The sequence below is a fragment of the Serinicoccus shuyuelongi genome (genome assembly GCF_045032955.1).
In the GTDB taxonomy this organism is placed as follows: domain Bacteria; phylum Actinomycetota; class Actinomycetes; order Actinomycetales; family Dermatophilaceae; genus Ornithinicoccus.
The window spans coordinates 1-56,252 of record NZ_JBJFZU010000015.1; the positions used below are offsets into that span (position 1 = coordinate 1).

52 protein-coding genes and 1 tRNA gene (1 of these 53 running past the window's edge) are annotated in these 56,252 nt (G+C 72.1%); 20 read left to right on the plus strand and 33 right to left on the minus strand.

Going from position 1 to position 56,252, the window contains the following annotated elements:
- Positions 1-260: hypothetical protein (locus ACI3EY_RS15635; protein ID WP_405041040.1), on the minus strand; the 260-nt coding region annotated here is incomplete at its 3' end.
- A 1,013-nt stretch (positions 261-1,273) separates the two neighbouring features.
- Between ACI3EY_RS15635 and ACI3EY_RS15640 the strand changes: the two genes are divergently transcribed.
- A complete protein-coding gene (locus ACI3EY_RS15640) occupies positions 1,274-1,513 on the plus strand; it encodes a hypothetical protein (RefSeq protein WP_405041041.1) in 240 nt (79 codons plus the stop codon).
- 161 nt (positions 1,514-1,674) lie between these two features.
- Here the strand turns inward: ACI3EY_RS15640 and ACI3EY_RS15645 are convergent, their stop codons facing one another.
- From ACI3EY_RS15645 to ACI3EY_RS15670, 6 genes are all read right to left on the minus strand, one after another.
- Positions 1,675-2,706, minus strand: a complete 1,032-nt coding sequence (locus ACI3EY_RS15645; protein ID WP_405041077.1) for a pentapeptide repeat-containing protein — start codon at positions 2,704-2,706, stop codon at positions 1,675-1,677.
- 71 nt (positions 2,707-2,777) lie between these two features.
- Positions 2,778-3,449: a tyrosine-type recombinase/integrase gene (locus ACI3EY_RS15650; protein WP_405041042.1), complete on the minus strand. Its 672-nt coding sequence runs from the start codon at positions 3,447-3,449 to the stop codon at positions 2,778-2,780.
- 75 nt (positions 3,450-3,524) lie between these two features.
- Complete coding sequence (locus tag ACI3EY_RS15655) at positions 3,525-3,902, minus strand: tyrosine-type recombinase/integrase (protein ID WP_405041043.1); 378 nt, start codon at positions 3,900-3,902, stop codon at positions 3,525-3,527.
- A 140-nt stretch (positions 3,903-4,042) separates the two neighbouring features.
- Positions 4,043-4,115 (minus strand) — tRNA-Thr (locus tag ACI3EY_RS15660).
- Between the two features lie 51 nt (positions 4,116-4,166).
- Positions 4,167-5,141: a transglycosylase family protein gene (locus ACI3EY_RS15665; RefSeq protein WP_405041044.1), complete on the minus strand. Its 975-nt coding sequence runs from the start codon at positions 5,139-5,141 to the stop codon at positions 4,167-4,169.
- A 158-nt stretch (positions 5,142-5,299) separates the two neighbouring features.
- Positions 5,300-7,063: a serine/threonine-protein kinase gene (locus ACI3EY_RS15670; protein WP_405041045.1), complete on the minus strand. Its 1,764-nt coding sequence runs from the start codon at positions 7,061-7,063 to the stop codon at positions 5,300-5,302.
- Positions 7,064-7,186: 123 nt separating this feature from the next.
- On the opposite strand from ACI3EY_RS15670, the gene ACI3EY_RS15675 reads away from it, so the two are divergent.
- A complete protein-coding gene (locus tag ACI3EY_RS15675; protein ID WP_405041046.1) occupies positions 7,187-8,653 on the plus strand; it encodes an alpha,alpha-trehalose-phosphate synthase (UDP-forming) in 1,467 nt (488 codons plus the stop codon).
- The gene (otsB, locus tag ACI3EY_RS15680) at positions 8,650-9,489 is read left to right on the plus strand and encodes a trehalose-phosphatase (protein ID WP_405041047.1); all 840 of its coding nucleotides are present in this window, start codon (positions 8,650-8,652) and stop codon (positions 9,487-9,489) included. Before ACI3EY_RS15675 ends, otsB begins: the two co-directional genes overlap by 4 nt.
- Here the strand turns inward: otsB and ACI3EY_RS15685 are convergent.
- The 4 genes from ACI3EY_RS15685 to ACI3EY_RS15700 all read right to left on the minus strand — a co-directional run bounded on the left by ACI3EY_RS15685 (position 9,452) and on the right by ACI3EY_RS15700 (position 14,527).
- Positions 9,452-10,495 (minus strand): LacI family DNA-binding transcriptional regulator, encoded by a 1,044-nt coding sequence (locus ACI3EY_RS15685; protein WP_405041048.1) that lies wholly within the window; start codon positions 10,493-10,495, stop codon positions 9,452-9,454. The two genes, otsB and ACI3EY_RS15685, sit on opposite strands and share 38 nt — an antisense overlap.
- A complete protein-coding gene (locus ACI3EY_RS15690; protein ID WP_405041049.1) occupies positions 10,492-11,388 on the minus strand; it encodes a sugar ABC transporter permease in 897 nt (298 codons plus the stop codon). Before ACI3EY_RS15690 ends, ACI3EY_RS15685 begins: the two co-directional genes overlap by 4 nt.
- Before the next feature lies 1 nt (position 11,389).
- Positions 11,390-13,069, minus strand: a complete 1,680-nt coding sequence (locus ACI3EY_RS15695; RefSeq protein ID WP_405041050.1) for an ABC transporter permease subunit — start codon at positions 13,067-13,069, stop codon at positions 11,390-11,392.
- A gap of 114 nt (positions 13,070-13,183) precedes the next feature.
- Entirely contained in the window at positions 13,184-14,527 is a 1,344-nt protein-coding gene (locus ACI3EY_RS15700; RefSeq protein ID WP_405041051.1) for a sugar ABC transporter substrate-binding protein, read from the minus strand.
- 413 nt (positions 14,528-14,940) lie between these two features.
- On the opposite strand from ACI3EY_RS15700, the gene ACI3EY_RS15705 reads away from it, so the two are divergent.
- The 4 genes from ACI3EY_RS15705 to ACI3EY_RS15720 all read left to right on the plus strand — a co-directional run bounded on the left by ACI3EY_RS15705 (position 14,941) and on the right by ACI3EY_RS15720 (position 18,464).
- Positions 14,941-16,023 carry an ABC transporter ATP-binding protein gene (locus ACI3EY_RS15705; RefSeq protein ID WP_405041052.1) on the plus strand — a complete coding sequence of 361 codons (1,083 nt, stop codon included), beginning with the start codon at positions 14,941-14,943 and terminating at the stop codon, positions 16,021-16,023.
- A 152-nt stretch (positions 16,024-16,175) separates the two neighbouring features.
- Entirely contained in the window at positions 16,176-16,640 is a 465-nt protein-coding gene (locus tag ACI3EY_RS15710; RefSeq protein WP_405041053.1) for a hypothetical protein, read from the plus strand.
- A gap of 30 nt (positions 16,641-16,670) precedes the next feature.
- Complete coding sequence (locus tag ACI3EY_RS15715) at positions 16,671-17,123, plus strand: hypothetical protein (protein ID WP_405036248.1); 453 nt, start codon at positions 16,671-16,673, stop codon at positions 17,121-17,123.
- A 93-nt stretch (positions 17,124-17,216) separates the two neighbouring features.
- Positions 17,217-18,464, plus strand: coding sequence for a DUF4032 domain-containing protein (locus tag ACI3EY_RS15720; RefSeq protein ID WP_405036247.1), 1,248 nt, complete (start codon positions 17,217-17,219; stop codon positions 18,462-18,464).
- 51 nt (positions 18,465-18,515) lie between these two features.
- On the opposite strand, the gene ACI3EY_RS15725 is transcribed toward ACI3EY_RS15720, so the two are convergent.
- The 8 genes from ACI3EY_RS15725 to ACI3EY_RS15760 form a co-directional block, all read right to left on the minus strand.
- Complete coding sequence (locus tag ACI3EY_RS15725; protein ID WP_405041054.1) at positions 18,516-20,546, minus strand: S9 family peptidase; 2,031 nt, start codon at positions 20,544-20,546, stop codon at positions 18,516-18,518.
- 12 nt (positions 20,547-20,558) lie between these two features.
- The gene (locus ACI3EY_RS15730) at positions 20,559-21,287 is read right to left on the minus strand and encodes a Pr6Pr family membrane protein (protein ID WP_405041055.1); all 729 of its coding nucleotides are present in this window, start codon (positions 21,285-21,287) and stop codon (positions 20,559-20,561) included.
- Between the two features lie 24 nt (positions 21,288-21,311).
- Positions 21,312-22,247 (minus strand): 23S rRNA (guanosine(2251)-2'-O)-methyltransferase RlmB, encoded by a 936-nt coding sequence (gene rlmB, locus ACI3EY_RS15735; protein ID WP_405036244.1) that lies wholly within the window; start codon positions 22,245-22,247, stop codon positions 21,312-21,314.
- Between the two features lie 16 nt (positions 22,248-22,263).
- Complete coding sequence (gene cysS / locus ACI3EY_RS15740; protein WP_405041056.1) at positions 22,264-23,763, minus strand: cysteine--tRNA ligase; 1,500 nt, start codon at positions 23,761-23,763, stop codon at positions 22,264-22,266.
- A gap of 11 nt (positions 23,764-23,774) precedes the next feature.
- On the minus strand, positions 23,775-24,542 hold the full coding sequence (locus tag ACI3EY_RS15745; RefSeq protein ID WP_405041057.1) for a YidC/Oxa1 family membrane protein insertase: 768 nt from the start codon (positions 24,540-24,542) through the stop codon (positions 23,775-23,777).
- Between the two features lie 149 nt (positions 24,543-24,691).
- Positions 24,692-24,976 (minus strand): hypothetical protein, encoded by a 285-nt coding sequence (locus ACI3EY_RS15750; protein WP_405036241.1) that lies wholly within the window; start codon positions 24,974-24,976, stop codon positions 24,692-24,694.
- A 30-nt stretch (positions 24,977-25,006) separates the two neighbouring features.
- The gene (locus tag ACI3EY_RS15755) at positions 25,007-25,636 is read right to left on the minus strand and encodes an MBL fold metallo-hydrolase (RefSeq protein ID WP_405041058.1); all 630 of its coding nucleotides are present in this window, start codon (positions 25,634-25,636) and stop codon (positions 25,007-25,009) included.
- Entirely contained in the window at positions 25,633-26,769 is a 1,137-nt protein-coding gene (locus ACI3EY_RS15760; protein WP_405041059.1) for an S-(hydroxymethyl)mycothiol dehydrogenase, read from the minus strand. The genes ACI3EY_RS15755 and ACI3EY_RS15760 overlap by 4 nt, the downstream gene beginning before the upstream one ends.
- A gap of 262 nt (positions 26,770-27,031) precedes the next feature.
- On the opposite strand from ACI3EY_RS15760, the gene ACI3EY_RS15765 reads away from it, so the two are divergent.
- Positions 27,032-28,021: a hypothetical protein gene (locus ACI3EY_RS15765; protein WP_405041060.1), complete on the plus strand. Its 990-nt coding sequence runs from the start codon at positions 27,032-27,034 to the stop codon at positions 28,019-28,021.
- Between the two features lie 97 nt (positions 28,022-28,118).
- On the opposite strand, the gene ispD is transcribed toward ACI3EY_RS15765, so the two are convergent.
- Both ispD and ACI3EY_RS15775 read right to left on the minus strand, forming a co-directional pair.
- Positions 28,119-29,327, minus strand: a complete 1,209-nt coding sequence (ispD, locus tag ACI3EY_RS15770; RefSeq protein WP_405041078.1) for a 2-C-methyl-D-erythritol 4-phosphate cytidylyltransferase — start codon at positions 29,325-29,327, stop codon at positions 28,119-28,121.
- A complete protein-coding gene (locus ACI3EY_RS15775; protein ID WP_405036237.1) occupies positions 29,324-29,806 on the minus strand; it encodes a CarD family transcriptional regulator in 483 nt (160 codons plus the stop codon). The genes ispD and ACI3EY_RS15775 overlap by 4 nt, the downstream gene beginning before the upstream one ends.
- A 229-nt stretch (positions 29,807-30,035) precedes the next feature.
- Here ACI3EY_RS15775 and ACI3EY_RS15780 point away from each other — a divergent pair, with 229 nt between their 5' ends.
- Positions 30,036-30,575, plus strand: coding sequence for a hypothetical protein (locus ACI3EY_RS15780; protein ID WP_405036236.1), 540 nt, complete (start codon positions 30,036-30,038; stop codon positions 30,573-30,575).
- 24 nt (positions 30,576-30,599) lie between these two features.
- Here ACI3EY_RS15780 and phoU read toward each other — a convergent pair whose 3' ends face one another.
- Complete coding sequence (gene phoU, locus ACI3EY_RS15785) at positions 30,600-31,301, minus strand: phosphate signaling complex protein PhoU (RefSeq protein ID WP_405036235.1); 702 nt, start codon at positions 31,299-31,301, stop codon at positions 30,600-30,602.
- Between the two features lie 185 nt (positions 31,302-31,486).
- Here phoU and ACI3EY_RS15790 point away from each other — a divergent pair, with 185 nt between their 5' ends.
- Entirely contained in the window at positions 31,487-32,761 is a 1,275-nt protein-coding gene (locus ACI3EY_RS15790) for a sensor histidine kinase (protein ID WP_405036234.1), read from the plus strand.
- The gene (locus tag ACI3EY_RS15795; protein WP_405036233.1) at positions 32,758-33,441 is read left to right on the plus strand and encodes a winged helix-turn-helix domain-containing protein; all 684 of its coding nucleotides are present in this window, start codon (positions 32,758-32,760) and stop codon (positions 33,439-33,441) included. Before ACI3EY_RS15790 ends, ACI3EY_RS15795 begins: the two co-directional genes overlap by 4 nt.
- Positions 33,442-33,444: 3 nt before the next feature.
- Here ACI3EY_RS15795 and ACI3EY_RS15800 read toward each other — a convergent pair whose 3' ends face one another.
- Genes ACI3EY_RS15800 through mshA form a run of 3 tightly spaced genes read right to left on the minus strand, consistent with a single transcriptional unit; the run spans position 33,445 to position 36,049 of the window.
- Positions 33,445-34,200 carry a phosphoglyceromutase gene (locus tag ACI3EY_RS15800; RefSeq protein ID WP_405036232.1) on the minus strand — a complete coding sequence of 252 codons (756 nt, stop codon included), beginning with the start codon at positions 34,198-34,200 and terminating at the stop codon, positions 33,445-33,447.
- A 9-nt stretch (positions 34,201-34,209) separates the two neighbouring features.
- Positions 34,210-34,755: a YbjN domain-containing protein gene (locus tag ACI3EY_RS15805; protein ID WP_405036231.1), complete on the minus strand. Its 546-nt coding sequence runs from the start codon at positions 34,753-34,755 to the stop codon at positions 34,210-34,212.
- Positions 34,748-36,049 (minus strand): D-inositol-3-phosphate glycosyltransferase, encoded by a 1,302-nt coding sequence (gene mshA, locus ACI3EY_RS15810; RefSeq protein WP_405041061.1) that lies wholly within the window; start codon positions 36,047-36,049, stop codon positions 34,748-34,750. Before mshA ends, ACI3EY_RS15805 begins: the two co-directional genes overlap by 8 nt.
- Before the next feature lie 81 nt (positions 36,050-36,130).
- Here mshA and ACI3EY_RS15815 point away from each other — a divergent pair, with 81 nt between their 5' ends.
- Complete coding sequence (locus ACI3EY_RS15815) at positions 36,131-37,024, plus strand: class I SAM-dependent methyltransferase (protein WP_405041062.1); 894 nt, start codon at positions 36,131-36,133, stop codon at positions 37,022-37,024.
- On the opposite strand, the gene ACI3EY_RS15820 is transcribed toward ACI3EY_RS15815, so the two are convergent.
- From ACI3EY_RS15820 to ygfZ, 4 genes are read right to left on the minus strand one after another with little or no spacing between them, the layout of a single operon-like run.
- The gene (locus tag ACI3EY_RS15820) at positions 37,009-37,338 is read right to left on the minus strand and encodes a DUF2516 family protein (RefSeq protein WP_405036228.1); all 330 of its coding nucleotides are present in this window, start codon (positions 37,336-37,338) and stop codon (positions 37,009-37,011) included. The genes ACI3EY_RS15815 and ACI3EY_RS15820 overlap by 16 nt on opposite strands.
- A gap of 9 nt (positions 37,339-37,347) precedes the next feature.
- Complete coding sequence (gene dtd, locus ACI3EY_RS15825) at positions 37,348-37,782, minus strand: D-aminoacyl-tRNA deacylase (RefSeq protein WP_405036227.1); 435 nt, start codon at positions 37,780-37,782, stop codon at positions 37,348-37,350.
- Complete coding sequence (locus tag ACI3EY_RS15830; RefSeq protein WP_405041063.1) at positions 37,779-38,795, minus strand: asparaginase; 1,017 nt, start codon at positions 38,793-38,795, stop codon at positions 37,779-37,781. The genes dtd and ACI3EY_RS15830 overlap by 4 nt, the downstream gene beginning before the upstream one ends.
- A 35-nt stretch (positions 38,796-38,830) precedes the next feature.
- Positions 38,831-39,847 (minus strand): CAF17-like 4Fe-4S cluster assembly/insertion protein YgfZ, encoded by a 1,017-nt coding sequence (ygfZ, locus tag ACI3EY_RS15835; protein ID WP_405041064.1) that lies wholly within the window; start codon positions 39,845-39,847, stop codon positions 38,831-38,833.
- Between the two features lie 97 nt (positions 39,848-39,944).
- Here ygfZ and ACI3EY_RS15840 point away from each other — a divergent pair, with 97 nt between their 5' ends.
- Positions 39,945-41,156 (plus strand): LCP family protein, encoded by a 1,212-nt coding sequence (locus ACI3EY_RS15840; protein ID WP_405036224.1) that lies wholly within the window; start codon positions 39,945-39,947, stop codon positions 41,154-41,156.
- A gap of 22 nt (positions 41,157-41,178) precedes the next feature.
- Positions 41,179-41,673 carry a heme-binding beta-barrel domain-containing protein gene (locus ACI3EY_RS15845; protein WP_405036223.1) on the plus strand — a complete coding sequence of 165 codons (495 nt, stop codon included), beginning with the start codon at positions 41,179-41,181 and terminating at the stop codon, positions 41,671-41,673.
- An 8-nt stretch (positions 41,674-41,681) separates the two neighbouring features.
- Here the strand turns inward: ACI3EY_RS15845 and ACI3EY_RS15850 are convergent, their stop codons facing one another.
- A complete protein-coding gene (locus ACI3EY_RS15850; RefSeq protein WP_405036222.1) occupies positions 41,682-42,482 on the minus strand; it encodes a hypothetical protein in 801 nt (266 codons plus the stop codon).
- Positions 42,483-42,545: 63 nt separating this feature from the next.
- Between ACI3EY_RS15850 and ACI3EY_RS15855 the strand changes: the two genes are divergently transcribed.
- From ACI3EY_RS15855 to ACI3EY_RS15865, 3 genes are read left to right on the plus strand one after another with little or no spacing between them, the layout of a single operon-like run.
- Entirely contained in the window at positions 42,546-43,271 is a 726-nt protein-coding gene (locus ACI3EY_RS15855; RefSeq protein WP_405036221.1) for a winged helix-turn-helix transcriptional regulator, read from the plus strand.
- Positions 43,272-43,294: 23 nt separating this feature from the next.
- On the plus strand, positions 43,295-44,254 hold the full coding sequence (mshD, locus tag ACI3EY_RS15860) for a mycothiol synthase (RefSeq protein ID WP_405041065.1): 960 nt from the start codon (positions 43,295-43,297) through the stop codon (positions 44,252-44,254).
- Positions 44,251-45,207, plus strand: coding sequence for an NUDIX hydrolase (locus ACI3EY_RS15865; RefSeq protein ID WP_405041066.1), 957 nt, complete (start codon positions 44,251-44,253; stop codon positions 45,205-45,207). The genes mshD and ACI3EY_RS15865 overlap by 4 nt, the downstream gene beginning before the upstream one ends.
- Before the next feature lie 260 nt (positions 45,208-45,467).
- On the opposite strand, the gene ACI3EY_RS15870 is transcribed toward ACI3EY_RS15865, so the two are convergent.
- From ACI3EY_RS15870 to treY, 3 genes are read right to left on the minus strand one after another with little or no spacing between them, the layout of a single operon-like run.
- The gene (locus ACI3EY_RS15870; RefSeq protein ID WP_405036218.1) at positions 45,468-46,094 is read right to left on the minus strand and encodes a hypothetical protein; all 627 of its coding nucleotides are present in this window, start codon (positions 46,092-46,094) and stop codon (positions 45,468-45,470) included.
- Positions 46,091-47,923 (minus strand): malto-oligosyltrehalose trehalohydrolase, encoded by a 1,833-nt coding sequence (gene treZ, locus ACI3EY_RS15875; protein WP_405041067.1) that lies wholly within the window; start codon positions 47,921-47,923, stop codon positions 46,091-46,093. Before treZ ends, ACI3EY_RS15870 begins: the two co-directional genes overlap by 4 nt.
- The gene (gene treY, locus ACI3EY_RS15880) at positions 47,920-50,385 is read right to left on the minus strand and encodes a malto-oligosyltrehalose synthase (protein ID WP_405041068.1); all 2,466 of its coding nucleotides are present in this window, start codon (positions 50,383-50,385) and stop codon (positions 47,920-47,922) included. Before treY ends, treZ begins: the two co-directional genes overlap by 4 nt.
- 189 nt (positions 50,386-50,574) lie before the next feature.
- Between treY and metH the strand changes: the two genes are divergently transcribed.
- From metH to ACI3EY_RS15895, 3 genes are all read left to right on the plus strand, one after another.
- Positions 50,575-54,294, plus strand: a complete 3,720-nt coding sequence (gene metH / locus ACI3EY_RS15885) for a methionine synthase (protein ID WP_405041069.1) — start codon at positions 50,575-50,577, stop codon at positions 54,292-54,294.
- Positions 54,295-54,459: 165 nt separating this feature from the next.
- Complete coding sequence (locus tag ACI3EY_RS15890; protein WP_405036214.1) at positions 54,460-55,692, plus strand: quaternary amine ABC transporter ATP-binding protein; 1,233 nt, start codon at positions 54,460-54,462, stop codon at positions 55,690-55,692.
- Positions 55,689-56,252: the 5' portion of an ABC transporter permease gene (locus ACI3EY_RS15895; RefSeq protein WP_405036213.1), read on the plus strand. It continues 381 nt past the right edge of the window; the window shows 564 of its 945 coding nt (coding positions 1-564); the start codon lies at positions 55,689-55,691; its stop codon lies beyond the right edge, outside the window. Before ACI3EY_RS15890 ends, ACI3EY_RS15895 begins: the two co-directional genes overlap by 4 nt.

Genomic DNA, 56,252 nt, shown 5'->3' on the forward strand with positions numbered 1-56,252 from the left:
CCGACCTTTTCTTTGCGGTCAAGTGGCTTGGCAACATTGGCACTCACGAAGACTCGGATCTCACAAGCATTGAGGTCCTTGACGGAGCCCGGGTCCTCGACGAAGCGTTTCACCGCCTTTTCACCGGACCCGACATCGAGAAGCACGCCAAGAGCATCAATGCTGCCAAAGGTCCAGACCGGTAACGAACCCTTGCCCCTGTTCAAGTCGATCGCGCAAGGTACTTCACAGAGTCGCACAGCCCATTTGCTGTTTGACACTTCAGGTATTTTCGACCGAGAGAGCAGCCGCGCTAATTTGCAGCGGCTGAAACATAGACTACTTCCGAGGCCTTCCACGTCCGATGCGATGGACGCCGGACGCGCCCGATTCGGCGCTTGGCTTCAGGGCACTAGAGCCTCAAGGAAAGCAGACATTCTTGCTTTCCGAACAGCACCCCCGAGTCCGCGAGGTAGGTTAGGTGACGCAGTTCACGGAACATCCCATCTAGAGCCCCTCTTACGCCGCTGCCACCTTCGTCGCTCGACGCCCGAATGAGTCGGCGAGCCTCGCGAAGTGAACCTGTCGCCACCGCACCACGCCAGAACATCCTGCGCGCTCAAACCCTCCCGGTCGACTAACGCCCGAAGCGCGGGTCCCGCTCACTGTTCGCAGTTGGCGAGCACCGCGTCTGGCTCTGCCAGCGCCGCAGCCACCTGCCCACCCCACCTTGCCAGTCTCGTGTGTTCTCATCGAGTCACCTTCCTGCGCACGTTCGCCCGAGACTGACGAGATCGCACCCGTGCCTATTGCCTCACTGCTTGCGTCCGCATTCCCGCCACACCCTTCGACATCCGAGGACTCCCCGCCACCACCTCATGCGGATGACGGGACTCCCGCCCCCCGCCCTCGACCCCTCCGGTCGACCGAGCCAGCACGCCCCTGGCCAGCCTCAACGACACCGCGCCGGATCCAAACCGCGCGGCTGATGTCCCACACACCTCTTGCATTGCCGGACCAGGTATATCGTTGGCACGATTTGGATACGGGCGGTAGCGACACACCGGAGGCGCCCATGGGAACCACTTCGAGTAGCGCCCCCAGCGGTGGGGGCGTTGCCGCACCCCGGCGCAAGCCAGGGCAGAGAGTCGTTTGCGGATGGTGCCAGGCGGAGGTGCCCGTTCCTGCCCGCGGAAGGGTCCCGAAGTGGTGCTCCAGCTCGTGCCGACACCGCGCCTGGGAGCAACGGCGCGCCGCCGACGCTGGCCTTGCGGCAGTCGACGTGGTGGACCGCGTGGTCGAGGTCGTGAAAGTCGAGAAGGTCGTCGAAGAGCATCGAGTACACGTGCCGGTGTCGCGCTCCCCCCAGTCCACCCGGGAGTGGGTCGACGTGCTGAACCGTCTCGACTGGGCGCTGCAGAGCAACCGCATGGACCTCGACGACCTTGTCCAGATCGAGCCGCCGCTCGCCCGTGTCATCGCCGCCTACCGAGCTCGGAACGACAAGCTGCACCGCCGCCCGGGCCGCCACTGATGCCCTGCCAACGTCGGATAATTGGCACCCACGTCAAAGGGAGCCTTATCCGGCTGTAGCTTTTTCTCAACCGTCAGGCGGTGCCACTCCCTCACGAACAGAAGACGCGACCTACTTTAGTGGTGACCTCAGGCTGCGAATTTGCTGCGACTGTTGCACTACTATTTTCCATCGGCACATATTGAATGTTGGGTGCAATCCAAATGCGCGTTAGTCAAAATCACATCAGCCATGTTCGCACCCGTCAGCAGCGCTCCCGTCAACGTAGCATCTGTCAGATCAGCACCTTCCAGGTTCGCACCCGTGAGGTCCGCACCCGTCAGGTCTGCACCGACCAGCGAGGCGCGATTCATCTCGACGTCCGATACATCTGCGTCCCGCAGGATTGCATGATCAAGTACCGCCCTCTCGAGGTCTGCACGCGACAGTGCCGCGCCCGTAAGATCGGCTCCACGAAGGTTAATTCTGTACATCACTGCCCCAGTGAGATTTGATCCATCTAAGTCCGCTCGCGTACCCGCCTGGCACATGCCCTGGGAACTCGGTTGACAACCAAGTCGAAGCCCACCAAGATCTGCGCCAGTGAGGTTCAAGCGACGAAAGGGCTTGGTTCGCGCTTCTTGAACAGCGACACTTCTAACAAAGGAAACGTTCTCGGAAATGGCTTGCTCTTCAACCAGTGCGCGTTGGTATGTCTCCTGTCGCTCTAGAGACCTCTCTTCTAAATTGTTCGTCAGACATATGGTTACGGCTGCCAGGATAGAGCCCACTACCAAGGCATGGATGTACGCGTCGCTGCTATTTTGAAAATGCCTTCCTACTTTCCGCAAGATCCCGGTCTCAGGACTGGCCGGACTCTGTTCAGCCCCCAGTGTGGTCCACTCATATCGGACCGCAGTCCCTGGTCGTCGAGATTCTTCTTTTAGCGTCGCATGTCTTTGGTTCCACGCCCTAAATTGCTTACTCACGACCAGACTAGCCCCGCAACTTGCCAAGGCAAGCAGGACCCAAAACCAACGCCCCTCAGAGGTGCTCACGCTGTCCATCTTCGGCCACAGCCACCAATTACGCTCATTGAACGGGTGACCGATGCCCCCCCCCTCCCCCCAGATGGGGACCACGCGGAGATGGGTGCCTCTATCAGCCGCCGCATGGCGCTCGCCGCGTACCTGCGAATCGCCCGCCCCACCCATCACCCAGGTCCTACTACCACTGTCCACAGTTCTCACGCTCTACGCCTACTCGGAGATCCGCACCACCGGGCTCACTCCTGCTTCGGGCGGGCGAGGTCGGATAGCTTGGCCGCGATCTCGGCATCCCGCCCCTTGGCGGCGTGCTGGTAGCGCAGTGCTGCGGCGACCGTCGAGTGGCCAAGACGTGCCTGCAGCTCGGCGAGGGTGGCACCGGTCATCGCAGCCATGGTGGCACCCGTGTGTCGCAGGTCGTGGATCCTCAGGTCTTCGCGCCCCGCAGCCTTCCTAGCCTTCTGCCACGCGGTGCGTAGCACGGTCGGTTGCAGGTGACGAGCGTGCTCACGCACGGACGGAAAGAGCAGGGCGTCGGCTCCAGGACAGACGTGGTCGCCGAGGTGCTGCCTCAGGCCGGGCACGAGATGCGGGGGGATGCTCACCTCACGGGTGCCGGCAGCGGACTTCGGGGTGCCGATGATCGGCTGCCCTTTGACCCAGGAGACCGCTCGGGTGACCTTGATGACGCCACGGTCCAGGTCGAGATCCCGCCGCCGCAGCTCGAGCACCTCCCCCGACCTCAAGGCGCACCACGCGCAGAGCCAGACCAGGGCACGCAGCCGCGCCGGCATCTCACGCTCGATCACGGCTAGCTCGTCCACCGTCGCCGGTCGGATCTCCTTCTTCGTCGGCGGGTTCGAGGCAGACCGGATGCGGCACGGGTTGGTGGCGAGGAGCTCGTCCGTCACCGCCGTGGACAGGATGGCCCGCAGCAGCGCGTAGGCACGAGCGTTGACCGTCGGGTGCTCCGGCGCCAGGCCGGCCTACCACCGTCGCACGAGGGCGGGCGTGAGGTCGGCCACGAGCAACTCACCGAACTCCGGCTCGAGGTAGCGCCGCAGCAGGTGCTCGTACCCCTCCCGGGTCCGCGGCTTCAGCGACCGGTCCGCCAGCCACTGTCCGGCATACTCACCGAACGTCGGCGGCGCCAGCCGTTCGGCGATCTCGCCCCGCCGCCGGGGTGCCACCCACTCCTCACCGCTCGCCAGCGTGCGCTCCTGCGCGAGCCAGACCTCGGCGTCCATCTTGGAGCCGAAGGTGTGCGGGGCACTGTGCCGCTGCAGGTCGGGACCGACGTAGGTCGCCTGCCACCGCTTGGAGGGCAGCCGTCGCAGCGTCCCGAAGCCTCGTCGCGTCGCCATCACAGCCCCATTTCGTGCATCATACGTGCACTAAGGGTGTGACTTCGTGGGCATCCGTGTCAACGCCTGGCACCAGACGTGAGAGGGATGGGGAGTGCGTTTCCGCAGGTCAGAGGGCTAAAATCCCTGGTCAGAAAGAGAGCTGGCGAAGGGACTCGAACCCTCAACCCCCTGTTTACAAGACAGGTGCGCTACCGATTGCGCCACGCCAGCGAACGCCAGACCCTCGGGCCCGGCGGGCCCGAGAAGTCTAAGCGCTCCGGCTCAGCCGATGACGTTGGCGTTCAGCCACGTCTGCAGGCCGACCACCGTGCGGTGGTTCATGTGGCCCGAGCCGTCGCGGCTGATACCGATGTGGTCCTGCAGCGCGGCCTGGGACATCGGTCCCCAGTAGCCGTCCACCCGGGTGCCGACCTTGGCCTGGACGGCCTTGACCGTCCGGGTGTCCCAGGCGCCGGTCTCGGAGACGCCGACCCAACGCTGGATCGCCTTGGTGGTCAGTGGGCCGCGGCTGCCGTCGAGGGCCAGCGGCGCCATGTCGGACGCACCGCCACCGCCACCTCCCCCACCGCTACCGCCGGCCGGGGCCATGATGCTGCCGCTGATCCAGCCGGAGCGGCCGTCCAGCTTGACCCAGCCGTTCTGTAGGGTGCCGTCGAAGCGGGTGCCGAAGCCGGCCCCACCGATGACGGCGTGGTTCGTGCCCGGACCGGAGCGGATGTTGGCGCCGACCGACGCGCTGACCTTCCACGCGGAAACCTCACCGGGGGGCGGGCTCGGGTCGGACGGGGGCGGCGTGGGGTCGCTCGGCGGCGGGGTGGGCGCCGGGTCGGAGCCCGGGTAGGGCGCCGAGCCGTTCTCCATCGTCAGCCCGGCGCGCACCGAGCACACCGGCCAGGCGCCGGGGCCCTGCACCTTGAGCACCCGCTGGGCCACCTGGATCTGCTGCACCTTGGTGGCCTGGTGGGCGTACCCGGCGAACTCCTGACCGCCGAAGCCGGTCCAGGTCGGGTGCCAGAACTGCAGGCCGCCGTAGAAGCCGTTCCCGGTGTTGATGCTCCAGTTGCCGGTGGACTCGCACTGGGCGACGCGGTCCCAGACGTTGTGGTCGTCGGCGACCGCGGTCTGCGCGGTCAGGCCGACGCTGGCGAGGGAGGCGGCACCGGCGAGGGTGGCCTGTCCGGCTCGACGCAGCGGAGCACCCTTGCGGGGGGCACGGTGGCGGGCAGGGCTGACCATCGAAGGTCCTTCCGGAGTGGGACAGATGTGGCGCCTGGGACAGGCACCCGGCCCACCGTAGGCGACACCGAACAGTCTGGGAAGACAAATGTGACGAGTCTCACGTATGGCTATCCCACGCACCGGGCAGGTATGCCGCTAGGCATCCCCCGTCCACCTCACCCCAGGTCGAAGGGCAGCAGGCTCAGGGGCGTGGTCCCGGCCGGCAGCGGCCACCACGACACCATGTCCCCGCCCTGCAGCGACCACAGGGCCGCCGCCACTCCCCCGAGCAGCACCACCAGGCCCACCACGACCCCCGGAACCCCGGTCGGGACGCTGCCGCGCACCACCGTCCGGGACCCCCGCCGCAGCGAGGTGCTCCCCGGCCCCCACCAGCCCAGCCAGCCACCGACCAGCGCCCCGAGACCCATCGACAACGGGTGCCCCGCCCCCACCCCGGCCATCAGCTCGGTGGAGGTCACCAGCCCGGCGAAGACCACCGCCACGATCACCGCGACCGCCAACGGCAGCAGCAGCGCCAGCACCGTGCCCAGCGCCCCGGACAGCAGGTGCCACGGCGAGGCCATCACGGCCATCGGCACATCGCTGCGCCGCCTGCCCGCCTCGTGCCGCCGCAGCACCAAGCCGGTCAGCGACCGGTCCACGGTGCGCGTCATGACCCCCCACAGGGCATACAGCCCCCAGGCCAGCACCGGCGCCGCGGCGGCCACCCCGACGAAGCCCATCAGCAGCGCGGCCAGCACCCCGCTGCGGGCGCTGCGCCCGATCCGCGGGTCCTGCTGCTGCTCCGGCTGCGGGACGAACGGCGAGCCCCCCGCCGGAGGTCCGCCTGTGCCCGGCCACTGCTCGGGCTCGCGCTGCGGGGCGGGCGACTGCTCTCGCGGTGCCGTGTTCCACCGGGTATGCCCCGGCTCGCGCACCGGGGCGGCGCGGGTGGCGGACACCTGCGGGGTGGCCCGGGTCGCCGACGGCCCGTACCCGTAGCTGTCCGAAGAGGTCGCGCCCGGCGACGAGGCGCCCGACGAGGTCGCGGCCGAGGCCCGGGGCAGCGCGCCGGTGACGTCCTCGCCACGGGCATACAGCTCCACCGCCTCCAGCACCTCCTGCGCGCTGGGCCGCCACGAGGGCCGCGGCGACAGGGCGGTCGCCAGCAGCGGCGCCAGCTCGGGGTCCACCCCGTCCAGCTGCAACCGGCCGCGGGCCACCCGGTCCAGGATCACTGTCATCGGCCCCCGACCGAACGGGGGCTGACCGGACGCGGCGAAGGACAGGCACGCGGCCCATCCCCACCAGTCGGTCGCCTCGGTCACCTCTCCGCCGTCGACCAGCTCGGGCGACAGGTAACCCGGTGTCCCCATCACCAGCCCGGTCGAGGTCAGCCGCACGTCGTCGGCGACCTGGGCGATGCCGAAATCGATGACCACCGGGTCCATCCCCACCATCAGCACGTTGCCCGGCTTGAGGTCCCGGTGCACGATGCCGCGCGCGTGGATCGCCTGCAGCGCTTCCGCCAGCCCCCTGGCCAGCCGCAGCAGCGCCTCCCGCCCCAGCGCCCCCCGACCCTCGATCACCTGGTCCAGCGGCGTCCCGGGCACGTACTCGGTCACCACGTAGGGCGAGGGGCCGTCCACGTCGGCGTCGATGACGGCCGCCACCCGCGGGTGGTCCACCCTCGCCAGGGTCCGCACCTCCCGGCGCAGCCGCTCCCGGGCCTGGTCGTCGTGCGCGATGTGCGCGCGCAGCACCTTGATCGCCACCTCGCGGCCGGTGTCGTCCGACGCCCGCCAGACCACGCCCATCCCGCCCTCGCCGACCCGCTCGTGCAGCGTGTACGGGCCGAGCCGCCGCGGCGGCGCCGCAGGCACCGGCCGGGTGTCGGCCGTGGCGGACCGCGGCGAGCGCGGCATCTCGGAGGTCACGGGTTCCACGGTAGGCGGTCTTTCTGATGTGCGGGTGAGAACGGTCAGGCGGGCGCGTCGGCGGCGGGCCGCCTAGTCTTGTGGTCCGAGGATGAGCAACGAACGAAGAGCTGAAGAGGTTTCATGACGTCGAGCGCACCCCACGGCACCTACGACTTCGTGATCGCCGCGAACCGGCTGCCCGTCGACCAGCAGGTCCAGCCCGACGGCAGCACCGCGTGGAAGACCAGCCCTGGTGGCCTGGTCACTGCCATGGAGTCCGTCATGAAGGGCCGGGAGGCCGCCTGGGTCGGCTGGGCCGGGGTCGCCGGGGAGGCCCCCGAACCGTTCGACGACGACACCCTGCGCCTGCACCCGGTGCCGCTGTCCACCGAGGAGCACAACGAGTACTACGAGGGCTTCTCCAACGACACCCTGTGGCCGCTCTACCACGACGTCATCGTCCCGCCCACCTTCCACCGCACCTGGTGGGCGGCATACCGGCGGGTGAACGAGCGCTTCGCCGAGGCGGTCTGCGAGGTCGCCGCCGAGGGCGCCACGGTGTGGATCCACGACTACCAGCTGCAGCTGGTCCCGGCGATGGTCCGGGACCGTCGCCCCGACCTGCGGATCGGCTGGTTCGACCACATCCCCTTCCCCCCGGTCGAGCTCTTCGCCCAGCTCCCCTGGCGCGCCCAGATCCTGCGCGGGCTGCTCGGCGCCGACTTCCTCGGTTTCCAGCGCGCCGACGACGCCCGCAACTTCGCCCGCTCCTGCCGGGCCGTGCTCGGCGCCACCGCCAAGGGCGAGAAGGTCGAGTGGGCCGGCTCCGACGACGGCCGGATCGGCGCCGCCCCGCGCACCGTGCGCGCCGCCGCCGTCCCGATCTCGATCGACGCCTCCGGCTTCCGGGAGCTCGCCGACAGCCCCGCCGTCCGCGAGCGCGCGCAGGCGATCCGTGCCTCCCTCGGCGACCCCGAGGTGGTGCTCCTGGGCGTCGACCGGCTCGACTACACCAAGGGCATCCGGCACCGGCTCCGGGCGATCGGCGAGCTCCTCGAGGAGGGCTCGATCGCCCCGCCGCAGGTGACCTTCGTGCAGGTCGCCACCCCCAGCCGGGAGCGGGTCGAGGCCTACCGCATGCTGCGCGAGCAGATCGAGGGCACCGTCGGCCGGATCAACGGCGACTTCTCCCACCTCGGCGACACCGCCGTGCACTACCTGCACCAGTCCTACGGGCGGGAGGAGATGGCCGCGCTCTTCCAGGTCGCCGACGTCATGCTCGTCACCCCGCTGCGGGACGGGATGAACCTGGTCGCCAAGGAGTACGTCACCGCCCGCCACGACGGCAAGGGCGCGCTCGTGCTCTCCGAGTTCACCGGCGCCGCCGAGGAGATGCGCAACCACGTCTACCTCTGCAACCCGCACGACATCACCGGGCTCAAGGAGACGATCCTGCGGGCCATCAACGACAACCCCGAGGAGAAGGAGCGCCGGATGAAGGCGCTGCGCCGGCGGGTCCGCACGCACGACGTGCAGGCCTGGGCCTCCGCCTTCCTCTCCGCCCTCGCCTCCGCCCCCGAGCGCCCCACCCGCAAGGAGGTCCGGTGACGTCCCCGCTCGACCCCGACCTGAACGCCGCGGTCCAGGCCTTCGCCGCGCACCCCCGGCTGCTGGTCGCCACCGACTTCGACGGGGTGCTGGCGCCGCTGGTGCTGGACCCGATGGACTCACGCCCGGTCGAGGGGGGTATGCCGGCGCTCACCGACCTCGCCGCCCTCCCCGGGGTGACGGTCGCCCTGGTCAGCGGGCGGGCCCTGGCCCCGCTGCGCCAGCTCTCCGAGGCCCGGGACCCGCTGGTGCTCATCGGCAGCCACGGCGTCGAGGACTCCCGGCACACCGACGGGCTGGCCCTCGACGAGGACCAGCACGCGCTGCTGGAGACCCTGGCCCAGGAGGTCGAAGCCCTCGCCGAGCGGCACCCCGGGGTGCGGGTCGAGGACAAGCCGGCCGGCCGGGTGGTGCACACCCGTGGGCTGCCGCCGCAGGAGGGCAAGGACGCCCTGGCCGAGGCCTCCGCCCTGGCGGAGCGGCATACCTCCCTGGTGGTGACCCCCGGCAAGGAGGTCGTCGAGCTCGCCGTCGCGCACGTCGGCAAGGGCGCCGCGCTGCTCGCGCTGGCCGACGACCTTGACGCGGACGCGGTCTTCTACGCCGGGGACGACCTCACCGACGAGCACGGCTTCGCCGCCCTGGCCGAGGACACCGACACCGCGCGGGCCGGGCGCCGGCTCACGGTCCGGGTCGGCGACGGCGAGACCCGCGCCGGGTTCCGGGTGGCCGACGAGGAGGCTGTCGTCGAGCTGCTCACCGCACTGCTGTCGGCCCGCCGCTCGGCCAGTCCCTCGGTCAGCCCGGCACCGGACCGGTCGACTGCCGGAGGATGAGCTCGGGGTCGAAGAGGTACTCCCTGCGGTCCACCTGCTCCCCCGCGATCTCCTCCAGCACGGTGGTCACCGCGGCGGCGGCCATCCCGTCGACGTCCATCCGGATCGTGGTCAGCGGCGGGTCGACGAAGGTCATGAACGGCACGTCGTCGCCGCCCACCACGGACAGGTCCTGCGGCACCCGCAGCCCCAGCTGGGTCGCAGCCCGCATCACCCCGAGCGCCATCACGTCCGAGCCGCAGACGATGCCGGTCACCCCGGCCTCGATGAGCTGACGACCGGCCGCGGCGCCACCCTCGATGGAGAACAGGGTGGTGCAGACCAGCTCGTCGAGGTCGATGCCGGTGGCCCCGGCCGGTCCCCCGTCGGCGAGGTCAGCCATCGCCTCGCGGAAGCCCTCCACCCGCCGCTGCACCGGCACGTAGCGCGCCGGGCCGGTCGCGAAACCGATGCGGGTATGCCCGAGGTCGCGCAGGTGGCCCACCGCCAGCCGCATCGAGGAGTGGTCGTCGTGGCTGATGAAGGTGGCGTCCAGGCCCTCCCGGTAGCCGTTGACCAGCGCGATCGGCAGCCCCCTCTCGCGCAGCTCGTGGTAGCGGCCCAGCTCGGCGCGGGTGTCCGCGTGCAGCCCGCTGACGAAGACGATCGCGGAGACCGCCCGGTCCAGCAGCATCTGCACGTACTCGTCCTCGTGCACCCCGCCGGGGGTCTGGGTGCACAGCACCGGGGTGAAGCCGGCCGCCGCCATCTGCGTCTCGATGCCCTGGGCGAACATCGGGAAGACCGGGTTGCTCAGCTCGGGGGTGATCAGCCCGACCAGCCCGGCGCTGCTGCGGCGCAGCTTGCTGGGCCGCTCGTAGCCAAGCACGTCGACCGCGGTGAGCACCGCCTGCCGGGTGGTGACCGCCACCCCCGGCTTGTCGTTGAGCACCCGGCTGACGGTGGCCTCGCTCACCCCGGCGTGCGCCGCGAGGTCGGCCAACCGCCCGCGGGCGGTGACGCTCACTTGACCGAGCCCGAGGTGAGTCCGCCGATCAGCTGCTTCTGCAGGCCCAGGTAGACCAGCACCGGGGGGATCGAGGCCACCAGGGCGCCGGCGCAGAACATCCCGAAGTAGCGGTTCCGGTCCGCCATGTTGAGCGAGTAGAGCCCGACCCCGAGGGTGCGCTGGTCCTGGTCCAGCAGGAAGATGCTGGCCAGCAGGAACTCGCCCCAGAGCATGACGAACGCGAGGATCCCCACGGTCGCCAGGATCGGGGCCACCAGGCGCAGCGTCATGGTGAAGAAGATCCGGGCGTGGCTGGCCCCGTCCATCTTGGCCGCCTCGTCCATCGAGGTCGGGATGGTGTCGAAGTAGCCTTTGAGCAGCCAGACGTTCGCGCCCATCGCCCCGCCGAGGTAAACCAGCAGCAGCCCCCACAGGGTGTTCAGGCCAATTCCTGGCAACACCTCCCCGAGCCGGACGAACATCACGTAGAGCGCGGGGAAGGCCAGCAGCGCCGGGAACATCTGGGCCAGCAGCAGCGCCATCAGCCCGGCGCGGCGACCCGACCAGCGGAGCCGGGAGAAGGCATACGCGGCCGCGGCGCCGATGAAGACCTGGAAGACGGTGCCCAGGCCCGCCACGATGAGGCTGTTGCGGAACCACGTCCAGAACGGGAACGTCGTCGAGGTGAACAGGTCGGTGAAGTTCTTCAGCGAGAACTGCTGCGGTATGGGCGACGCGGCGCTCAGCGTGCCGGCCGGGTTGAGCGCGGCCGACAGGATGAACAGCACCGGGAAGAGCGCCCAGATCAGCGCCACCACCGCGAGCGCGTGCCGCCACCAGAGGCCGGAGCGGCGGCGCTTCCCGACGGGCACGGTCGAGGCTCGGCTGGGCGCCGTCTGCGTCTGCGTCATCTCAGTTCACCTCTTCCAGGGCGGCGGACTGGCGGAAGCCGAGATAGCTGATGGCTCCGACCAGCATGAAGATCACGATGCTGACCGCGGAGGCCAGCCCGATGTTCGGGGTCCCCGACTCCAGCGCGAGCCGGTAGGCGAAGTTGATGAGCAGGTCGGTGTTGCCGACCAGGCTGTTGCCGCTGTCGAACGGCCCACCACCGGTGACCAGGTAGATCAACGTGAAGTTGTTGAAGTTGAAGGCGAAGCTGGCCACCAGCAGCGGCCCCACGGCGACCAGCAGCAGCGGCATCGTCACCGACCACAGGGTGCGCAGCGGCCCGGCACCGTCGACCGAGGCCGCCTCCTTGACGTCGGTGGGGATGGATTGCAGCGCCCCGGTGCAGATGAGGAACATGTAGGGGAAGCCGAGCCACAGGTTGGTCATCAGCAGCGCGAACCTCGCCGCCCACGGGTCCCCCAGCCAGTTGATGTTCAGCCCTGTGACCTCGTTGATCAGACCGAACTGTGCGTTGAACATCGCCGCCCACACCAGTCCGGTCACGAAGATCGGCAGCGCGTACGGCAGGATCAGCAGCGAGCGGTAGAGGCCCTTGCCCTTGAGCCGGGGGTCGTTGAAGAGCAGCGCCAGCAGCATCCCCAGGACGAAGGTGCTGCCCACGCTCAGCAGCGGGAAGGCCAGGTTCCACAGGAAGATCTTGACGAAGCCGTTGCGGAAGCTGGGGTCGGTGAAGATCGTCCGGAAGTTGTCGAAGCCGACGTTCTCGGTCCAGCCGGCCGGCAGCACCGCACCCTCGCCGTCCTCGGGGACGAAGTTGCCGTCCTGCGCGACGTACCGCTTGCCCTCGGCGGTGGTCATCACGTCGGCAGCCTCGTCGTAGGAGATCGTCGGCCGCCCGACGTAGGCCTGGGAGGTGGTCGCCACCTTGACCGCGGAGCCCTCTTCGCCGACCGGGACCGCGAAGGCCTGGACGTCGTCGGCGCGCTGGTTGGCCTCCATCAGGTTGAGCACCCGGAACTCGGGGGCGGCGCCGATGGTGCCGTTGCCGAGCAGCTCGACGCCCTCGGCCGACAGCGGCTCCAGGCCCTCGGCGGTGCCGACGAAGAGCTGGGTGCCGTCGGCGGTGACGTTCTCCCCGGTGTCGCCGGTGTCCTCCGCGCCCTCCTCGAGCTCGCCGCCGTCCGCGGCCGGCGGCACGGTCAGCAGCAGGGACAGCTCACCGGTCTCGATCGGTGCGCCCTCCGGCACCGCCACCGACATCCCGTAGCGGGGGGCGTCCGGGTCCTGGCGCACCGACTGCGCCTGGATCGCCAGGACGGCCTCCTCCTTGCTCAGGGTATGCCCGTCGCCGTAGTTGGTGAACGCCGTCGCGGCGGTGTAGACGATCGGCCAGACCTGGAAGAGCAGGAGCAGCAGCAGCCCCGGCAGCAGGTACTTCATCGGGATCGCGTGCCGGGTGGAGTAGACCACCACGACGCTCATCGCGATGAACGCCACGGCGACCACGATCAGCCAGGAACCCGCCTGGATCGCCTGCTGCGCGGCATACCCCATGACCAGCACGACGAGCGCTATGAGCGCCCACCGGACCACCTTCACCCACCACGGGGCGCGCGGGGTGTCCGGGCCGTGGCCGGCGTCCGCGTCCGGCATGACCGGCCTCTCCTGGGTCTGCGGCATCGGGGTCTCTCCTTCGGGAACCGTGGTCGGCGGTGGTAGGGGCGGGGTGCTGTCGCGCCGGGGCGGGAGGGGTATGCCTCCCGCCCCGGCGTTCAGCGGCTCAGAGCGTCAGGCTCAGAGCGCAGACTCGACCTCGGACTGGGCGGTGCCCATCCGCTCGGCCGCGTCCTGACCGCTGACGATGTCGGCGGTGGCCTTGCCCAGCGGACCCCAGACGGCGTTCATCTGCGGGATGTTCGGCATCGGGGTGCCGCCCTCGGCGGCCAGGCCCCAGGCCTCGATGTCGGCGTTGTCCTGCGCGACCTGGTCGTAGGCCTCGATCAGGGCCGGCGGACGGTCGCCCGCCTCGTAGAGCGAGATCTGCACGTCGGCGCGGCTCACGTACTCCTGCACGAAGGTCTGCGCGATCTGCGGGTTCTGCGACTCGGCGGAGACGTAGAAGCCGTTCACCCCGAGGAACGGGGTGGTATCGCCGCCGTCGTCGAAGTCCGGGATGGAGGTGATCGCGTAGTCGATGCCGGCCTCGGTGGTCTGCTCGATGGCCCACGGCCCGGAGATCAGGAAGGGGGTGTTGCCCTCGATGAACTGCGGGATGGTGTTGGAGCCGTCCAGGTCGACGGTCAGCGCCTCCTGCTCGGCGAGCCAGGCGATCTTCTCGGCGCCCTGGATGGTCTCGGGCGAGTCGAGGATGACCTCGGTGGAGTCGAAGCCGCCCTCCTCGAGCAGCGGGAAGATGCCGCCGCCGTAGGCCGCCAGGTAGGGGTACATGTTGTAGGCGTCCCCCTCCTGACCCAGCTGCTGGGCCATCACCAGCTCGGTCTCGCCGTCGGTGACCAGCTGCGCACCGGCCCTGACCAGCTCCTCCATCGAGGCGGGCTCGTCGGGGGCGAGCTCGGTGTTGCGGATGAGGGCCAGGGACTCCACCGAGTAGGGGACCCCGTAGGTCTGGCCCTCGTAGGTGAAGGCCTCGATGGACTCCGGGGTGAACTGCTCGCTCAGGTCGGCGGGCAGCTGGACCGGGGCGACCACGTTGTTCTGGACGAGCTCGCCCAGCCAGTCGTGGGCACCGACCGCGATGTCCGGGCCGGCACCGGCGCCGACGGAGTCCTTGAACTGCTCGCGCAGGTTCTCGTTGGCCACGACCTGGATGGTGACCGGGACGCCGGTCTCCTCCTCGAAGGTGGTGGCGACGTCCTCGAGGGCGGCGGCGCGCAGGTCGTCGGCCCAGATCACGAGGCTGGTGCCGTCGCTGGCGGCGGGGGCGTCGCCCGCGTCCGAGGTGGCTGCGGCGTCGTCCGACATCGCGTCGTCGGAGTCGTCGGCGGCCGCGGTCTCCTCGGCGGAGTCGACGTTCGACCCCGCGTCCGCGGTGTCGTCGTCGGCGGACTCGCCACCGCAGGCCGAGAGCAGCAGGGCGGCCGCGCTGGTGATGGCTACAACACCGGTGGTGCGCTTCATGGTTCTCCTTTGAACGGGTGGGAGTCGACAGAGCGGCCCCGTCCAAGGGAACGGCGCCGGTGCCGATGGTCGTCCCGCGAACAACAGCGGGAACGGCCTGTGGAAGCAGTATGCAAGATCCCGTCGATCTTTGCAAGAACTTGCAAGGCGCCCCTCCCCTGCGCTCTCACCGAGCGTCGCTCGCGGTTGCCCCCACCCCCACCGAGCGTCGCGAATCGTGGCGCCAGCACGGGTCACGGACCGGTGTCCGGGCTGCGTGCTAACGTGACCCACGTCACCGGCAACGGCGCCCTGACGGTCATACCGCCATGGCGTCTCTGCCGGCTGGAGCAGCACGCTCGCCGTCGCCCGATGGCGGGTCCATCCTTTACGACGGATCGTCCGGCACGTACCTGCCGGTGGAGGAGAACATCATGGCAACTGTGACCTATGACAAGGCCACCCGCATCTATCCCGGGGCGGACACCCCCTCGGTCGACGGCCTGGAGATCGAGATCGAGGACGGCGAGTTCCTCGTCCTCGTCGGTCCCTCCGGCTGCGGCAAGTCCACCTCCCTGCGCATGCTCGCGGGGCTGGAGGAGGTGAACGGCGGTCGCATCCTCATCGGCGACCGGGACGTCACCCACATGCCGCCCAAGGACCGCGACGTCGCAATGGTGTTCCAGAACTACGCGCTCTACCCGCACATGTCGGTCGCCGACAACATGGGCTTCGCGCTGAAGATCGCCGGCAAGTCCAAGAGCGAGATCCGCGAGCGTGTCGACGAGGCCGCCAAGATCCTCGACCTGCAGGACTACCTCGAGCGCAAGCCGAAGGCACTCTCCGGTGGTCAGCGTCAGCGCGTCGCCATGGGCCGCGCGATCGTCCGCCAGCCGCAGGTGTTCCTGATGGACGAGCCGCTGTCGAACCTGGACGCCAAGCTCCGGGTGCAGACGCGCACCCAGATCGCCTCGCTCCAGCGCCGCCTCGGCGTCACCACGGTCTACGTGACCCACGACCAGGTCGAGGCCATGACGATGGGTGACCGGGTGGCGGTCCTCAAGGACGGCCTGCTGCAGCAGTGCGACAGCCCGCGCCACATGTACGACCACCCGAACAACCTCTTCGTCGCCGGCTTCATCGGCTCCCCCGCGATGAACCTGATGACGGTGCCGGTCACCGACGGTGGTGTGAAGCTCGGCGACTACGTGCACCCGGTCGACCGCGAGACGCTGGCCAAGGCCGGCAGCGAGGTCGTCGTCGGCCTGCGTCCCGAGGACGTGGACCTGTCCGACTCCGGTCGCGGCCTGCCGATCGAGATCGACGTGGTCGAGGAGCTCGGCGCGGACGCCTACGTCTACGGCGAGCTGCCCGGCTCGAGCGTGACGGACAAGCCCTTCATCGCCCGCGTGGACGGTCGCACCCCGCCGGCCAAGGGCGAGATCGTGCACTTCCAGCCCCGTGGCACCCACATCCACGTCTTCAACCTGGAGACCGGGGAGCGCATCAGCAACTGACCTGCTTCTGAGGTCACGGAGGGGCTCGGCGCGACGGCGCCGGGCCCCTCCGTCGTGTCCGGGGCCGCTCGTGTCGGGCGCACGATGCCTTGACTTGAACCGGTGGTCTTGATAGCAATGAGATACCCGATAAAGAAAGGGCTGACTCATTCATGCGAAGCCTCTTCGCCCGAAACACCGCCGCAGGATTGTTCGGCATAGCACTTTCCCTCGGCGTCGTAGGGAGTGCGGGAGCCACTCCCGGACAACCCGCTGACCTGCAGGATGAGACCAGGTTTGCCGCCTCGAGCGACGTCTCACCCGCCAGTTCCTGCGATTTCAGCGTGTTTGTCGACCGGCATGACAGGCAGCCGGAGGTGTATGGGGCCACCTCGCTCAACTGTTCGGGCTGGACTTCGCAGGCGGGTTATCTCGCCGTCGATTTCTATCGTGACGGTGTCTATGTCGGACAGGGCTTTTGCCAGATGTCATCGTCGACGACGTGCGCGGCCAGCATCTCAGCCGACAACCCGGCAGGGACACAGCTCTGGAGAGCGTGCGCCCGCTACGAGATCACCCCGGACGGCGTTGGATTCCCTCCGCAGAGCGGCAGTGCTTGCTCCAGCGCCTACCACTGATCAGGCTTGCCAGAAGTAAGGAGACCATTCATGCGCAGAAGCACCACGACCCTCGCCGCGGCTCTGCTCGGCCTCGGCGCCACCCTGACTGCAACGCCTGCCCTGGCCTCGACGGCCCCGCAGATCGCTCACGCGGACAGCGCCGCGACACCAGCGGCCTCGGTACCGTGTGATGTGTCGGTCTTCACCGACTTCGTCGACCGGAGCCCGCAGACCATCTACGGTCTGGGCACGGTCAGCTGCGACTCTGGGTACCTTCCGCGGTACGGCGTCTCGATCGACCTCTTTCGGATGACTCCTGGCGGCACCCCGCAGTACGTGACCGGAAGCAGCGTGGACTGCACCAGCTCGTCGTGCACCGTGAGCTCCGGCCAGTACACGCCCCCGGTGGGGAACGCCCAGTACTGCACACGTATCGGCTACAACGACGCAGGGACCATGCGCTACCACTGGAGCAGTGCCGCGCAGTGCCTCTGGCGTTGAGGTCGGAGCCGACATCTGTGCCTCGCTGACGCGGGCGGCTGACCCTGTCGGCCGCCCGCGTCCTCGGGCCGCCTGCGGGTCTAGGCTGACCGCATGGCTCTCGACGTCACGGCCCTCTACCCGGACCCGGCCATGCTGGACCTGCCGTGGGAGGTCCCGCTGGAGGAGTGGCCGGAGAGCCATCTCGCCGCCCTCCCCCGCGGTATCTCCCGGCACGTCGTCCGTTTCGTGCGCTTCGGTGGCTCGGTGCTCGCGGTCAAGGAGATCTCCGAGCCGCTGGCCCGCCGCGAGTTCGCCACCCTGCGCAACCTGCGCCGTCTGGACATGCCCACCGTGGAGCCGCTGGCCGTGGTCTCCGGCCGGGAGAGCGCCGACGGCACCGCCCTCGACGCCTGCCTGGTCACCCGACACCTGAAGTTCTCGCTCCCCTACCGCGCGGTCTTCAGCCAGAGGATGCGCCCGGACACCGCACGGCGCACCCTCGACGCGCTCGCCGTCCTGCTGGTCCGGCTGCACCTGTCCGGCTGCTTCTGGGGCGACGTCTCGCTGTCCAACACCCTCTTCCGCCGGGACGCCGGCGACTTCGCCGCCTACCTGGTCGACGCCGAGACGGCCGAGATCCACCCCCAGCTCTCGCAGGGCCAGCGCCAGCACGACCTCTTCGTCGCGCACGGCAACATCGCCGGTGAGCTGATGGACCTGGAGGCGGCCGGCGCGCTGGACGAGGGCGAGGACCCGATCGAGATCGCCAACCGGATCATGCACCGCTACGACCTGCTGTGGAACGAGCTCACCAGCGAGGAGCGCTTCGAGCGCGGCGACCGTTGGCGGGTCGACGAGCGCATGCGCCGGCTCAACAACCTGGGCTTCGACGTCGACGAGCTGGAGATGACCACCGACATCGACGGCGCCTACATCCGGATCCAGCCCAAGGTCGTCGACGCCGGCCACCACTCCCGGCGCCTGATGCGGCTCACCGGCCTCGACGTCGAGGAGAACCAGGCCCGCCGGCTGCTCAACGACCTCGACGCCTACCGGGCCGCCACCGACCGGCAGGACGTCGACGAGGAGCTGGTCGCGCACGAGTGGCTGGCCCGCATCTACGAGCCGGTCACCCGCTCGGTGCCCCGCGAGATGCGCGCCAAGCTGGAACCCGCCGAGCTCTTCCACGAGATCCTCGAGCACCGCTGGTACCTGTCCGAGCAGCAGGGCTACGACATGGCCATCGAGGACGCCCTCGGCGACTACCTGTCGACCGTGCTGCCCTCCCGCCCGGACGAGATGGCCATCCTCGGCGTCGACACCGGCGAGATCCCGATCCAGGCCATCCCCCGCGACTGAGGCACGGCCGCGCTCCGCACGCCCGCGCGCATCACCCGGGCCCGGTATGCCTCAGCCCAGGTTCTCCACCCGCACCGGCTCGATCCGCCCGGCCGGCTCGACCCCGAAGACCTGCGCGTAGAAGGACAGCTCCGCCTCCAGCGCCCGCACCTGGTTGTCCAGCGCGCGGAAGCCGTGACCCTCGCCCTCGAAGAGCACCAGCGCCACCGGCAGCCCCTTCTCCCGCAGGGTGTCCGCCATCTGCTCCGCCTGGTCCGACGGCACCACCTTGTCCTCGGTGCCCTGCAGCAGGATGAGCGGCGTGGCGAGCCTGTCCACGTGCCGGATCGGCGAGCGCTCGGCATACACCGCCTCGCCGGAGGGCCACGGAGCGACCAGGCCGTCGCAGTAGCGCGACTCCAGCTTGTGCGTGTCGGTGGCCAGGGTCGCCAGGTCGGAGATGCCGAAATGGCTGGCGCCGGCGGCGAAGGTATCGGTGAAGGTGGCTGCCGCCAGGGTGGTGAACCCGCCGGCGCTGCCGCCGGTGATGGCCAGCCGTGCGGCGTCCACGATCCCGGCGTCGGCCAGGTGCCGGGCGCCGGTGGCCGCGTCCTGCACGTCCACGATCCCCCACTGTCCGTCCAGCCGCTCCTGGTAGGCCCGCCCGTACCCGGTGGAGCCGCCGTAGTTGACGTCCAGCACCGCGAACCCGCGGGAGGTCCAGAAGGTCCGGGCCGCGCTCAGCCCGGGGACCGCGCAGGCCGTGGGACCTCCGTGCAGGGTCACGATCAGCGGCGGCAGGTCCCCCTGGGGGGCTCCCACCTGCGGGTTCACCGGTCGGTAGAGGAACCCGTGCGCGGTGGCCCCGTCGGTCGAGGTCCAGCTCACCGGCTCCGGCAGCGCGCCCAGGCCCTCGGGCACCGGGGAGGTCCGCTCGCCCGCCGCGGCCCGGGTCCCCCCGGTCGGCAGGTGCACGAGCAAGATGTCCGCGGGGGCGTCGGCCCGTGAGGCGTCGACGGCCACCGTCCCGTCGGCCAGCACCGCGACGTCACGCACATAGGTGGTGCCGGTCTCCACCTCCTCGACCCGCCCGTCGGCCACGTCGATGACGACCAGGTCGCGGAAGCCGTCCCGGGACCGGCCGCTGACGACCTGCCCGTCCGGCAGCACCGCGTAGGAACGCGAGTCCGGGACCCAGCGCGGGTGCCCGAGCTCGAGCCGGTCCTGCGTCACCGGGGCCGGCGCCGCTCCCCCGGCCGCCACCTCGCCCCCGACGCCGAGGTCCACCCGCCACAGGTTGCTCCACCCGCTCACGTCCGAGAGGAACAGCAGGGTGTCGTCGTCCAGCCACACCGGCTGCTCGACGGCTTCGCGCTCCCCGCCGGCGACCTCCCGCACGTCGTGCAGGTCCCCGGCCGCGTCCAGCCGTCCGGTATGCAGGGTGGTCCCCTGCCACGGCATCCGCGGGTGGTCCCAGGTCAGCCAGGCCAGCCGGGTGCCGTCCGGGGAGAGCACCGGGTCGGTGACGAAGTCCGGCCCCTCCGGTATGCCGCCGCCCGCCTCCTGCTGCCGCGCCCGGTCCGCCCTCCGTCGCCGGCGTCCGGCCACCAGCACGGTGCCCAGGTCGGCGTTCTCCCCCTCCAGGTCCAGCCGCACCAGCGAGTTCACCGGCTCCACCTCCTCGTCCCGCCGGTCCTCGCGCAGGCAGACGACGATCCCTCGGGCCAGGTCCATCCGGAAGCAGGACCAGCGCACCGCGCCACCGGTGTGCGGGGTGATCGGGGCCGGTTCGGCGCCGGGCCGCCGGCACCACACCTGCTGGGTGTCGTAGTCGACCCAGAGCACCACCCCTCCGAACGAGGCGTGCTCCCCGCCGCCGTACTCGAGGTACCCGGTGCGCACGTTCTGTCCGGGCAGGCTGACGTCCTCCAGCCCCCCGCCCCGGCGGCGCACCAGGGTCACCCGGCCGGCGTCCTGCGGCCTCGCCTCCAGCCAGTACAGGTCGTCACCGTCGGCGCGCGGGGCGCTGCGACGGGTCAGCCCGGCGAAGGTCTGCCGGGCGTCCAGCGGTGAGGGCCACGATCCGTGCGGGAGCGTCTGCATACCCCCACGATGTCATCCGGCGGTGACAGCCCGGTCGACGTCGCCTCCGACGGCACGTCGCCGCCCCACTGCGACCACCGCCGCGGCCACCCCGCCGATGAGCAGCGCGATGCCCACCACGTAGAGGGCGACACCGGCATACCCGCCCGGTTGCAGCGCCGGGTTGCCCGGGTCCAGGAACGGGTAGGGGTACCAGGACGACGCCCCCGTGACCGGGTTCGTCACCCACGGCCCGCGGACCAGCGTGTAGACCACCCAGACGATCGGGAAGAGGAGCACCGCTCCCACCGCCGACCAGCGCATCCCCCGCCGGCCGGGGGCCAGCAGCAGGTCCAGCAGCAGCACCAGCGGGCCGACCACGTGCAGCACCTCGTTGGCCCAGAGCACCGTGGTGCCCTGCGGCAGCTCGATCCCGCGCAGCAGGGTGTTGTAGACGACGCCGGTGACCAGCATGTAGGCCGTCACCGACGCCAGCGCCGAGGCCATCGTTCGCGGCTCGCGGGCCTCGGCCGCCTCCCGGGTGCGCCACAGCCAGGCACCGGCCCAGGCCAGCACCACGACCGAGGCGGCGTTCGACAGGATGGTGAAGAAGCTGAAGAAGTTGACCACCGTGGTCGCCATGTCCCGCCCGGCGTCCGCCGCGCCGCTGATGGTCACCCGCGCCTGCGCGAGGACGGCGGCGACGATCAGCAGCGCGGTCCCCACCCGTACCAGGGCCCAGACGCCCCGCCCGATGTTCATGACGGGGAGCCTAGCCCGTGCCGGTCACCGCCTGCTGCGCGCGATCTCGTAGAGCGTGACCGCCGTCGCGATGCCCGCGTTCAGCGACTCGGTGACGTCCGCCATCGGGATCGAGACGATCTGGTCGCAGGTCTCGCGCACCAGCCGGGACAGCCCCTTGCCCTCCGAGCCGACGACCACCACGAGCGGCTGGTCGGCGAGCGCCAGCCCGGGCAGCTGCACGTCGCCGTCGGCGTCCAGGCCGACCACGAAGAAGCCCGCCGACCGGTATGCCTCCAGCGTCCGGGTCAGGTTCGTCGCCTGCGCCACCGGGACCCGGGCGGCCGCACCGGCCGAGGTCTTCCAGGCGGCGGCGGTGAGCCCGGCCGAGCGACGTGCCGGGACCACCACGCCGTGACCGCCGAAGGCACCCACGGACCGGATGATGGCCCCCAGGTTGCGGGGGTCGGTGATCCCGTCGAGGGCCACGATCAGGGGCGCCCCGGGACGCTGCAGGGCGACGAGGTCGTCCGGGTGCGCGTACTCGTACGGCGGCACGGTGAGCGCGAGCCCCTGGTGCACGGCCCCGTCGGTGATCCGGTCCAGCTCGCCGCGCGGGGTCTCCAGCACGGCGATCCCGGCGTCCGCGGCCAGGCTGATGCTCTCCTTGACCCGGTCGTCGGACTCCATCCGGCTGCCGACGTGCAGGACGGTGGCCGGGACCCCGGTGCGCAGCGCCTCGAGCACGCTGTTGCGCCCGGTGACGACCTCGGTCGAGCCCTTGGTGCTGCGGCGCGGGCCGGTGCTCCGGCTCTTCTCGGCCCGGGCGCTCTGGCGGGCGGCCGGGTGCCCGGGTCGCTCCTCGGCGCGCGGGGTGGGGCCCTTGCCCTTCAGCTGCTTGCGGCGCTGCCCGCCGGAGCCGACGAGCATGCCCTTCTTGTTCGTGGTCCGCGTCGCGCGACGCTTCTGGTTGCCTGCCATGTCTCTCCCGCTCGTCTCAGCGCAGCGCCCAGCGGGCGCCCGTCGCTGTGTCCTCGATGACCACGCCGAGGTCGCTCAGCTGGTCCCTGATGGCGTCCGCGGTCGCGAAGTCCTTGTCCTGACGTGCCTGCGCCCGGGCCTGCAGCCGCTCGGCGACCAGGGCCTCCAGCACCTGCCGGCCTCGGTCCTGCCCGCTCTCGGCCGGTTGCCCGGCGCCGGCCGACCAGCCGGGGTCCAGCGGGTTGCAGCCGAGCACGTCCAGCATCGCGACCACCTGCGCCGCGGTATGCCGCAGCGCACCGACGTCCGCGCCGTCACCGCTCCCGGCGCTCCCGCCAGCGCTCCGGGCCTCCAGCAGCTTGTTGCCCTCCCGGACGGCACCGAAGACGACCGCCAGCGCCTCGGAGACGTTGAGGTCGTCGTCCATCGCGGCCCGGAACGCCTCCGGGAAGACCCCGTGGCGTCCGTCCTCCGCACGCACCTCGTCGGTGAGCGCGGCGCCGCTCTCCCCCAGCGTCTCCAGCGCCCGGGTCAGGAAGCCCTCGACCCGCTCCACCGAGGCCGCGGCCTCGGCCAGCGAGCCCTCGCCGTACTCGATCACGGAGCGGTAGTGGACGGCCCCCAGGTAGTAGCGCAGCACCAGCGGCCGGACGGTGCGGGTCAGCTCGGTGACGGCCAGCGCGTTGCCCAGCGACTTGCCCATCTTGGCGCCCTTGACGGTGACCCAGGCGTTGTGCAGCCAGGTGCCGGCGAAGGGCAGGCCAGCGGCCCGGGACTGCGCCTGCTCGTTCTCGTGGTGCGGGAAACGCAGGTCCACCCCGCCGCCGTGGATGTCGAAGGCGTCGCCGAGGTACTTGCGGGCCATCGCCGAGCACTCCAGGTGCCAGCCGGGGCGCCCCCGGCCGGAGGGTGCAGGCCAGCTCGCGGTCTCCGGCTCCCCCTCCTTGTGCCCCTTCCAGAGCGCGAAGTCGCGCGGGTCCCGCTTGCCGCGGGGGTCGGCGTCCCCGGCCGGCTCCATGTCCTCCAGCCGCTGCCGGGTCAGCTCGCCGTACCCCGGCCAGGAGCGCACGTCGAAGTACACGTCCCCGCTGCCGTCCTCCGCGGCATACGCGTGCCCCTTCTCGAGCAGCGTCCCGATCAGCTCGAGCTGCTCGGTGATGTGCCCGGTGGCGCGCGGCTCGTAGGTCGGCGGCAGCACCCCGAGCAGGTCCAGCGCCTTCGCGGTCTCCCGCTCGTGCAGGTACGACCACGCCCACCATGGCCGGTCCGCCTGCGCCGACTTGGTGAGGATCTTGTCGTCGATGTCGGTGACGTTGCGCACCAGCGTGACGTCGTAGCCGTGCCCGCGCTCCAGCCAGCGGCGCAGGATGTCGAAGGCGACCGCGAAGCGCACGTGCCCGATGTGCGGGCTGCCCTGGGTGGTGAGCCCGCAGATGTAGACCCCGACGCATCCCGGACGCAGCGGCTCGAAGGGGCGCAGCTCACGGGTGGCGGTGTCGAACAGGTGCAGGCTCACGAGCATCAAGGCTACCCGGGGGAGGCGCTCGTCCCGATCCGGCGCAGGCTGGCCCGCTCCAGCAGCCCCCAGGAGGAGCTGGTGACCAGGTAGAGCCCGGCGGCCAGGGGCAGCGAGACCACCGCGAGCACGGTGAGGAAGGACATCAGCGGCAGCACCTTGGTCATCTGCTCCATCGAGTCCTGCATGATCCGCTGCTGGTCGCTGAGCTGCGCGGGCGGGACACCGGCGGCCTCCCGGGCCGCCGCTGCTGCCGCCTTGTCCTGGGCCAGGTGGCGGCGCATCTGCCGCGCGGCGAAGGCGGCGACCACCAGGGTGAGGCCGATGAGGACCAGGAAGACCCAGTGGTTCCCGGTCCCGGTGGTGAACAGGTGGTCCGACATCGGGGTGCCGAGGAAGGTGTGGTCCAGCAGCTGGTTGTGCTGGCCGTCGATCTCCTGGGCGGTGAACAGCCGGTAGACCATCGAGAAGACGGGCAGCTGGATGAGGATCGGCAGGCACCCCGGCAGCGGGGAGACGCCCTCCTCCCGGTAGAGGTCCAGGGTCGCGCGCTGCAGCGCCTGCGGGTCGTCGGGGTGCTCGGCGCGCAGCTTCTCCAGGCGTGGCTGCAGGTCCCGCCGGCGGAGGGTGCCGCGCTGCATGCCCCGGTTCATCGGGTGCAGCGCCAGCCGGATGGCGACGGTCAGCAGGACCACGACGAGCGCCGCCGGGACCCACGGGTCGAGGACAGCGAGCAGGTCGTGCAGGTGGATCAGGACGGGGTCGAGGAAGGCGAACATGGGAACTGCTCCTGGGGCGCGGCACACCGGTGGGGTATGCGGGGGGCTGGGTGGTCGTCGGACCGACCCGTCCTCCGTCCCGAGGGCACGACGAGACGTCGCTCGGAGCCGCCGCCCGGGCATCACCCGGGGGCAGGGAGGGGGTCGGGTCAGCCCAGCCCCGGGGCGCGCGGACGTGCCCGCACCCCACGCCGGTCGGGCGCGCTGGAGCGCACACCGGTGGCGCGGCATACCTCGCTGCGGTGCCGCACCGAGGCGGTGCGGGCGCGCAGCGGGACCGCTCCGGACCCGGCGGCGAGGGCCGCCATCCCGGCCACCAGCGCCACCAGCAGGTGCGTCGTGGTGCCGTCCCCGGTCGTGGACAGCAGCGCCACGACCGTGAGCAGCGGCAGCAGCAGGCCCACCAGGGGCAGGTGCTCGATCCGCGGGCTCATGCGCTCCAGGCTACAACCCCACGGCGCAGATCAGGAGCCGTTGTCGAGCCACTCCTGCCGGTGCGGCTTCTCGGCGCCGATGCTGGTGGAGTCGCCGTGACCGGTGTGCACCACCGTCTCCTCGGGCAGCGTCAGCAGCCGGTCGGTGATCGAGGCGACGATGGTGTCGAAGTCGCTGAACGACCGACCGGTCGCGCCCGGGCCCCCCTGGAAGAGGGTGTCCCCGGAGAAGACGACGCCCAGCTCGGGCACGTGGAAGCAGCAGGCGCCCGGCGCGTGGCCCGGCGTGTGCAGCACGTGCAGGGAGACGCCTGCGACCTCGATGACCTGGCCGTCTGACAGGTCCTCGTCCCAGCGCCGGTCGGGGTGGGTGAGCTCCCAGACCGGGGCCTCGTCGGGGTGCAGGTGCAGCGGGGCGTCGACGCTCTCCTTGAGGTCGAAGGCGGCGTCCACGTGGTCGCTGTGCCCGTGCGTCAGCAGGATCGCCCGGACCGTGCGGCCGGCGACGACCTCGGCGATCGCGGCGGCGTCGTGCGGGGCGTCGATGACGACGCACTCGGTGTCGTCACCGAGGACCCAGACGTTGTTGTCGACCTCCCAGCTGCCGCCGTCCAGGTCGAAGGTGCCGGAGGTGGTCCCGTGGTCGATGCGGGCGCTCATGCCGTGGCCTCCTGGGAGGTGGTGGTGCCGTTGTCCATGACGACGACGCTGCGCAGCACGTCGCCGGTGTGCATCTTGTCGAAGGCCGACTCGACGTCGCCCAGCCCGATGGTCTCGGTGACGAAGGCGTCCAGGTCGAAGCGGCCCTGGCGGTAGAGGTCGATGAGCATCGGGAAGTCGCGCGAGGGCAGGCAGTCGCCGTACCAGCTGGACTTCAGCGAGCCGCCGCGGCCGAAGACGTCCAGCAGCGGCAGGGTGACCTCCATCTCCGGGGTGGGGACCCCGACGAGCACCACGGTGCCGGCCAGGTCACGGGCGTAGAACGCCTGCCGGTAGGTCTCCGGGCGGCCCACGGCCTCGACGACCACGTCGGCGCCGTTGCCGCCGGTCAGCGACCGGATCTCCTCCACCGCGTCGACCTGGGAGCTGTTCACGGTATGCGTGGCGCCGAACTTCCTCGCGGTCTCCAGCTTGCGGTCGTCGACGTCCACCGCGATGACGGTGGTGGCGCCTGCCAGCGAGGCGCCGGCGATCGCGGCGTCACCGACCCCGCCGCAGCCGATCACGGCCACCGAGTCGCCGCGGGTGACCTGGCCGGTGTTGACGGCGGCGCCGAAGCCGGCCATCACGCCGCAGCCGAGCAGGCCGGCCGCGGTGGCCGGGGCCTCCCGGTCGACCTTGGTGCACTGGCCGGCGTGCACCAGCGTCTTCTCGGCGAAGGCACCGATGCCCAGCGCCGGGGAGAGCTCGGTGCCGGCCATCTCGTCGCCCTCGGCCAGCGTCATCTTCTGCGCGGCGTTGTGGGTGTCGAAGCAGTACCACGGGGTGCCCTTCGCGCAGGCGCGGCACTGGCCGCAGACCGCCCGCCAGTTGAGGATCACGTAGTCGCCGGGCGCCACCTCGGTGACCCCCTCGCCGACGGCCTCCACGGTGCCCGCGGACTCGTGGCCCAGCAGGAACGGGAACTCGTCGTTGATGCCGCCCTGGCGGTAGTGCAGGTCGGTGTGGCACACGCCGCACGCCTCCACCTTCACCACGGCCTCCCCGGGGCCGGGGTCCGGGACGACGATGTCGACGACCTCGACGTCGGCTCCCTTGCTGCGGGCGATGACGCCCTTGACGGTCTGCGGCATGTGGACCTCCCGGTCGTTGACTGTCCTGCGGTGGCTGTCGCTGCCTCCGCCACTGCCCCCACGGTATGCCGTCCCGCGCCCTCGCGCCCACCACACCTGCGCATCCACCACCGCCCTCCTACCGTGCCCACCCATGCATGTGCGGAAACGGTGTGACACATCCGTCGTAGGGGCGACGGATGTGACACACCGTTCCTGCACAGGTATGCCCTCTGTCCACAGGGGCCTCCACCCGCGCCCGGATCGCGGGAGGCTGAACCCCATGCCGCCGGACCAGCCTGCCTTCCCGAAGATCCCCGGCCAGCACGGGCTGGCCACCTACCGCCAGCTCCGGGAGGCCGGTTGGACCGAGGCGCAGATCCGGCACCGGCGGGCCACGTCGTGGCAGACGCCCTACCCCGGGGTCGTGGTGCCTCATCGCGGCCCCGTCGCCGGGCCCGAGCTGCTCACCGCGCTCGCCCTGTGGGCCGGTCCTGCCGCGGTCCTGACCGGGCTGACCGCCCTCAGCCTGCACGCCGTGAAGGCCCCACCCCCGGCCGTGGCCACCTTCCTGGTCCCGCAGACCGCCCGGGCCCGGGAGCACGGGTTGGCCCGGTCGGTCCGGACCTGCCGCCAGCCGCGGGTCGCGCTCCGCGACGGTCTGCTGGCGGTCGCCCCGGCCGCGCGGGCGCTCGTCGATGCCGTGTGCCTCGAGGCGACCTGCCTCGAGCGGCTCCGGCCTTCCGACCTGGAGGCGCTGACCATCACGATCCTGCAGCGGGGCCTGGCCACGGTCGAGGAGCTGGACGCAGAGCTGTGGCAGCGCCCGCAGGCGGCGGTGACGAGCCTCCGCTCGGGGCTGGAGTCCTTCACCCAGGGTGCCTGGTCCCGTCCCGAGGCGGTGCTGCGCCGGCTCTGGGACGCCCACCCATCGCTCCCGGAGCTGCTGACCAACCGCACCCTGGTGCATACCCCCACCGGGCGCTTCCTGGGGTGCCCCGACGGCTACCTGCCGACGCTCGGTGTCGCGATCCAGGTGCACTCCCGGCAGTACCACCAGGGGATCGACGACCAGGGTGGCGACCGGTGGGCCGCCACCGTGGAGAAGGACTCGGCGATGGTGGGCGCGGGTCTGCGGGTCCTCGGGGTCACCCCCTGGACCCTGCACGCCCAGCCGCGCCGCTTCCTGGCCAGGGTCGAGCAGCTGGTCGAGCTGGGGCCACCCGCGCCGATGCCGCTGGTGCGGCATACCGAACCCGCTGCCCGCCGGTGACCCTTGTGCGGAATCGGTGTGACACATCCGTCGTGCGGGCGACAGATGTGTCACACCGTTCTTGCACAGGCATGACTACACGCCTCGAGTCGGTCCGCTAGGCCGGCACCACCAGGGCGGTGGCGATGCAGGCCACGCCCTCCCCGCGGCCGGTGAGCCCGAGCCCGTCGGTCGTGGTCGCGCTCACCGACACCGCCGCGCCGCCCAGCGCCGCCGACATCGCGGCCGCCGCCTCGTCTCGCCGGGGGCCGACCTTGGGCCGGTTGCCGACCACCTGGACGGCGAGGTTGCCGACGGCCCAGCCTGCCGCCGCCAGCAGCTCGGTGACATGGGCCAGCATCTGCGCGCCGTGGATCCCGGCCATCTCCGGGCGGCCGGTGCCGAACACCGAGCCCAGGTCCCCGAGCCCGGCCGCCGAGAGCAGGGCGTCGCAGGCTGCGTGCGCCGCGACGTCGCCGTCGGAGTGCCCCTCGATCCCGCGCTCCCCTGGCCACTCGAGGCAGGCGAGCCACAGGCTGCGCTCGTCCTCGGCATACCCGTGCACGTCGATGCCGACGCCGGTGCGTGGCCAGCGCGGCGACGCCGGTGCGCCCTCGGCCACCCAGCGGGCGGCCACCTCGAGATCCTGCTGGGTGGTGACCTTCATCGCCCTGACCTCCCCGGGCACCACGCTCACCTGCCCCCCGGCGGCCTCCACCATCCCCGCGTCGTCGGTATGCCGGTTCTCCCCCAACGCCTGCGCGTGCGCCTCGACGAGCGTCTGCCGGCGGAAGCCCTGCGGGGTCTGCACGGCGCGCAGCGTCGAACGGTCGGGGGTGGAGGCGACCCGCTCGACCTCCCCGCCGGTGACGACCTGCTTGACGGTGTCGGTCACCGGCAGCGCAGGCACCACCGCGTCGTGCCCGCCGCGCACCGCGGCGACCACCCGGTCGAAGACGGAGGTGGGGGCGAACGCGCGGGCGGCGTCGTGCACCAGCACCACGTCCACCTCGCCCGGGAGCGCGGACAGCCCGGCTGCGACCGAGTCGGCACGTTCGACGCCACCGGGCACGACCTGGAGGGTCACCCCCCGGCCCGGCGCGGTGGCGTGCTCCTCGAGGGCATCAGAAATGGCCTGCACCCCGTCGTCGGGCGGGGCGACGACGACGACATGGGTGAGCCCGTCGGTGCCGCCAGCCTGCTCGAGAGCATGCACCACCAGCGGTCGCGCGGACGCACCGTCACCGACCCTGACGAGGGCCTTGGGCATCCCCGCACCGAGGCGGGTGCCCCGGCCGGCAGCGACCAGGACGAGCCCGACGCTCAGGAGGCGAGGACCTCGTCGAGCGTGGCCTCGGCCGTGTCCTCGTTGGTCTTCTCGGCGAGCGCGAGCTCACTGACCAGGATCTGACGGGCCTTGGACAGCAGGCGCTTCTCACCGGTGGACAGGCCACGGTCCTTGTCCCGACGCCACAGGTCGCGGACGACCTCGGCCACCTTGATCACGTCACCGGAGGCGAGCTTCTCGAGGTTGGCCTTGTAGCGGCGCGACCAGTTGGTCGGCTCCTCGGTGTGCTCGGCCCGCAGCACGGCGAAGACCTTGTCCAGGCCCTCCTTGCCGACGACGTCGCGGACACCGACCAGATCGCAGTTGTCGGCGGGAACTTCGATGGTCAGATCGCCCTGGGCGACCTTGAGCTTGAGGTAGAGCTTCTCCTCGCCCTTGATGGTCCGCGTCTTCATCTCCTCGATGAGTGCGGCACCGTGGTGGGGGTAGACAACTGTCTCTCCGACCTTGAACGACATCGTGATATTGCCCCTTTCGCGGACCCTCAGAATACCACGCGTGGCGCAGGTCACGTAATCACTGAGACGGCATAACTGCTGGTCAGGGGGTTGACATCACCCATCCCATGTGCTGGGAGGAGCCTGTGAGGACCCGCCCGCGGGCCGCTGGCGGACGCCCCGGAGAGGCGTTCCTGCAGGTGAGCGGTACCGGCGCCCCGCCCCCGCGGGCGCGCGATAGGCTGGCCCGGTGACGACCGCACCGACCTCCCGCACCCGTCGCCGCGCTGCCCTGGCCGCCGCGGCCCTCAGCGCCCTCGCCCTCTCCGGCTGCCAGCTGAACTCCCCCGCCACCACGACGTTCCAGTACGCCCCCGCGGACGGCGTCCAGGTGGACGGCACCGGCTTCGACGTGCGCGACCTGCTCGTGGTCAGCCACGGCGACGGCGCCCCCGCGGTGATCTCCGGGTCGGTCATCAACCAGACCGGTGAGGAGCTGGCGGTCAGCGTCACCGCTGCCGGGACCAGCCTCACCCCCGAGATCACCGTCTCCGGCAACTCCGCGGTCCGGCTGGACGGCACCGCCCCCGACGGCACCCCCGGCGAGCCGCTGGCGCTGCCGACGCTGGACAGCCCCGCCGGGCAGAGCATCGAGATCCGGCTCAGCGCTGCTGGTGAGACGTTGACCGCGAACGCCCCGGTGCTCCTGCCGCAGGGCCCCTACGAGCGGTTCGCGGACGACGCGGGCGGCACGGTGGAGCCGCACTCCATGGAGGACGGCGACCACTAGCCCCGCTGAGGCGTCCAGCCTCGCTCAGGCGTCGCCGCGGGGGACGCTTCCGGGGTAGCGACCGTCGTCACCGGGCAGCGTCTCGTCGTGCCAGACGCCGGTGACCAGGTAGACGACGCGCAGCGCGACCGAGACCGCGTGGTCGGCATACCGCTCGTAGTAGCGCGACAGCAGGGTGGCGTCCACGGTGACCTGCGCCGGCCAGGTCTGCCCGGGCTCGAGGAGCGTCTGGAAGACCTCACGGTGCAGCCGGTCCATGGTGTCGTCGGCCTTCATCAGCTCGGTGGCGCCGCCGGCGTCCTTGCTGCCGATGATCTCCCCGGCCCGCAGCACCATCGCCTCGGCGGTGGTGGCCATCTCGGCGAACAGCGGCCGCAGCGCCTCCGGCAGGGCGTGCGCGGGGTAGCGCAGCCGGGTCAGCTTGGCCACGTGCCGGGCCAGGTCGCCGGTGCGCTCCAGGTCCGAGCTCATCCGCAGGGCCGTCACCATCTGGCGCAGGTCGGTCGCGACCGGCTGCTGGCGGGCCAGCACGTCGATCGCCCGGTTGTCCAGGTCCCGGCGCAGGGCGTCGATCAGCTGGTCGTCCGAGATGACCTGCTGGGCCACGTTCAGGTCGGTCCCCATGAGCGAGGCGGTGGCCCGCTGGAGCGCGGTCGCCGACAGGCGGCTCATCTGCACCAGCTGCTCGCTGATGAGGTCGAGCTCCTCCTGGAATGCGCTGCGCATGGTGATGTGACCCTTTCGGCGTGGAGTGTGCGGTGCTGGCGCCCAGTAGACACCCGGCCCCAGCCTGGACGGTCTCAGGTCGACGTGAACGGCACGCTACCTCGAGGTGAATTGTGCCCTGCCCGGGCCTGCGGGGCACCCCGGCGGTGCACGGACCGGTCTGCGGTCCAGCCTAGGCTGACCCTGTGACACCCCTGAACGCGGGCATCCTCGGCCTCGTCGTCGGCCTCCTGGTCGCGGCCCTGGTCTGGTGGCTGCGCCGACCCGGCACGGACGGGCCCGACGCCGCCGACCTCGTCGACGACCCCTCCCGGCCCACGGTGGTCCCGGAGGGCGCCAAGGAGGTCCTCTCCGTGCTGCGCTCCGGCGCGATCATCGTCGACCGCTCGGCCCGGGTGCGGACCTCCACCGGGACGGCCCTGGCGCTGGGCCTGGTCCGCGGCGAGGACCTCGTCAACGTCCGGCTCCGGGAGCTGGCCGTCCGGGTGCTCGGGCAACGCCGCATCCACGAGGAGGAGCTCGAGGTCTCCCGTGGGCCGGTCGGCCCCGGACGGGTGCTGCTCGGGGTGCGGGTCGCACCCTTCGGCGACGACCTGGTGCTGATCCTGGTCGAGGACCGCACCCAGGCCCGCCGGGTCGAGGAGGTGCGCCGGGACTTCGTGATCAACGTCAGCCACGAGCTCAAGACACCGGTGGGCGGCCTGGCGCTGCTGGCCGAGGCGGTGCAGGGTGCGGCCGACGACCCCGCGGCGGTGGCCCGCTTCGCCGGGCGGATGAAGACCGAGACCGAGCGGCTCACCCGGCTGGTCACCGAGATCGTCGACCTGTCCCGGCTGCAGACCAACGACGTGCTGGCCGACATGGTCATCATCGACGTCGCCGCCTGCGCCACCGAGGCGGTGGAGCAGACCCGCCTGGTCGCCGGGGGCCGGACGGTGGTCGCCGCCCGCGCCGGGGCGCCGGAGGACCTACGGATCTACGGCGACCAGGAGCTGATCACCACCGCCGTGCGCAACCTGGTGACCAACGCCATCGCCTACTCCGAGGACGGCACCCGCATCGGCGTGGTGACCCGCCGCTCCGGCGACCTCGTCGAGGTCTCCGTCTCCGACCAGGGCCAGGGCATCTCGGTCCAGGAGCAGACCCGGATCTTCGAGCGCTTCTACCGGGTGGACCCGGCCCGCTCGCGGCGCACCGGCGGGACCGGCCTGGGCCTGTCGATCGTCAAGCACATCTGCGCCGGCCACGGCGGCGAGGTCTCCGTCTGGAGCGAGGAGGGGCAGGGCTCCACCTTCACCCTGCGGCTTCCCGCGGCGGCCGGTGACACCCGCGCGGTCGGCTCCCCCGCACCGTACCGGCCGGACCAGTACCCGCAGACGACCGAGCACCACGGCGGTGACGCGCCGACCACGGCGTCGTCCGCCGCGACCGACCGACCCCGAGGAAAGGTGACCCGATGACCCGCATCCTGGTGGTGGAGGACGAGGAGTCCTTCTCCGACCCGCTCTCCTACCTGCTCGAGAAGGAGGGGTACGAGGTCACCGTCACCGAGACGGGGACGGACGGCCTGGCGGAGTTCGACCGCAACGGCGCCGACCTGGTGCTGCTGGACCTGATGCTGCCCGGGCTCTCCGGCGTGGACGTCTGCCGGGCGCTGCGCCAGCGCTCCAGCGTCCCGGTGATCATGCTCACCGCCAAGGACTCCGAGGTGGACAAGGTGGTGGGCCTGGAGCTCGGCGCCGACGACTACGTGACCAAGCCCTACTCGGGCCGCGAGCTGCTGGCCCGGATCAAGGCGGTGCTGCGCCGGCTCAGCGAGCCCGAGGAGCTGCTCCCGGCCACCATCGAGTCGGGACCGGTGCGGATGGACGTGGAACGGCATACCGTCCGGGTCGACGGGGAGACCGTCTCGCTGCCGCTCAAGGAGTTCGAGCTGCTGGAGATGCTGCTGCGCAACGCGGGCCGGGTGCTCACCCGCGGCCAGCTCATCGACCGGGTCTGGGGCAGCGACTACGTCGGCGACACCAAGACGCTGGACGTGCACGTCAAGCGGCTCCGGGCCAAGGTCGAGCCGGACCCCTCCAACCCGCGGCACATCGTGACCGTGCGCGGGCTGGGCTACAAGTTCGAGGCCGGCTGAGCCCTACGTGGTGCCCTGGGAGGCGACCTGCTGGATGGCCGCGGCGGCCGCGTCCGGGTCCAGGTAGCGCCCGCCCGGGGTGGTCGGGCGCAGGTCGGCGTCCAGCTCGTAAAGCAGCGGTATGCCGGTGGGGATGTTCAGCCCGACGATCTCGTCGTCGCCGACCCCGTCCAGGTGCTTGACCAGCGCGCGGAGGCTGTTGCCGTGCGCGGCCACCAGCACCGTGCGGCCCGCGGTCAGGTCCGGCACCACCGCGGACTCCCAGTAGGGCAGCATCCGGGCGATGACGTCCTTGAGGCACTCGGTCCGGGGCAGGTCTGCGCCGAGGTCGGCGTACCGGGGATCGGCGGCCTGGGAGTACTCGGCGTCGTCCTCGATGGCCGGCGGCGGGGTGTCGAACGAACGGCGCCAGAGCATGAACTGCTCCTCGCCGAACTTCTCCCGGGTCTCGGCCTTGTTCAGGCCCTGCAGCGCGCCGTAGTGCCGCTCGTTGAGCCGCCAGCTGCGGTGCACCGGGATCCAGTGCCGGTCCGCGACGTCCAGCGCCGTGTTGGCGGTGGTGATCGCCCGGCGCAGCAGGGAGGTGTGCAGCACGTCCGGCAGCAGCCCCTCGGCGAGCAGCAGCTCACCGGCCCGGCGCGCCTCCACGTGACCGGTCTCGGTGAGGTCGACGTCCACCCAGCCGGTGAACAGGTTCGCCTCGTTCCACAGGCTCTCGCCGTGGCGCAGCAGGATCAGGGTGTGTGCGGCCTCGCTCATGCCACCACCCTACCGATCCCGGGGACCGCCCTCCTCCGGCGACCGGGCGTCCAGCGCCTCCAGCTCGGCACGGAACGCCTCCAGGTTCGCGGTGGGCTCCCCCCGGTCCAGCCGCCAGGCCCACTCCCGCCGGATCGAGGTCCAGAACCCGAGCCGCAGCAGCTCGTTGAAGGGGTCGTCGCAGCCCGCCAGCACCGCGCCCAGCAGCTCGTCCAGGGTGTCCTCGTCCAGCCCGGCCAGCGGCACCCGCCCGGTGAGGTAGACGTCGCCGCTGCCGTCCACGGCATACCCCACCCCGGGGAGGCGCAGCGAGCGGCGCAGCAGGTGCCGGTAGAACGCCTCGTGGTTCTCGTCCGGGTTCCGGATGACGAAGGCGCGCAGGTCCAGCGCCCGCTCGCCGACGACCAGCGACAGCACGGTGCGCAGCTTGCGCTCCCCCGGCAGCGTCAGCACCGTCTCCCCGGGCCGGGTGCCCTCCTCCCAGGGCACCTCGAGCGTGTCCAGGTGCCCGCGCAGGCTGACCAGCGGGTCCACGGTCCGGCCTCCCTCACCCATGCAGCACCCCCTGCCGAGTCGCGACGGCCGCAGCGTAGACCTCGAGCAGGGCGTCGACGGTGCGCTCCCAGGAGTACTGCCCGGCGTGGGCCACCGCCCGCCGGGAGTGGTCCTCGCGCCACCCGGGCTCGGCCGCCTGCTCCAGCACGTCCGACATCGCCGCCGCCCAGTCGTCCGGGTCGTGCCCCTCGACCAGCACGCCGACGTCGCCGACAGCCAGCGGCAGGCCCCCCACCCTGGTCGCCACCACCGGGGTCCCGCAGGCCAGCGCCTCGACCGCGACCAGCCCGAATGACTCGTTGTGCGAGGGCACCGCGACCAGGTCGGCGGCCTGCATCCAGGTCGCCAGCTCGCTGCGGGAGACCGGGGGGACGAGGCGGACCTGACCCTCCAGGCCCTCCTCGCGCACCACCCGCTGCAGCGACTCCGGCCGGGCCAGCCCGGAGCCGGAGAGCCCGCCCAGCACCGGGACCACGAGACGCCCGGCCAGCGACGGGTCGCGCCGCAGCATCCGGCCGGCAGCCCGGACCAGCACGTCCGGCGCCTTCAGCGGCTGGATACGCCCGACGAAGAGCAGGACCACCGCGTCCGCGGCCAGCCCCACCCTGGCCCGGGCCTCCGCCCGGTCCCCGGGCCGGAAGGTCTCCAGCGCCACCCCGGGCGGCACCACGTGCACGCTGCCGGGAGGGGCGGCATACAGCTCGGTCAGCTCACGCGCCTCGGCCGGGGTGTTCGCGACCAGCGCGTCCGCCCGGGCGACGACCTCCTCCTCGCCGGAGACGCGGGTCTGCGGCTCGGGGGTGTCCCCGGCGGCCAGCGCCCGGTTCTTCACCTTGGCCATGGTGTGCATCGTCTGCACCAGCGGCACGTCGAACCGGTCGGAGGCGACCCAGCCCACCTGCCCGGACAGCCAGTAGTGCGCGTGGATGACGTCGTAGTGCCCCTCCACCAGGCCCGCCACGTGCCGGGACATGTCCGCCGCGAAGGAGCACAGGTGCCCCGGCAGGGTCTCCTTGCCCAGCGCCTCCAGGGGACCGGCGGTGACGTGGTGGACCACCACCCCCAGGCCCGGCTCCAGGTCGACGCTCTGCCGCTGGGTGGCGCTGGTGGCGCGGGTGAAGATGTCCACCTCGACCCCGCGGCGGGCGAGCCGGGTCGCGGTCTCCACCACGTAGACGTTGAGCCCGCCGGCGTCACCGGTGCCGGGACGCTCCAGCGGGGAGGTGTGCAGGGAGACCATCGCGACCCGGCGCACGGGGCGCGCGGCAGCCGGGGTGGGACCGTCGCTGCTCACCCCGCAAGTCTGGCACGGGCACCCGGTGCGGGCGAGGCGTGGTGGCGGCGACGGCCCGGGAGCGGGCCCTAGGCTGGGGCGGTGCCCGCCCGAGCCGCCCGACCCCGCCCGGTCGGCAGCGTCACCCGCGGGACCACCCACCCCAACCGCCTGCGCCGGGTCGACCGGTGGATGGCGTATGCCCTGCGGGACGTGCTGCGGGGAGCGCCCGGTCCGCCGGTGGTGGTCGACCTCGGCTACGGGGCGTCCCCGGTGACCGTCCTGGAGCTGGCCGACCGGCTGGCCCGGGTCCGCCCGGACGTGCGGCTGGTGGGGGTGGAGATCGACGCCGACCGGGTGCGTCGCGGCCGGCTGCTGGCCGACCCGCCCCGGGTCGACTTCCTGCACGGCGGCTTCGAGGTGCCGCTCCCCGCTGGTGTGGGTGACGGCGATGGCGTAGGTGACGGTGAAGGCGCTGGAGGACGCCCCAGCGTGGTGCGCGCCTTCAACGTGCTCCGCCAGTACGACGAGGGTCAGGTCCTCCCGGCGTGGGGGCGGGTCGTCGGCCGGCTGGCCCCGGGCGGCGCGCTGGAGGAGGGCACCTGCGACGAGCTGGGCCGGCTGGCCACCTGGGTCGACGTGCGCCGGGGACCGGACGGGGAGGCGGTGCCCCGCACCCTGACCCTGTCGCTGCGGCTCGCCGGGCTGGGCCCGCCCTCGGCCGTCGCCGAGCGGCTGCCGAAGGCGCTGATCCACCGCAACGTGCCCGGTGAGCGGGTGCATACCCTCATGCGGGCGCTGGACGACGCCTGGGCACGGCAGGCACCACTGGCCGACTTCGGGGCCCGGCAGCGCTTCGTCGCCACCGCGCGGGCGCTGCGGGATCAGGGCTGGCCGGTGCGCGACGGGGCGGCCCGGTGGCGGCTGGGCGAGCTGACCGTGGACTGGGCCTGCGTCTCGCCGTCACCCGCCGGGGCGGCTCACCAGGGGCCGTAGGGCCCCATGTGCGTGTTCGGCCCGCCCCGGCCCTGCACCGAGCGCACGGCCGGACGCACGTCCGCGAGGTAGACCCCGGCGGCGACCACGGCGACGATGTTGAACAGGTTGAACGGGCTGAACAGGAAGATGAAGCCGATGGCGGTGGCGCCACCGGTGAGCAGCAGCCAGAAGGTCTTGGTGCGCTTGCTCGCCGCGACGAAGGCGTCGGGCCGGGTGCGCGCGCAGTCGACCAGCGCCCAGACCATCATCGCGAAGAGGCCGGCGCCGATGACGATCTGCAGCAGGTTCTGAGCCTCGTAGATGGCTGGCATGCACCCAGTTTAGGCGGTCCGGCTGTCGACGATGACGGTGAAGGGGCCGTCGTTGACCATCTCGACCTCCATCGCGGCTCCGAACCGGCCGGTGGCGACCTCGATCCCCCGGTCGCGCAGGTCCTGCACCACGGCGTCCACCAGCGGCTCGGCGACGGGCCCGGGGGCGGCCGCGCCCCAGGACGGCCGGCGCCCCTTGGTGGTGCTGCCGTAGAGGGTGAACTGGCTGACCACCAGCACCGGCGCACCGGTCTCGGCGACCCCGCGCTCGTCCCGCAGGATCCGCAGCTCGGCGATCTTGCGGGCCACCGTCGCCACGTCCTCGGGGCCGTCCTCGTGGGTGGCCGCGACCAGCGCCAGAATCCCCGGCGCGCCGATCCGGCCGACCACCTCGCCGTCGACCCGGACCTCGGCGCGGGTGACCCGCTGCAGCACCGCCCTCACGGTGCGCCGGGGTCGACCAGGGCCCGGACCGCGCCGACCGGCTCGCCGTGCCCGCGCACCACGGCGCGGGCGTCCAGGGCGTCCAGCACCCGGGCGATCTCGGGGTTGGCCACCCCCACCCCGGCGCCCCGGAGCACGGCGGTCGCCACCACCACCCTGGCCCGGTCCCCGCCGTCGGTGATCTTGACGCTGAGGCCGCGGCCGTCGGCCAGGCCCACGGCATACACCGACTCCGCCCCGTCCTTGGCGATCAGCCCGGGCACGGCGGTGACCAGCTCGGTGACGTCCCTCCCTGTGCCACCCAGGTGGCGCGGGTGCGCGCGCATCGCGTCCGCGACCCGACCCGCGTCGGTGCCCGGGTCCGCCGCCGCCACGGCACCGAAGGCGCGGGCGAGCCCCACCGAGGAGACCGCCAGGGCCGGGGCCCCGCAGCCGTCGACGGTGGTGGCGGCGACGCTCTCCCCGGTCAGCTCTTCGACCACCTCCACCACCAGCCGCTGCAACGGGTGGCCCGGGTCACGGTAGGTCGCCGTGTCCCACCCGGCGGCCACGCAGGCGGCCAGCATCCCGGCGTGTTTGCCGGAGCAGTTCTGCGCCACCGACGTGGGGGTGTGCCCGTCCCGCAGCCACGAGGAGCGCTCCCCCTGGTCGTAGGGCAGGTCCGGGGTGTTCTGCAGCGCGGACTCGTCCAGCCCCACCGAGGCGAGGATCGCCCGCGCGCCGTCCAGGTGCAGCCGCTCCCCGGAGTGGCTGGCGCAGGCGAGCGCCAGCAGCTCCCCCTCCAGCGGGGCACCGGCCCGCAGCATGGCCAGGGCCTGCAGCGGCTTCAACGAGGAGCGCGGCAGGATCGGGGCGTCCACCGGGCCGATCCCCAGGCTCACGGTGCCGTGCGGGTCGGTCAGCGCGACCACCCCGTGGTGCACGGACTCGACGAGACCGTTGCGCACCACCTCGGCGACGACGGGCGCGTGCCCGAGGGGGGATCCGGAGCTCAGCAGGGAGGTCGTAGCCATGGGCCGATCCTGCCAGCCGGAGCGCCCGGTGGGCCTCAGGGGGCGACGACGGCCGTCTGCGCCGCCGACGTCTCCCCGGCCAGCAGGGTGGCGCCCAGGTCCAGGTTGCGCTTGACCAGGGCGAGCGCGATCGGCCCGTCCTCGGCGTGCCGGGCGACGGTGGTCAGCATCCCGACCGCCCGACCGCCCTCGACCGGGGTCAGCTCGGCGCCCGGCTCGGGGATCACGTGGCCGGACCCGTCCAGGTGCAGGAAGACCAGCCGACGGGGCGGACGTCCCAGGTTCTTGACCCGGGCCACCGTCTCCTGCCCGCGGTAGCAGCCCTTGTGCAGGTGCACGGCGGTGCGCAGCCAGTCCAGCTCGTGCGGGATGGTCCGGTGGTCGGTGTCCACGCCGGCCCGCGGGCGCCAGGCCTCGACCCGCAGCGCCTCCGCGGCCCAGGTCCCGGCCAGCGGTCGCTCGCCGACGGTGGCCGCCAGCTCGCCACGGGGCACCAGCAGCTCGCGCCAGGCGCGACCGGTGGCCGGGTGGTCGTCGGCCTCGGGGCCGTAGCAGAAGGTGTCGCCCACCGGCCCCGGCCACGGGTCGACCCAGGCCAGCGGCTCCCCCTCGGCGGCCTCGCGCGCCATCGGCTCGCCGAGGACGGCATACCGGTCGCTCACGTCCTCCACCTCGACCCGCAGCATGAAGCGCATCGACTCCAGCCAGCCGGTGACCGCGCCGGCCGCTCCCGGCTCGGTGGTCAGCCAGGTGGTCGTCCCGTCGTCGACGAGGTGCAGCGCGTGCTCGATGTGGCCCTTGGGCGTGAGCAGCAGCGTCTCCACCGAGGTGCGCGGGGGCAGGTCGGTGAGCTGCTGGGTGGTCAGCGAGTGCAGCCAGCTGAGCCGGTCCGGTCCGGTGACCGTGACCACGCCCCGGTGCGAGAGGTCGACCACCGCCAGCCCCTCGGCCAGCAGTCGCTGCTCACGGTTCGGGTTGCCGTAGTGGGCGGCGACGCCGGCGTCGACGCCGGTGCCCTCGACCGCTCCGTGGCGCTGCAGCAGGATGCTCATCCGTGACTCGTCTCCTCGGGGTGGGGCACAGGTGGGTGGACACCCACGCTAGCCGTCGTCCAGGGGACTCCCTGGTGGCGGTCGTAGGATGGAACACATGGGGTATGAGGAGTCTTCCCGCGCGACCGGAACCAGCCGCCGCGGGTCGCGCCGGGAGAGACGACGGGAACGACGTCCGCTGCGCATGCTGGTGGTCGGTATCGGCGTGCTCGCGCTGGTGGGGGTGATCGCGCTCGGCGGGTATGCCTTCTACCTGCAGCGCACGGTCGAGAACAACCTCGAGCGGGAGGACCTCAACGCCACCCAGGACTCGGTGGTCACCATCTCGCCCGACACCTTCGGCGGCACCCAGCCCGGTGACGACGACTCCACCGACGACGACATCGACGACTCCGGCCTGGAGGGCGACGGCGACATCGACGAGGACGCGCCGCCGATCGTCGGCGAGGACGGGCAGCCGATCGAGGTCACCCAGAGCGAGTTCTCGGCGACCACCCCGGCCCGCCCCGAGAGCAGCGGTGAGGCGATGAACTTCCTCATCGTCGGCACCGACAGCCGGGACCTGTCCCAGGAGCGCGGCCGCTCCGACGTCATCGTGCTGATGCACATCAGCGACGAGCGGGACCGGGTCGACCTGATCCACTTCCCGCGCGACCTGTTCGTCCCGATCCCCGGCACCGGCGGCTCCTCCAAGATCAACGCGGCCTATTCCTACGGCGGCGCCCCGCTGCTGGTGCAGACGCTGCAGCCGCTGATCGACGTGCCGATCGACCACGTGGTCCTGGTCAACTTCGAGAGCTTCCGCGCGATGACCGACGCGGTCGGCGGGGTGGACGTCCAGGTGGCCGAGGCCTCCCCCGGCTTCCCGCAGGGCGTCATGCACATGGACGGTGACACCGGGCTGGAGTTCGTCCGGGAGCGGTATGCCCTGTCCCAGGGGGACATCTCCCGCGGGCAGCGTCAGCAGGCGTTCATCAAGGGCCTCATGCAGAAGGCGCTGAGCTCGGAGACGCTGACCAACCCGGCGCGGGTGGCGCGCTTCGTGGACGCCGCGACCACCAACCTCACCGTGGACGCCGACCTCGAGGTGAGCCGGATGCGCGACCTCGGGTTCGCCATGCGCAGCGTGCGCGGCGACGACATCCACTTCGAGACGGCGCCGTGGACGGGGATCTCCGACCACCCGGTGGCGGGCTCGATCGTGCTGCTGGCCGACGACCAGATGGACAGCCTGTCCACCCACCTGCGCGAGGACACGATGGAGTCCTACGTCGACGAGGTCTCCCCCCGGCAGGGCTTCGGCGGCTGAGCCCGGCGCATACCATGGGGGCGTGCCCATCGAGATCGACCCCACCATGCACCCCGACTGCGCCCCCCTGGCCTGGATGATCGGATCCTGGGCCGGCGCCGGCGTCGTCGGCTACCCCTCCATCGAGTCCCGGAACTTCGGGCAGGAGGTCGAGGTGACCCACGACGGGCGCCCCTTCCTGATGTGGACCTCCCGCAGCTGGCTGCTCGATGAGCAGGGCAACCAGGAGAGCCCGTCGGCGGTCGAGACCGGCTTCTGGCGCCCCCAGCCGGGTGGTGAGGTCGAGCTGCTGCTCGCGCACCCCACCGGCATCGTCGAGCTGTACTACGGCAGCACCGAGCCGGCCCGGGCGGAGGTCCGCACCGACGGGGTCATCCGCAGCCCGCACGCCAAGGAGTACGGCGCCGCGCACCGGATGTACGGCTACGTCAACGGCAACATGATGTGGGTGATGGACATGGCCGCCACCGGCCACGAGATGACCTCGCACGTCTCCGCCGAGCTCCGGCGCGTCTGAGGGCAGCCTCAGCCGGTGAGCGACATCGGCAGGAAGACCATCCCCACCAGGTAGGGCACCACGCCTACGATCAGCACCGATGACACCCCCACCACCAGGCGGGGCCGGGCGTGGCTCACCGTCGGCAGCCCGCCCAGCACCGCGCGCAGGGCCTGGCTGAGCGCCGCGGCCGCCACCCCCACCAGCAGCCAGGTCGTCGGACTGCCGTGCAGCCACACCCCGACCGCGACCCCCGCCGCGCCGCCGCCGGCCATCGCCAGCGCCACCAGCCACGGCCGCAGCGCGCGCCACCGGCCCAGCAGGTCGGTGAACGCGGAGGCCGCCGCCCCGGCCAGGGCACCCAGCAGCAGGGCGATCCCCTCGGCCGTGTGGCTGCCCGGCAGCATCAGCACCCCTGAGCCCACCATGGTCAGGCCGAGCACCACCGAGCTGACCGACTGCACCACCCGCGGACGGCCGTCACGGCGCAGGATCTGGTGGACGAAGGCGGCGATCATCGCCAGGGCCAGTGCAGCGGGCACCCACCCGAGCCAGGGCTCCTCCTCCTGCACGGCGACGGCGCCGACCAGCACCAGGCCACCGACCAGGACGACGGTGAGCGTCCCGCGCGGCGAGGGCAGCCCGAAGGTCCCCGCCCAGCCCCAGGCCACCACCACGGCGCAGGCCGCCAGCCCGACCGCCAGCATCAGCGGCCCGGAGACCGCCGCCACCGCCAGGATGACGGTGACCACGCCCACCACCGCCGCCAGCGGCACGGAGGCGCGCGAGATGTGGTCCTGGACCCGCTCCACCTCGCCCGTCTGCACCATCCCCCCATCTTGCCGCACGCCCTGCGTCGCACCGCTGACCCGTCCGACTCCTATCCTGGGACCGTGGCCGACCTGGTCCTCCTCACCCCGCGCCCCGCCGACGACACGTCGGCGGGCCTCGTGCTGCCCGGGATCACCCTGCTGCCGCACCGGGTCTCGGTGACCGGGATGGACGTGGGGGCCCTGGTCACCCGCCCCGAGCCGGACCTGGTGCTGGTGGACGCCACCACCGACCTGGTGCAGGCCCGGGGGGTGCTGCGTTCGCTGGCCGCGATGGACCTCGGCGCGCCGGTGATCGCGGTGGTCGGTGACGGTGCCCTGGCCGTCGTGGACGACCAGTGGCCGATGGACGACGTGGTCCTGCACAGCGCCGGGCCCGCCGAGCTGGCGGCCCGGGTGCGGCTGGCCCTGGCCCGCGGGGCCCGCGCCGCCGGGCCCGGGTCGCCCCCGTCCCGGAACGGCGACGGGGACGAGCCGGAGGCGATCCGGATCGCGGACGTCGTCGTCGACGAGGCCAGCTGGACGGTCCGGGCCGGGGGACGCGCCCTGGACCTCACCTTCAAGGAGTTCGAGCTGCTGCGCTACCTGGTCCAGCACCCGGGCCGGGTGGTGACCCGGGACATCCTCCTGCAGCAGGTCTGGGGCGGCGACTACTACGGCGGCACCCGCACCGTGGACGTGCACATCCGGCGGCTGCGGGCCAAGCTCGGCCCGGAGCGGGAGTCGCTGATCGGCACCATCCGCGGGGTGGGGTACCGCTTCGCCGGGGCACGCGCCACCGAGCACTGATCCCGCGTGCCAGACTGACCCCCATGCCTGGACAGAGTCCCCTCATCGAGGAACTGCCCGCCCTTCCCGGTCACCTCTCCGGTGACGTGCTCGCGCTCGCGATCCGCGCCGCCTCGCACGACGGGGTCAAGCCGCTCTCGGAGCAGACGGTGCTGCAGGCCCGTCGGCTCCCGGAGTCCGACGGGAGCCACGACGCGGGGGCGCACCTGGTGGTCCGCCTCGACGGCGAGCTCGCCGGCTACGGGCACGTCGACCTCAGCGACCCGGACCACCCCTCGGCCGAGCTGGTGATCGACCCCGACCACCGGCGCCGGGGCGTGGGCGGGGTGCTGCTCGACCACGTGCTGGAGCGCTGGCCCTCCGCCCGGCTGTGGAGCCACGGCGACCTGCCCGACGCGCGGCGGCTGTACGCCTCGCGCGGCCTGAGCGTGGTGCGCGAGCTGTGGCAGATGACCCGCCCGCTGGCCGGCGAGTGGTCCGACCTGCCCGAGCAGGTCGACCTGCCGGAGGGTATGTCGGTGCGCGCCTTCCACGTCGGCCAGGACGAGGAGCCGTGGCTGGCGGTCAACGCCCGGGCCTTCGCCGCCCACGCCGAGCAGGGACGGATGTCGATGACGGACCTGCGGGACCGGCAGGACGAGCCGTGGTTCGACCCGCAGGGCTTCCTGGTGATCGTGGACGAGAACGACCGGGACCCGGACGGCATACCCCGCCTCGCGGCCTTCCACTGGACCAAGGTGGAGCCGGACCAGCCGCACGTCGGCGAGGTCTACGTGGTCGGGGTCGACCCGGACTACCAGGGCAGGGGTCTCGGCACCGCGGCGACGCTGCTGGGGCTGCACCACCTACGGGCGGTGGGGGTCGACGAGGCGACGCTCTACGTGGACGGTGACAACGCGCCCGCGATCGCCACCTACCACCGGCTCGGTTTCGAGCGGTCGGCGATCGACGTGATGCACGCGGCGGGCGACAGCCGGTCATGAGCACGACCCCGGTGCCGGCGGTCCGGGCCGGCGGGGTGGTGCCGGTGCGGGTGCGGGAGGGGGCGCTGCAGGTGGCCCTGGTGCACCGGCCGCGCTACGACGACTGGTCCTGGCCCAAGGGCAAGCTGGAGCGGGGCGAGGACTACCCCGTCGCCGCGGTCCGCGAGACCCTCGAGGAGACCGGTCTGCGGGTGCGCCTCGGCCAGCCGCTGCCGACGGCCCGCTACCAGCTCAGCAACGGCGCCGACAAGCTGGTGCGCTACTGGGCCGGGGAGGTCCTCGGCGGCGACGGCGAGCTGGAGCACGAGGTGGACGACGTCGTCTGGCTCTCGCCGACCCTGGCCCGGCAGCGGCTCAGCTATCCGCGCGACCGCCAGCAGCTGGACGCGGTGACCGCCGCCCGGGAGGCGGGCACCCTGCTCACCTGGTCCTTCCTCGTGGTGCGGCACGCGCACGCCCTGCCGCGCGGCGACTGGAAGGGGCCCGACCCCCGCCGTCCGCTCAGCACCTCCGGGCGACGCCGGGCCCGGGGCCGGCTGGCCTCGCTGCTGGGCGCATACGCCCCCGACCTGGTGCTCAGCAGCCCCTCCGCGCGCTGCGCCGACTCGGTGGCCCCGTTCGTCGAGGCGCAGGGTCCGGGGGTGCGGCTGGTCACCAAGAAGGGGCTGTCCGAGGAGGGTTTCGAGGCGGCGCCCGACAAGCTCGACAAGCACCTGGACCGGGTGCTGCAGCAGGCGGAGCCGGTGGCGGTCTGCACGCACGGGCCGCTGCTGCCCCGTCTCATCGGGACCCTGCTGGACCGGGTGGACCCGGCGCTGGACCCGGGCGACCGGCGGATGCTGGCCCGGCTGACCAGCACCCAGATGGACAAGGGGGAGCTGCTGGTCTGCACGATGAGCGGGGCGGGCGAGCAGGCCCAGGTGGTCGCCGTGGAACGGCACCGGCCGGGCTGAGAGAGGCCCGCAGAGCACGGGTCCGCGCAGCAGGGCGGGATCGAGGGGGTGCTGTGCGGTGCGTGCCGGGCCGGGAGCGCCTCACGGCGCATGGCCGCTCGAAGCGGCGTGTGTTGGAGCCCGGGGCTGCCGCGGCCCGGCACGCACTGCGGTACAACCGTACGCCCGTCCCTGGTGTTCCCCGAAATCCGCGGACCGTCTGTTCTCGACCGTTCGTCCTCGTGCCATGGCAGAAGAACCAGGGGGTCGACGACGCACGGTCAGTGCAGGTCGCCCCGGCGCCACAGGCCGGCGCAAGCGGTCAGGTCGTCGGCGGTGTCGCGCAGCCGGGCGGCCCGGGTGACCTGCTCGCGGGGGATGTCCTCGCCGGCCGGGTCGGCGAGCCCGACCGCCATCACGTGGCAGAAGGCGCTGGCGCGTTCCAGCGCGATCGCCAGGTCACCGTTGAAGACGCCGCGCAGGATCTGGTCGGTGAGGCGGCGCAGCGACTCCGGGTCCGGCGGCTCCGCGACCCCGGCGATCGCGCGGTAGACCTCCGCGTGCCCGGCACCGGTCTCGAACTGCCGGCCGACCTCTTCGGGCTGGCGCAGCACCCACTCGTGCAGCAGGTAGAGCCGCCACAGCGCCCCGGGCAGGCTGCGGGCGGGCCGGTCGGACCACAGCTGGGCCACCGTCGCCAGGCCGACCTCCTCGACCAGGCCGACGAGCTTGGCGGCGAGCCGGCCGTCGTCCGCGGCCTCCCGGCCCCGGGCCACGACCATCTCGGCGGTCCGGTGCGCCGCCTCGGCCACCTCCAGCGGGTCGACCTCGTCGGCGGCGCCCTCCAGCGCCTCCGGCGGGCGCAGCGTCGGGCGGTGGAAACGCCGCCGGGGCTGCTCCTCACTCATCGAGCCGGGCTCCCCTCACCCACGTCGGCGACGAGGACGACGACGCTGTCCGGGCCTAGCCTGGCCGTGCCGCTCGTCTGCCGTCCCCCGGCCTCGATGCGCACCTGGCCGTAGGAGGCGAGCACCTCCCCCTCCGGCATCGGCAGCGCGAAACCGTCCGCCGGGTCCGGTCCGCCCCCGAGGCGGGCCAGCAGGGCCACCCCCGGCCGGGTCACCGCGAGCACCTCGCCGCCGGTCCCGTCCGGGCCGCGCAGCACGTCGGCGGCACCGTCCCGGCGCTGCACCGGGGTGTCCCGCCGCCAGCGGAGCAGGTCGCGGTAGAACGCGAGCATCCCGGCGTGCCCGGACCTGCCGGGCTCGGTCCAGTCCAGCGTGGAAGCGGCCACGGTGCCGGCGTCCTGCGGGTCGGGCACCGTCCCGCCCCAGCCGTGCGCGGCGAACTCGGCCTGCCGACCCTGGCGGATCGACTCGGCCAGCCACTCCTCCTCGTGGTCGGTGAAGTACTGCCACGGCGTGGAGGCACCCCATTCCTCCCCCATGAAGAGCATCGGCGTCCACGCGGCGGTGAGCAGCAGCGCGGCGCCGATGGCGTGCCGGCCGGGGCTGATGCCGTGGTGGATGCGGTCACCGGTCGCCCGGTTGCCCACCTGGTCGTGGGTCTGCAGCGACGCGACGTAGCGCCACGGCGGGGTCACCTCGAGGTCCACCGCCCGGCCGTGCACCCGGCCCCGGAAGGTGGAGTACGTCCCGTCGTGGAAGAAGGGGCTGTGCCCGAGCACGGTGGTCGCCGCACGCGGGTCGGCGAAGTCGGCGTAGTAGCCCTGGTCCTCACCGGTGAGCAGCACGTGCAGGGCGTGGTGCACGTCGTCGGCCCACTGCCCGTGCAGGCCGAGCCCACCGGCGCCGCCCCGGGCCCGGGCGGTCACGGTCGCCGGGTCGTTGCGGTCGGACTCGGCCACCAGCGACCGGGGTATGCCGGTCCGCGCCGCGATCTCGTCGGCGAGCGCCGCCATCTCCTCCAGCAGGTGGGTGGCCCGCTCATCGTGCAGCTCGTGCACCGCGTCCAGCCGCAGGCCGTCGAGGTGGTAGTCCTCCAGCCACATCGCGACGTTGTCCAGCAGGTAGGAGCGGACCTCGTCGCTGCCCGGCCCGTCCAGGTTGACCGCCTCGCCCCAGGGGGTGTGGTGGCGGTCGGTGAAGTAGGGCCCGACCTGGCCGAGGTAGTTGCCGCTGGGGCCCAGGTGGTTGTGCACGACGTCCAGCCAGACGGCCAGCCCGTGCCCGTGGGCGGCGTCCACGAACCGGGCGAAGGCCTCCGGCCCGCCGTAGGGCTCGTGCACGGCGTACGGCGCCACCCCGTCGTAGCCCCAGCCGTGCGCACCGGGGAAGGCGGCCACCGGCATCACCTCGACCACGGTGACCCCGAGGTCGGCAAGGTGGGCCAGCCGCTGCACCGCGGCGTCGAAGGTGCCCTCGGTGGTGAAGGTCCCGACGTGCAGCTCGTAGACGGCCGCCCGCTCCATCGGCACCCCCTGCCACGGGCCGGCGTCCGGGCCGGCGTCCCGCCAGCCGAAGGCCCCGGTGTCGACGAGTCGGCTGGGCGCGTGCACCCCGTCCGGCTGGTGCCGGGACCGGGGATCGGGCAGCGCGGTGCCGCCGTCCAGGGAGAAGGCATACCGGCCGTCGTGCGGGGCGGGGTCGGCCGCGGCCTCCCACCAGCCGCCGGTGGTGGCGGTCATCGGCACCCGCTCGGCCCGCTGCGGGTCGGCACCGAGCAGCAGGTCGACCGCGGTGGCGGCGGGCGCCCAGAGGCTGAAGGTGTGGCTCATCGCGGTCCCTCCCGCAGGTCGGTGGCGCGGACCAGCAGGGCGGCCGGTCCCTGGGCGAAGACCTCGGCGGCGAGCACCCCGTCCTCGCCGACCCGGTGCTCGGCCCCGGTCAGGGCGTCCACCCACGCGTCGGGCGGCAGCGGGACGCGGGTGTCGCCGAGACCGCCCTGCTCGCCGAGTGCCCGCGGGGCCCGCAGGGTGAGCGTGGCGGCGACCCCGCCGCGCAGGAAGCCGAGCACGAAGGGCCCTGCCTCGACCGGGCGGTAGTCGGCGCCCGGACCGTAGGCCTGCGGCAGCCAGGCCCGCAGCCGGAGCACCCGGGAGGTGACCCAGAGCACCTCGTCGGAGAGGTCACCGGTCCAGCCGGTGGCGTCCAACCGCTGCAGCCGGGCGACCCTCTCGTCGTAGTCGACCGGGCGCCGGTTGTCCGGGTCCACCAGGGACAGGTCGACCAGCCCGGCGCCCTGGTAGGTGTCGGGCACCCCGGGCAGGGTCAGCTGCAGGATCTTCTGGGCCAGGGTGAGGGTGCGGATGGTCAGCGTGTTGTCGCGCACCGCGTCCGCGATCGCCGCGGAGGTGTCGCTGCCGGGGTCGAGCATCTCGGTGGCCAGCGCCAGCACCGCACTCTCGTAGTCCTCGTCCGGGTCGGTCCAGGTGGAGTACTGCTTGGCCTCCCGCACCGCCTTGGTCAGGTATGCCTCCAGCCGCTCGGTGTCGACGCGTCCGGCACCGACCAGCGTCTGCCAGATGAGGTGCGCGGTGGGGCCGTCGACACGGTGCCGGCGAGCGGCCTCCTGCGCCACCTCGGAGATATCCGTCCACGCCTGCTCGTCGCCGGAGACCGCGAGGATCCGGGCCCGCACGTCCTCGCTGCGCTTGGTGTCGTGGGTGGACAGGGTGGTCATCCCCAGCGGCCAGTGCTCCGCCTGGTGGCGGGCCCAGGCGTGCAGCGTCGCCACCCCGGCCTCCGCCTCCAGCCCGGCGGCCGGGTCGGCGCCGACCTCGTTGAGCGCCACCAGCCGGTGCCACCGGTAGAAGGCGGTGTCCTCGATGCCCTTGGCCATCACCGGTCCGGTGGTCTGCTGGAAGCGGACGCACAGGTCGATGGCGGCGGCCGGGTCGGTGGCGCAGCCCTGCGGGTCGAGCAGCACCCCGGCGAGCGCCTCCAGCTCGAGGCGCAGGTCCTCCCGACCGGCGAGGGCCCGCTCCAGCCCGGTCCGCAGCGGCACGAGCAGCGCCTCGTCCTGCTCGGTCGGCGGCGCCCCCGGGCGGACGTAGGCGCGGTAGACGTGCACCGAGACGAGCAGCTCCACCAGCGCCTGCTCGAGGCGGTCGGTGTCCAGGTGCGGGAGGGCCTGCCGGGCGCGCCGCATCAGCCGGGCCACCTCGGGGCGCAGCAGCGCCGCGACCGCGAGCCGCTTGCAGCGCTCCACCTCGGTGGCCAGCTCCCGCTCGCCGCCGGTCGCCTGCCAGGCGTGGCTGACCGCGCGGGTGCTCGTCGGGTCGACCAGGGCCGCCAGCAGGGCGGCGTTCGCGTCATAGCCGGTCGTCCCGGCGCAGGCCCAGTCGGGCAGGCGCTCGTCGCCCTCGAGGATCTTCTCCACCCAGATCGGGGTCCCGGGCCGGACCGCGTCGGTGAGCTGCTGCAGGTAGCCGGCCGGGTCGGCGAGGCCGTCCGGGTGGTCGATCCGGAACCCGTCGACGACGCCGTGGTGGTGCAGGTCCAGGAGCAGCTCGTGGGTGGCCGCGAAGACGTCGGCCTCCTCGACGCGGACCCCGATCAGCCCGTCCACCTCGAAGAAGCGGCGGTAGTTCAGCACGTCGGCCGAGTCCCGCCAGGACGCCAGCCGCCAGTGCTGGGCCTCCAGCAGCGCGGCCAGCCCGTTGCCGTCGGCCATCGTCTCGGTGCCCCGGGCCAGCGGCAGCACGTGCTCGTAGTAGCGCACCACCGGCTGCCCGGCGGCCGGGCCCTCGTCCTCCCGGCCCACGTCCACGGTGATCTGGCCGTCGGCCAGCACGGTCTCCAGGTCGTCGCCGAGGACCGGCAGCCCGAACCGGCCGCCCAGGTGGTCCCAGTCGACGTCGAACCAGTGCGCCCGGGCGGCGGTCGGGCCGTCCCGCAGCACCTCCCACAACGGTGCGTTGCGCCACAGCGGCGCCACCAGCGCCATGTGGTTCGGCACCACGTCCACCACCACGCCGATGCCCTGCTCGTGGCAGGCCGAGGCGAAGGCCTCGAGCCCGGCGCGGCCACCGATCTCGGGGTTGACCCGGGTGTGGTCCAGCACGTCGTAGCCGTGCTCGGAGCCGGGTACGGCGGTCAGCACCGGGGACAGGTAGGCGTGGCTCACCCCCAGCGCGTGCAGGTAGGGCACCACCTCGGCGGCGTCGGCGCAGGTGAACCCTGCGTGCAGCTGCAGGCGGTAGGTCGCGGTCAGGGGCAGGTTCTCGGCACCAGTCATGTCGCCACCAGTCTCTCACCGAAGACCGCACCCCCTCGCGTCGGACGGCCGTCGGGAGGTCGTCGCACGACGTGCGGAGGTATGCCCCGATCGCCTCACCTTCTGCGGCGTCCGGCGGGCTGCGCGCACCATCGCAGCACCACCGCGGCGAATCGGTGATCGCGGTGGACCGAACGTAAACTCGACCGGGTGTCCCCCTCCCCCCGACCCGACCTGCGCGAGGCCGCCCGCGACCGCATCCTGGTGCTCGACGGCGGCTACGGCTCGATGCTGCAGCAGGTCACCCTCACCGAGGAGGACTTCCACGGCGAGGGCCCCGGGTGGGAGACGCTGACCGGCACCGACCTCAAGGGCAACTTCGACCTGCTGGGGCTGACCCGGCCGGACGTCATCGGGCAGGTGCACCGCTCCTACCTGCTGGCCGGGGCGGACATCCTCACCACCAACAGCTTCTCCTCGACCACCGTCGCGCAGGCCGACTACGGCTGCGAGCACCTGGTGCACGACATCAACGTGGCCGCCGCCCGGGTGGCCCGCGAGGTCGCCGACGAGGTCGAGGCCGAGACCGGCCTGCCCCGCTGGGTGGCGGGCACGCTCGGCCCGACCAACCGCACCGCGTCGCTGTCCCCGGACGTGGAGCGCCCCGAGGTCCGGGCCATCACCTACGACCAGCTGCGCGCGGCGTATGCCGAGCAGGCCGCCGCGCTGCTGGAGGGCGGCGCCGACCTGCTCATGGTCGAGACCGTCTTCGACACCCTCAACGCCAAGGCCGCCCTGCACGCCATCGCCGACGTGCTCGCCGGGCGCGGCGCGCAGGGGCACACCGCGGTGCCGGTGATGCTCTCCGGCACCATCACCGACGCCTCCGGACGCACCCTGTCCGGGCAGACGCCGGAGGCCTTCGCGATCTCCACCGAGCACATGGACCTGGTCTCGGTCGGTCTCAACTGCGCGCTCGGCGCCGAGGCCATGCGCCCGTACCTGCGGGACCTGGGCCGGGCCAGCACGGCGCTGTCCTCGGTGCACCCCAACGCCGGCCTGCCCAACGCCTTCGGCGGCTACGACGACACCCCCGAGGAGATGGCCGAGGTCCTCGGCGAGATGGCCCGGGAGGGGCTCATCAACATCGTCGGCGGCTGCTGCGGCACCACCCCGGAGCACATCTCCGCCATCGCGGAGGCGGTGCAGGGGGTGGCGCCGCGTGAGCCGGGCGAGGCGAGCCCATACCTGCGGACCTCCGGCCTGGAGGCGTTCACGATCACCCCGGAGGTGAACTTCGTCAACGTCGGCGAGCGCACCAACGTCACCGGCAGCCCCAAGTTCTCCCGGCACGTCACCGAGGGCGACTGGGACGCCGCCGTCGCGGTCGCCCGGCAGCAGGTGGAGGCCGGTGCCCAGATCATCGACGTCAACGTCGACGAGGGCATGCTGGACGGCCCTCAGACGATGACCCACTTCCTCAACCTGCTCGCCGGGGAGCCGGACGTGGCCCGGGTGCCGGTGATGATCGACTCCTCCCGGTGGGAGGTGCTCGAGGCCGGGCTGCGCTGCATCCAGGGCAAGGGCGTGGTGAACAGCATCTCGCTCAAGGACGGCGAGGCCGAGTTCCTGCGCCGGGCCGGGGTGGTCCGCCGCTACGGCGCCGCGGTGGTGGTGATGGCCTTCGACGAGACCGGCCAGGCGGACACCTACCAGCGCCGGATCGAGGTGTGCCGGCGCGCCTACGACCTGCTGACCACGTCGAGCGAGGCGCTGCCCGACCCGTTCCCCGCCAGCGACGTCATCTTCGACCCCAACGTGCTCACGGTGGCGACCGGGATGAGCGAGCACGACCGGTACGCGCTCGACTTCATCGAGGCCACCCGGTGGATCAAGGCGAACCTGCCCGGGGCCCTGGTCTCCGGCGGCATCTCCAACGTCTCCTTCTCCTTCCGCGGCAACAACGCGGTCCGGGAGGCGATGCACGCCGTCTTCCTGTTCCACGCCATCGAGGCGGGGCTGGACATGGGGATCGTCAACGCCGGGATGCTCGGGGTGTACGCCGAGATCGACGCCGAGCTGCGGGAGGCCGTCGAGGACGTGGTGCTGGCCCGCCGCGACGACGCCACCGAGCGGCTGATCGAGCTGGCCGAGCGGGTCAAGGGCGGCGCCGGCGAGGGCGCCTCCGGGCAGGCCCGCCGGGAGAGCGCCGCGGCGAAGCTGGCCTGGCGCGACGAACCGGTCGCCGAACGCCTGCGGCACGCGCTGGTGCACGGCATCGACACCTACGCGGTGGAGGACGCCGAGGAGGCCTACGTCGAGCTCGGGTCGCCGCTGGCGGTGATCGAGGGACCGCTGATGGCCGGGATGGACGTGGTCGGCGACCTCTTCGGCGCCGGCAAGATGTTCCTGCCGCAGGTGGTGAAGTCGGCCCGTGTGATGAAGAAGGCGGTCGGTCAGCTGACCCCCTACCTGGAGGCCGCGGCCGCCGAGACCGGGGGCCGCAGCAAGGGGCGCGTCGTGATGGCCACCGTCAAGGGCGACGTGCACGACATCGGCAAGAACATCGTCGGGGTCGTCCTGGGCTGCAACGGCTACGACGTCACCGACCTGGGGGTGATGGTGCCGGCCGAGAAGATCCTGGCCGCCGCCGCCGAGCTGGGCGCCGACGTCATCGGCGTCTCCGGGCTGATCACCCCCAGCCTGGACGAGATGGTCTCGCTCGCCACCGAGATGCAGCGCCGGGGCCTGGACACCCCGCTGCTCATCGGCGGTGCCACCACCTCCGCCGCGCACACCGCGGTCAAGATCGACCCCTCCTACGAGGGCACCGTGGTGCACGTCGTGGACGCCAGCCGGGCGGTCGGCGTGGTCGCCGACGCGATCAACCACGAGGAGCGGCTGGCGGCCCGGATCACCGGCACCTACGACGAGCTGCGGGAGCGGCACTCGCGCAAGGACGTGCCGCTGGTGCCGCTGGAGCGGGTCCGCGCCCAGGGCCGCGGCGTCGACGAACCGGTCGCCGTCCGCCCCCGCGAGCTGGGCACCCAGGTGCTCTCCCCCGCCCTCGAGCAGCTGGTGGAGGTCATCGACTGGACCCCGTTCTTCTCCGCGTGGGAGCTGCGCGGTTCCTACCCGAAGATCCTCGACGACCCGCGGGTCGGCGAGCAGGCCCGGGTGACGTGGGAGGACGGCCAGCGCTGGCTGGAGCAGATCGTGGAGCAGCGGCTCTTCACCCCCCGCGGGGTGGTCGGGCTGTGGCCGGCGCACCGCAGCGAGGGCGGCGACGACATCGTGCTCGACACCTCGCTGGACGGGACGCAGGGGTCGGAGCCGGTCGTCCTGCACACCCTCCGGCAGCAGCGGGAGCGCCGGGCCGCGGGTGGGTATGCCGCGCTCGCGGACTTCGTCGCCCCCGCCGGTGACCACGTCGGTGCGTTCGCGGTGTCCATCCACGGCGCCGACACCCTGGCCGCCCGGCTGCGGGACGAGGAGCAGGACGACTACTCCGCGATCATGGTGCAGGTCATCGCCGACCGGCTGGCCGAGGCCTTCGCGGAGTGGGCCCACCGCGAGGTCCGGACCCGGATCTGGGGGTACGCCCCGGAGGAGGACCTGCCGGTGGACGAGCTGATCAAGGAACGCTACGACGGGATCCGCCCGGCCCCCGGCTACCCGGCGCAGCCCGACCACACCGAGAAGTTCACCCTGTGGTCGCTGCTGGACGCCGAGGAGAGCGCCGGGATGACCCTCACCGAGCACGGGGCGATGAGCCCCAACAGCGCGGTCTCCGGGCTGTTCCTGGCCCACCCCGAGTCCCGCTACTTCGCCGTCGGCAAGATCGGTGAGGACCAGGTCGAGGACTACGCCGGACGCAAGGGCTGGGACCTGGAGACGGCCCGCCGCTGGCTGGGACCGATGCTGCACTGACACCTCTGCAGATGCACCGGACATGGTCTCGACACGGGTGTCGATTCCCCTGGTGAGCACATAACGGATGTGTCACGATGTGCCGGTGGCGGTCTTCGGGGACCGTCTGTGAAGTCGTGCGCTGTTACGGTCGAATGACGTTCTCATCTACGACCTGGGAGTCCCGTGGCCTCCATCACAGCTGAAAACATCTACAAGATCTTCGGACGACGCCCCCGTCGCGGGGTGGACGCGCTCGAGAAGGGCGCGACGCGACAGGACCTGCGGTCGCAGGGTCTGACCCCCGCCGTCATCGACGCCTCCTTCGAGGTGAAGCCCGGGGAGATCTTCGTGGTCATGGGCCTGTCCGGCTCAGGCAAGTCCACGTTGATCCGCATGGTGAACGGCCTGCTCGAGCCGACCAGCGGCACCGTCTCCATCGACGGCGACAACATCACCCAGCTCTCCGGCGAGAAGCTGCGCACCGTGCGCCGCAAGAAGGTGAGCATGGTGTTCCAGCATTTCGCGCTGCTGCCGCACCGGACGGTCGGCGAGAATGCCGCCTATGCGCTCGAGGTGAGCGGGGTGAACCGTTCCGAGCGCACCCAGCAGGCAGAGAAGGCCCTGGACATGGTGGGCCTGGGCGGCTGGGGCGCCTCGATGCCCGACGAGCTCTCCGGCGGTATGCGCCAGCGCGTCGGCCTGGCCCGGGCGCTGGCCTCCGGCACCGACATCATGCTGATGGACGAGGCGTTCAGCGCGCTGGACCCGCTGATCCGTCGCGACATGCAGGACCAGCTCATCGAGCTGCAGCAGGAGCTGGACAAGACGATCCTGTTCATCACGCACGACCTGAACGAGGCGATGCGCCTCGGGGACCGGATCGCGATGATGCGGGACGGGCGGATCGAGCAGATCGGCTCCGCCGAGCAGATCCTCAACGACCCGGCCAACAACTACGTCGCCGAGTTCGTGCAGGACGTGGACCGCACCCGGGTCCTCACCGCCGCCAACGTGATGGAGCCCCCGGTCGCCGTGCTCGGCACCGAGCAGGGCCCGCAGACGGCGCACAAGCTGATGCGTGAGCACCAGACCTCGACGCTGCCGGTCCTCACCCGGGACCGCAAGCTGCACGGCCTGGTGCACGAGGACGACATCGCCGGCGCCATCCGCTCGGGGACGACCACACTGCCCGTGGTCCCGGCCTCCGAGGTCGGCGTGGTCTCCAGCGGGGACGTGCTCGCAGGTCTCTTCGGGCTGGCGACGCACCACCCGCTGCTGGTCGTCACCGACGAGCGGGACCGGGTCGTCGGGGTCATCCCGAGAGTGACCCTGCTGGCCGCCCTGGACAACGACCCGCACAGCCACGGCGCCGGCCCTGACCACGCCCACGACGAGACGACCGGAGGTGTCGCATGAACGACAACGACTCGATCATCCCCCGGATCCCGGTCGGTGAGTGGGGCAACACCGCGATCGTCTGGTTCGCCAATACCTTCGAGTGGTTGCTCGACCTGATCTCGCTCATCCTCGAGTGGTCGGTCACCACCCTGATCGACGGCCTCCTGTTCGTCCCCGCCCTCGTCCTGATCCCGGTGTTCGCCCTGATCGGGTGGCTGCTGCGGTCCTGGCAGCTGGCGATCGGGACGGTGGTCAGCTTCCTGCTGGTGGTCGCCATGGACACCTGGGTCCCCGCCATGCAGACCCTTGCCCTGGTGCTGATCGCGACCCTGGTGGCGGTGCTGATCGCGGTGCCCATCGGGATCCTGGCGGCCCGGAACAGCTCGGTCAGCGCCGTGGTCAAGCCGGTGCTGGACTTCATGCAGACCATGCCGGCGTTCGTCTACCTGCTGCCGGCGGTCCTCTTCTTCTCCATCGGCCTGGTGCCCGGGCTGTTCGCCACGGTCATCTTCGCCCTGCCGCCCGGGGTCCGGCTCACCGAGCTCGGCATCCGGGGCGTCGACGCGGAGACCGTCGAG

Coding starts and splice junctions, on each gene's coding strand:
- treY (WP_405041068.1), bottom strand. CDS start 50,385: ATGACTGGTGCCGAGAACCTGCCCCTGACCGCGACCTACCGCCTGCAG.
- ACI3EY_RS15850 (WP_405036222.1), bottom strand. CDS start 42,482: ATGGTGCAGACGGGCGAGGTGGAGCGGGTCCAGGACCACATCTCGCGC.
- ACI3EY_RS15715 (WP_405036248.1), top strand. CDS start 16,671: ATGCGCAGAAGCACCACGACCCTCGCCGCGGCTCTGCTCGGCCTCGGC.
- ACI3EY_RS15840 (WP_405036224.1), top strand. CDS start 39,945: ATGGGGTATGAGGAGTCTTCCCGCGCGACCGGAACCAGCCGCCGCGGG.
- mshD (WP_405041065.1), top strand. CDS start 43,295: ATGCCTGGACAGAGTCCCCTCATCGAGGAACTGCCCGCCCTTCCCGGT.
- ACI3EY_RS15675 (WP_405041046.1), top strand. CDS start 7,187: ATGACGTCGAGCGCACCCCACGGCACCTACGACTTCGTGATCGCCGCG.
- ACI3EY_RS15765 (WP_405041060.1), top strand. CDS start 27,032: ATGCCGCCGGACCAGCCTGCCTTCCCGAAGATCCCCGGCCAGCACGGG.
- ACI3EY_RS15690 (WP_405041049.1), bottom strand. CDS start 11,388: ATGACGCAGACGCAGACGGCGCCCAGCCGAGCCTCGACCGTGCCCGTC.
- ACI3EY_RS15760 (WP_405041059.1), bottom strand. CDS start 26,769: ATGCCGCAGACCGTCAAGGGCGTCATCGCCCGCAGCAAGGGAGCCGAC.
- ACI3EY_RS15705 (WP_405041052.1), top strand. CDS start 14,941: ATGGCAACTGTGACCTATGACAAGGCCACCCGCATCTATCCCGGGGCG.
- ACI3EY_RS15655 (WP_405041043.1), bottom strand. CDS start 3,902: ATGGCGACGCGACGAGGCTTCGGGACGCTGCGACGGCTGCCCTCCAAG.
- ACI3EY_RS15645 (WP_405041077.1), bottom strand. CDS start 2,706: ATGGGTGGGGCGGGCGATTCGCAGGTACGCGGCGAGCGCCATGCGGCG.
- ACI3EY_RS15725 (WP_405041054.1), bottom strand. CDS start 20,546: ATGCAGACGCTCCCGCACGGATCGTGGCCCTCACCGCTGGACGCCCGG.
- phoU (WP_405036235.1), bottom strand. CDS start 31,301: ATGCGCAGCGCATTCCAGGAGGAGCTCGACCTCATCAGCGAGCAGCTG.
- ACI3EY_RS15730 (WP_405041055.1), bottom strand. CDS start 21,287: ATGAACATCGGGCGGGGCGTCTGGGCCCTGGTACGGGTGGGGACCGCG.
- ACI3EY_RS15755 (WP_405041058.1), bottom strand. CDS start 25,636: ATGAGCGCCCGCATCGACCACGGGACCACCTCCGGCACCTTCGACCTG.
- ACI3EY_RS15720 (WP_405036247.1), top strand. CDS start 17,217: ATGGCTCTCGACGTCACGGCCCTCTACCCGGACCCGGCCATGCTGGAC.
- ACI3EY_RS15805 (WP_405036231.1), bottom strand. CDS start 34,755: ATGGGTGAGGGAGGCCGGACCGTGGACCCGCTGGTCAGCCTGCGCGGG.
- ACI3EY_RS15870 (WP_405036218.1), bottom strand. CDS start 46,094: ATGAGTGAGGAGCAGCCCCGGCGGCGTTTCCACCGCCCGACGCTGCGC.
- ACI3EY_RS15695 (WP_405041050.1), bottom strand. CDS start 13,069: ATGCCGCAGACCCAGGAGAGGCCGGTCATGCCGGACGCGGACGCCGGC.
- ACI3EY_RS15700 (WP_405041051.1), bottom strand. CDS start 14,527: ATGAAGCGCACCACCGGTGTTGTAGCCATCACCAGCGCGGCCGCCCTG.
- ACI3EY_RS15800 (WP_405036232.1), bottom strand. CDS start 34,200: ATGAGCGAGGCCGCACACACCCTGATCCTGCTGCGCCACGGCGAGAGC.
- ACI3EY_RS15745 (WP_405041057.1), bottom strand. CDS start 24,542: ATGTTCGCCTTCCTCGACCCCGTCCTGATCCACCTGCACGACCTGCTC.
- ACI3EY_RS15865 (WP_405041066.1), top strand. CDS start 44,251: ATGAGCACGACCCCGGTGCCGGCGGTCCGGGCCGGCGGGGTGGTGCCG.
- ACI3EY_RS15830 (WP_405041063.1), bottom strand. CDS start 38,795: ATGGCTACGACCTCCCTGCTGAGCTCCGGATCCCCCCTCGGGCACGCG.
- ACI3EY_RS15820 (WP_405036228.1), bottom strand. CDS start 37,338: ATGCCAGCCATCTACGAGGCTCAGAACCTGCTGCAGATCGTCATCGGC.
- rlmB (WP_405036244.1), bottom strand. CDS start 22,247: ATGGCAGGCAACCAGAAGCGTCGCGCGACGCGGACCACGAACAAGAAG.
- ACI3EY_RS15775 (WP_405036237.1), bottom strand. CDS start 29,806: ATGTCGTTCAAGGTCGGAGAGACAGTTGTCTACCCCCACCACGGTGCC.
- ACI3EY_RS15665 (WP_405041044.1), bottom strand. CDS start 5,141: ATGGTCAGCCCTGCCCGCCACCGTGCCCCCCGCAAGGGTGCTCCGCTG.
- ACI3EY_RS15795 (WP_405036233.1), top strand. CDS start 32,758: ATGACCCGCATCCTGGTGGTGGAGGACGAGGAGTCCTTCTCCGACCCG.
- ACI3EY_RS15750 (WP_405036241.1), bottom strand. CDS start 24,976: ATGAGCCCGCGGATCGAGCACCTGCCCCTGGTGGGCCTGCTGCTGCCG.
- ACI3EY_RS15710 (WP_405041053.1), top strand. CDS start 16,176: ATGCGAAGCCTCTTCGCCCGAAACACCGCCGCAGGATTGTTCGGCATA.
- treZ (WP_405041067.1), bottom strand. CDS start 47,923: ATGAGCCACACCTTCAGCCTCTGGGCGCCCGCCGCCACCGCGGTCGAC.
- ygfZ (WP_405041064.1), bottom strand. CDS start 39,847: ATGAGCATCCTGCTGCAGCGCCACGGAGCGGTCGAGGGCACCGGCGTC.